General features: G+C 37.7%; 65 protein-coding genes (2 of these 65 cut by a window edge). 33 read left to right on the top strand and 32 right to left on the bottom strand.

Annotated elements, in window-relative coordinates:
- The 3 genes in view from B9T35_RS08045 to B9T35_RS08035 are tightly spaced (at most 25 nt apart) and all read right to left on the bottom strand, a layout consistent with a single transcriptional unit that may run on beyond the window.
- A protein-coding gene (locus B9T35_RS08045) for a hypothetical protein (protein ID WP_086190601.1) crosses the window boundary here: on the bottom strand, positions 1-331 show its 5' portion. Its footprint begins 182 nt before the window's first position; 331 of the gene's 513 nt are visible here — the first part of the coding sequence; its start codon is at positions 329-331; its stop codon lies off the left edge, out of view.
- A gap of 4 nt (positions 332-335) precedes the next feature.
- On the bottom strand, positions 336-638 hold the full coding sequence (locus B9T35_RS08040; RefSeq protein WP_086190600.1) for a YciI family protein: 303 nt from the start codon (positions 636-638) through the stop codon (positions 336-338).
- 25 nt (positions 639-663) lie between these two features.
- Positions 664-1,278, bottom strand: coding sequence for a septation protein IspZ (locus B9T35_RS08035; RefSeq protein ID WP_086190599.1), 615 nt, complete (start codon positions 1,276-1,278; stop codon positions 664-666).
- A 44-nt stretch (positions 1,279-1,322) separates the two neighbouring features.
- Between B9T35_RS08035 and B9T35_RS08030 the strand changes: the two genes are divergently transcribed.
- A complete protein-coding gene (locus B9T35_RS08030; protein ID WP_086190598.1) occupies positions 1,323-2,174 on the top strand; it encodes a PHP domain-containing protein in 852 nt (283 codons plus the stop codon).
- 96 nt (positions 2,175-2,270) lie between these two features.
- Here B9T35_RS08030 and B9T35_RS08025 read toward each other — a convergent pair whose 3' ends face one another.
- Positions 2,271-3,455, bottom strand: a complete 1,185-nt coding sequence (locus B9T35_RS08025) for a porin (RefSeq protein ID WP_086190597.1) — start codon at positions 3,453-3,455, stop codon at positions 2,271-2,273.
- A gap of 180 nt (positions 3,456-3,635) precedes the next feature.
- Positions 3,636-4,976, bottom strand: coding sequence for an amidohydrolase (locus tag B9T35_RS08020; protein WP_086190596.1), 1,341 nt, complete (start codon positions 4,974-4,976; stop codon positions 3,636-3,638).
- An 823-nt stretch (positions 4,977-5,799) separates the two neighbouring features.
- Between B9T35_RS08020 and B9T35_RS08015 the strand changes: the two genes are divergently transcribed.
- Positions 5,800-7,092 (top strand): OprD family outer membrane porin, encoded by a 1,293-nt coding sequence (locus B9T35_RS08015; RefSeq protein ID WP_086190595.1) that lies wholly within the window; start codon positions 5,800-5,802, stop codon positions 7,090-7,092.
- A 235-nt stretch (positions 7,093-7,327) separates the two neighbouring features.
- A complete protein-coding gene (locus B9T35_RS08010; RefSeq protein WP_086190594.1) occupies positions 7,328-8,185 on the top strand; it encodes an alpha/beta fold hydrolase in 858 nt (285 codons plus the stop codon).
- 96 nt (positions 8,186-8,281) lie between these two features.
- Here B9T35_RS08010 and B9T35_RS08005 read toward each other — a convergent pair whose 3' ends face one another.
- Both B9T35_RS08005 and hcaR read right to left on the bottom strand, forming a co-directional pair.
- Positions 8,282-8,959, bottom strand: a complete 678-nt coding sequence (locus B9T35_RS08005) for a DUF1345 domain-containing protein (RefSeq protein WP_416202426.1) — start codon at positions 8,957-8,959, stop codon at positions 8,282-8,284.
- Positions 8,960-9,337: 378 nt separating this feature from the next.
- Positions 9,338-10,243, bottom strand: a complete 906-nt coding sequence (hcaR, locus tag B9T35_RS08000; protein ID WP_086190592.1) for a DNA-binding transcriptional regulator HcaR — start codon at positions 10,241-10,243, stop codon at positions 9,338-9,340.
- Between the two features lie 296 nt (positions 10,244-10,539).
- Between hcaR and hcaE the strand changes: the two genes are divergently transcribed.
- The 6 genes from hcaE to hcaD all read left to right on the top strand — a co-directional run bounded on the left by hcaE (position 10,540) and on the right by hcaD (position 15,973).
- Positions 10,540-11,907, top strand: a complete 1,368-nt coding sequence (gene hcaE, locus B9T35_RS07995; RefSeq protein WP_086190591.1) for a 3-phenylpropionate/cinnamic acid dioxygenase subunit alpha — start codon at positions 10,540-10,542, stop codon at positions 11,905-11,907.
- On the top strand, positions 11,904-12,422 hold the full coding sequence (hcaF, locus tag B9T35_RS07990; RefSeq protein WP_086190590.1) for a 3-phenylpropionate/cinnamic acid dioxygenase subunit beta: 519 nt from the start codon (positions 11,904-11,906) through the stop codon (positions 12,420-12,422). Before hcaE ends, hcaF begins: the two co-directional genes overlap by 4 nt.
- Entirely contained in the window at positions 12,422-12,748 is a 327-nt protein-coding gene (hcaC, locus tag B9T35_RS07985) for a 3-phenylpropionate/cinnamic acid dioxygenase ferredoxin subunit (protein WP_086190589.1), read from the top strand. The genes hcaF and hcaC overlap by 1 nt, the downstream gene beginning before the upstream one ends.
- 2 nt (positions 12,749-12,750) lie before the next feature.
- Positions 12,751-13,566: a 3-phenylpropionate-dihydrodiol/cinnamic acid-dihydrodiol dehydrogenase gene (gene hcaB / locus B9T35_RS07980; RefSeq protein WP_086190588.1), complete on the top strand. Its 816-nt coding sequence runs from the start codon at positions 12,751-12,753 to the stop codon at positions 13,564-13,566.
- A gap of 195 nt (positions 13,567-13,761) precedes the next feature.
- Positions 13,762-14,727 carry a 3-carboxyethylcatechol 2,3-dioxygenase gene (locus B9T35_RS07975; RefSeq protein ID WP_086190587.1) on the top strand — a complete coding sequence of 322 codons (966 nt, stop codon included), beginning with the start codon at positions 13,762-13,764 and terminating at the stop codon, positions 14,725-14,727.
- 4 nt (positions 14,728-14,731) lie between these two features.
- Positions 14,732-15,973 carry a 3-phenylpropionate/cinnamic acid dioxygenase ferredoxin--NAD(+) reductase subunit gene (gene hcaD, locus B9T35_RS07970; protein ID WP_086190586.1) on the top strand — a complete coding sequence of 414 codons (1,242 nt, stop codon included), beginning with the start codon at positions 14,732-14,734 and terminating at the stop codon, positions 15,971-15,973.
- Between the two features lie 215 nt (positions 15,974-16,188).
- On the opposite strand, the gene B9T35_RS07965 is transcribed toward hcaD, so the two are convergent.
- Positions 16,189-16,686, bottom strand: a complete 498-nt coding sequence (locus tag B9T35_RS07965; protein WP_086190585.1) for a GNAT family N-acetyltransferase — start codon at positions 16,684-16,686, stop codon at positions 16,189-16,191.
- Between the two features lie 127 nt (positions 16,687-16,813).
- Here B9T35_RS07965 and B9T35_RS07960 point away from each other — a divergent pair, with 127 nt between their 5' ends.
- The 5 genes from B9T35_RS07960 to B9T35_RS18635 all read left to right on the top strand — a co-directional run bounded on the left by B9T35_RS07960 (position 16,814) and on the right by B9T35_RS18635 (position 20,331).
- A complete protein-coding gene (locus B9T35_RS07960) occupies positions 16,814-17,752 on the top strand; it encodes a cation diffusion facilitator family transporter (protein WP_086190584.1) in 939 nt (312 codons plus the stop codon).
- A gap of 44 nt (positions 17,753-17,796) precedes the next feature.
- Positions 17,797-18,870 (top strand): MBL fold metallo-hydrolase, encoded by a 1,074-nt coding sequence (locus B9T35_RS07955; protein WP_416202428.1) that lies wholly within the window; start codon positions 17,797-17,799, stop codon positions 18,868-18,870.
- Between the two features lie 112 nt (positions 18,871-18,982).
- Positions 18,983-19,588, top strand: coding sequence for a hypothetical protein (locus B9T35_RS07950; protein ID WP_086190582.1), 606 nt, complete (start codon positions 18,983-18,985; stop codon positions 19,586-19,588).
- A 122-nt stretch (positions 19,589-19,710) separates the two neighbouring features.
- Positions 19,711-19,959 (top strand): hypothetical protein, encoded by a 249-nt coding sequence (locus tag B9T35_RS18640; RefSeq protein ID WP_228147104.1) that lies wholly within the window; start codon positions 19,711-19,713, stop codon positions 19,957-19,959.
- 27 nt (positions 19,960-19,986) lie between these two features.
- Positions 19,987-20,331: a hypothetical protein gene (locus B9T35_RS18635; protein WP_228147103.1), complete on the top strand. Its 345-nt coding sequence runs from the start codon at positions 19,987-19,989 to the stop codon at positions 20,329-20,331.
- Positions 20,332-20,380: 49 nt separating this feature from the next.
- Here B9T35_RS18635 and B9T35_RS07940 read toward each other — a convergent pair whose 3' ends face one another.
- The 3 genes from B9T35_RS07940 to B9T35_RS07930 all read right to left on the bottom strand — a co-directional run bounded on the left by B9T35_RS07940 (position 20,381) and on the right by B9T35_RS07930 (position 22,872).
- Positions 20,381-20,791 carry a DoxX-like family protein gene (locus tag B9T35_RS07940; RefSeq protein ID WP_086190581.1) on the bottom strand — a complete coding sequence of 137 codons (411 nt, stop codon included), beginning with the start codon at positions 20,789-20,791 and terminating at the stop codon, positions 20,381-20,383.
- Positions 20,781-21,224: a thiol-disulfide oxidoreductase DCC family protein gene (locus tag B9T35_RS07935; RefSeq protein ID WP_086190580.1), complete on the bottom strand. Its 444-nt coding sequence runs from the start codon at positions 21,222-21,224 to the stop codon at positions 20,781-20,783. Before B9T35_RS07935 ends, B9T35_RS07940 begins: the two co-directional genes overlap by 11 nt.
- A 127-nt stretch (positions 21,225-21,351) precedes the next feature.
- Positions 21,352-22,872: a catalase gene (locus B9T35_RS07930; RefSeq protein WP_086190579.1), complete on the bottom strand. Its 1,521-nt coding sequence runs from the start codon at positions 22,870-22,872 to the stop codon at positions 21,352-21,354.
- A 713-nt stretch (positions 22,873-23,585) separates the two neighbouring features.
- Between B9T35_RS07930 and B9T35_RS07925 the strand changes: the two genes are divergently transcribed.
- Positions 23,586-24,335 (top strand): hypothetical protein, encoded by a 750-nt coding sequence (locus B9T35_RS07925; protein WP_086190578.1) that lies wholly within the window; start codon positions 23,586-23,588, stop codon positions 24,333-24,335.
- A gap of 235 nt (positions 24,336-24,570) precedes the next feature.
- Here B9T35_RS07925 and B9T35_RS07920 read toward each other — a convergent pair whose 3' ends face one another.
- Positions 24,571-25,188, bottom strand: coding sequence for a TetR/AcrR family transcriptional regulator (locus B9T35_RS07920; protein WP_086190577.1), 618 nt, complete (start codon positions 25,186-25,188; stop codon positions 24,571-24,573).
- Positions 25,189-25,268: 80 nt separating this feature from the next.
- Between B9T35_RS07920 and B9T35_RS07915 the strand changes: the two genes are divergently transcribed.
- The gene (locus tag B9T35_RS07915; protein WP_086190576.1) at positions 25,269-26,930 is read left to right on the top strand and encodes an acyl-CoA dehydrogenase family protein; all 1,662 of its coding nucleotides are present in this window, start codon (positions 25,269-25,271) and stop codon (positions 26,928-26,930) included.
- 94 nt (positions 26,931-27,024) lie between these two features.
- Here B9T35_RS07915 and B9T35_RS07910 read toward each other — a convergent pair whose 3' ends face one another.
- Both B9T35_RS07910 and radC read right to left on the bottom strand, forming a co-directional pair.
- Positions 27,025-27,936, bottom strand: coding sequence for a bestrophin family protein (locus tag B9T35_RS07910; protein ID WP_086190575.1), 912 nt, complete (start codon positions 27,934-27,936; stop codon positions 27,025-27,027).
- A gap of 59 nt (positions 27,937-27,995) precedes the next feature.
- Positions 27,996-28,700: a RadC family protein gene (gene radC, locus B9T35_RS07905; RefSeq protein ID WP_086190574.1), complete on the bottom strand. Its 705-nt coding sequence runs from the start codon at positions 28,698-28,700 to the stop codon at positions 27,996-27,998.
- Positions 28,701-28,814: 114 nt separating this feature from the next.
- On the opposite strand from radC, the gene coaBC reads away from it, so the two are divergent.
- The 4 genes from coaBC to B9T35_RS07885 all read left to right on the top strand — a co-directional run bounded on the left by coaBC (position 28,815) and on the right by B9T35_RS07885 (position 32,340).
- On the top strand, positions 28,815-30,080 hold the full coding sequence (gene coaBC / locus B9T35_RS07900) for a bifunctional phosphopantothenoylcysteine decarboxylase/phosphopantothenate--cysteine ligase CoaBC (RefSeq protein ID WP_086190573.1): 1,266 nt from the start codon (positions 28,815-28,817) through the stop codon (positions 30,078-30,080).
- A 199-nt stretch (positions 30,081-30,279) separates the two neighbouring features.
- Positions 30,280-30,672, top strand: coding sequence for a cytochrome b562 (locus B9T35_RS07895; RefSeq protein WP_086190572.1), 393 nt, complete (start codon positions 30,280-30,282; stop codon positions 30,670-30,672).
- 147 nt (positions 30,673-30,819) lie between these two features.
- Entirely contained in the window at positions 30,820-31,683 is an 864-nt protein-coding gene (locus B9T35_RS07890; protein WP_086190623.1) for a methylated-DNA--[protein]-cysteine S-methyltransferase, read from the top strand.
- A 45-nt stretch (positions 31,684-31,728) separates the two neighbouring features.
- Positions 31,729-32,340 carry an alpha-ketoglutarate-dependent dioxygenase AlkB family protein gene (locus B9T35_RS07885; RefSeq protein WP_086190571.1) on the top strand — a complete coding sequence of 204 codons (612 nt, stop codon included), beginning with the start codon at positions 31,729-31,731 and terminating at the stop codon, positions 32,338-32,340.
- 185 nt (positions 32,341-32,525) lie between these two features.
- On the opposite strand, the gene secB is transcribed toward B9T35_RS07885, so the two are convergent.
- The 4 genes from secB to rsgA form a co-directional block, all read right to left on the bottom strand.
- A complete protein-coding gene (gene secB, locus B9T35_RS07880; protein ID WP_086190570.1) occupies positions 32,526-32,984 on the bottom strand; it encodes a protein-export chaperone SecB in 459 nt (152 codons plus the stop codon).
- A 46-nt stretch (positions 32,985-33,030) separates the two neighbouring features.
- The gene (gene grxC, locus B9T35_RS07875; protein WP_086190569.1) at positions 33,031-33,288 is read right to left on the bottom strand and encodes a glutaredoxin 3; all 258 of its coding nucleotides are present in this window, start codon (positions 33,286-33,288) and stop codon (positions 33,031-33,033) included.
- An 18-nt stretch (positions 33,289-33,306) separates the two neighbouring features.
- Positions 33,307-33,714, bottom strand: coding sequence for a rhodanese-like domain-containing protein (locus B9T35_RS07870; protein ID WP_086190568.1), 408 nt, complete (start codon positions 33,712-33,714; stop codon positions 33,307-33,309).
- Between the two features lie 91 nt (positions 33,715-33,805).
- A complete protein-coding gene (gene rsgA, locus B9T35_RS07865; RefSeq protein WP_086190567.1) occupies positions 33,806-34,864 on the bottom strand; it encodes a small ribosomal subunit biogenesis GTPase RsgA in 1,059 nt (352 codons plus the stop codon).
- Positions 34,865-34,988: 124 nt separating this feature from the next.
- On the opposite strand from rsgA, the gene orn reads away from it, so the two are divergent.
- The 3 genes from orn (at position 34,989) to B9T35_RS07850 (ending at position 37,424) form a co-directional block, all read left to right on the top strand.
- Positions 34,989-35,549, top strand: coding sequence for an oligoribonuclease (gene orn, locus B9T35_RS07860; protein WP_086190566.1), 561 nt, complete (start codon positions 34,989-34,991; stop codon positions 35,547-35,549).
- A gap of 194 nt (positions 35,550-35,743) precedes the next feature.
- Positions 35,744-36,475 carry a Bax inhibitor-1/YccA family membrane protein gene (locus B9T35_RS07855; protein ID WP_086190565.1) on the top strand — a complete coding sequence of 244 codons (732 nt, stop codon included), beginning with the start codon at positions 35,744-35,746 and terminating at the stop codon, positions 36,473-36,475.
- A 145-nt stretch (positions 36,476-36,620) separates the two neighbouring features.
- Positions 36,621-37,424 carry an enoyl-ACP reductase FabI gene (locus B9T35_RS07850; RefSeq protein WP_086190564.1) on the top strand — a complete coding sequence of 268 codons (804 nt, stop codon included), beginning with the start codon at positions 36,621-36,623 and terminating at the stop codon, positions 37,422-37,424.
- 136 nt (positions 37,425-37,560) lie between these two features.
- On the opposite strand, the gene B9T35_RS07845 is transcribed toward B9T35_RS07850, so the two are convergent.
- Complete coding sequence (locus B9T35_RS07845) at positions 37,561-38,862, bottom strand: MFS transporter (RefSeq protein ID WP_086190563.1); 1,302 nt, start codon at positions 38,860-38,862, stop codon at positions 37,561-37,563.
- A gap of 291 nt (positions 38,863-39,153) precedes the next feature.
- Here B9T35_RS07845 and B9T35_RS07840 point away from each other — a divergent pair, with 291 nt between their 5' ends.
- Positions 39,154-39,657 (top strand): DUF6586 family protein, encoded by a 504-nt coding sequence (locus B9T35_RS07840; protein ID WP_086190562.1) that lies wholly within the window; start codon positions 39,154-39,156, stop codon positions 39,655-39,657.
- Positions 39,658-39,771: 114 nt separating this feature from the next.
- Complete coding sequence (locus B9T35_RS07835; RefSeq protein ID WP_086190561.1) at positions 39,772-40,053, top strand: hypothetical protein; 282 nt, start codon at positions 39,772-39,774, stop codon at positions 40,051-40,053.
- A gap of 141 nt (positions 40,054-40,194) precedes the next feature.
- Here the strand turns inward: B9T35_RS07835 and B9T35_RS07830 are convergent, their stop codons facing one another.
- From B9T35_RS07830 to B9T35_RS07815, 4 genes are all read right to left on the bottom strand, one after another.
- Complete coding sequence (locus B9T35_RS07830) at positions 40,195-41,913, bottom strand: cation:proton antiporter (protein ID WP_086190560.1); 1,719 nt, start codon at positions 41,911-41,913, stop codon at positions 40,195-40,197.
- 149 nt (positions 41,914-42,062) lie between these two features.
- A complete protein-coding gene (gene rpmG / locus B9T35_RS07825) occupies positions 42,063-42,218 on the bottom strand; it encodes a 50S ribosomal protein L33 (protein WP_003654787.1) in 156 nt (51 codons plus the stop codon).
- 12 nt (positions 42,219-42,230) lie between these two features.
- Positions 42,231-42,467 carry a 50S ribosomal protein L28 gene (rpmB, locus tag B9T35_RS07820; RefSeq protein WP_031952295.1) on the bottom strand — a complete coding sequence of 79 codons (237 nt, stop codon included), beginning with the start codon at positions 42,465-42,467 and terminating at the stop codon, positions 42,231-42,233.
- A gap of 159 nt (positions 42,468-42,626) precedes the next feature.
- Complete coding sequence (locus tag B9T35_RS07815; protein ID WP_086190559.1) at positions 42,627-44,075, bottom strand: coniferyl aldehyde dehydrogenase; 1,449 nt, start codon at positions 44,073-44,075, stop codon at positions 42,627-42,629.
- Positions 44,076-44,188: 113 nt separating this feature from the next.
- Here B9T35_RS07815 and B9T35_RS07810 point away from each other — a divergent pair, with 113 nt between their 5' ends.
- From B9T35_RS07810 to B9T35_RS07790, 5 genes are all read left to right on the top strand, one after another.
- Complete coding sequence (locus tag B9T35_RS07810) at positions 44,189-44,881, top strand: TetR/AcrR family transcriptional regulator (RefSeq protein WP_086190558.1); 693 nt, start codon at positions 44,189-44,191, stop codon at positions 44,879-44,881.
- Between the two features lie 88 nt (positions 44,882-44,969).
- Positions 44,970-45,836 carry a formyltetrahydrofolate deformylase gene (gene purU, locus B9T35_RS07805; RefSeq protein ID WP_086190557.1) on the top strand — a complete coding sequence of 289 codons (867 nt, stop codon included), beginning with the start codon at positions 44,970-44,972 and terminating at the stop codon, positions 45,834-45,836.
- A gap of 206 nt (positions 45,837-46,042) precedes the next feature.
- Positions 46,043-46,852 (top strand): energy transducer TonB, encoded by an 810-nt coding sequence (locus tag B9T35_RS07800; protein WP_086190556.1) that lies wholly within the window; start codon positions 46,043-46,045, stop codon positions 46,850-46,852.
- 20 nt (positions 46,853-46,872) lie between these two features.
- A complete protein-coding gene (locus tag B9T35_RS07795) occupies positions 46,873-47,496 on the top strand; it encodes a MotA/TolQ/ExbB proton channel family protein (RefSeq protein WP_086190555.1) in 624 nt (207 codons plus the stop codon).
- Entirely contained in the window at positions 47,496-47,900 is a 405-nt protein-coding gene (locus B9T35_RS07790; protein ID WP_086190554.1) for an ExbD/TolR family protein, read from the top strand. The genes B9T35_RS07795 and B9T35_RS07790 overlap by 1 nt, the downstream gene beginning before the upstream one ends.
- A 98-nt stretch (positions 47,901-47,998) precedes the next feature.
- Here the strand turns inward: B9T35_RS07790 and msrA are convergent, their stop codons facing one another.
- From msrA to thyA, 5 genes are all read right to left on the bottom strand, one after another.
- Positions 47,999-48,523 (bottom strand): peptide-methionine (S)-S-oxide reductase MsrA, encoded by a 525-nt coding sequence (gene msrA / locus B9T35_RS07785; protein ID WP_086190553.1) that lies wholly within the window; start codon positions 48,521-48,523, stop codon positions 47,999-48,001.
- A gap of 122 nt (positions 48,524-48,645) precedes the next feature.
- Entirely contained in the window at positions 48,646-49,101 is a 456-nt protein-coding gene (locus tag B9T35_RS07780; protein WP_086190552.1) for an META domain-containing protein, read from the bottom strand.
- Positions 49,102-49,189: 88 nt separating this feature from the next.
- A complete protein-coding gene (locus B9T35_RS07775) occupies positions 49,190-50,263 on the bottom strand; it encodes a DUF4105 domain-containing protein (RefSeq protein ID WP_086190551.1) in 1,074 nt (357 codons plus the stop codon).
- 31 nt (positions 50,264-50,294) lie between these two features.
- Positions 50,295-50,807 (bottom strand): dihydrofolate reductase, encoded by a 513-nt coding sequence (locus tag B9T35_RS07770; protein ID WP_086190550.1) that lies wholly within the window; start codon positions 50,805-50,807, stop codon positions 50,295-50,297.
- A 121-nt stretch (positions 50,808-50,928) separates the two neighbouring features.
- Positions 50,929-51,771 (bottom strand): thymidylate synthase, encoded by an 843-nt coding sequence (gene thyA, locus B9T35_RS07765; RefSeq protein ID WP_086190549.1) that lies wholly within the window; start codon positions 51,769-51,771, stop codon positions 50,929-50,931.
- A gap of 184 nt (positions 51,772-51,955) precedes the next feature.
- Here thyA and B9T35_RS07760 point away from each other — a divergent pair, with 184 nt between their 5' ends.
- Complete coding sequence (locus B9T35_RS07760) at positions 51,956-52,759, top strand: YwqG family protein (protein ID WP_086190548.1); 804 nt, start codon at positions 51,956-51,958, stop codon at positions 52,757-52,759.
- Positions 52,760-53,175: 416 nt separating this feature from the next.
- Positions 53,176-53,703, top strand: a complete 528-nt coding sequence (locus B9T35_RS07755) for a CHAP domain-containing protein (protein WP_086190547.1) — start codon at positions 53,176-53,178, stop codon at positions 53,701-53,703.
- Positions 53,704-53,835: 132 nt separating this feature from the next.
- Here B9T35_RS07755 and B9T35_RS07750 read toward each other — a convergent pair whose 3' ends face one another.
- The 3 genes from B9T35_RS07750 to lgt form a co-directional block, all read right to left on the bottom strand.
- A complete protein-coding gene (locus B9T35_RS07750) occupies positions 53,836-54,207 on the bottom strand; it encodes a hypothetical protein (protein ID WP_086190546.1) in 372 nt (123 codons plus the stop codon).
- A gap of 1 nt (position 54,208) precedes the next feature.
- Positions 54,209-54,592 carry a hypothetical protein gene (locus B9T35_RS07745; protein WP_086190545.1) on the bottom strand — a complete coding sequence of 128 codons (384 nt, stop codon included), beginning with the start codon at positions 54,590-54,592 and terminating at the stop codon, positions 54,209-54,211.
- Positions 54,593-54,777: 185 nt separating this feature from the next.
- Entirely contained in the window at positions 54,778-55,602 is an 825-nt protein-coding gene (gene lgt / locus B9T35_RS07740) for a prolipoprotein diacylglyceryl transferase (protein ID WP_086190622.1), read from the bottom strand.
- A gap of 92 nt (positions 55,603-55,694) precedes the next feature.
- On the opposite strand from lgt, the gene B9T35_RS07735 reads away from it, so the two are divergent.
- Entirely contained in the window at positions 55,695-56,480 is a 786-nt protein-coding gene (locus tag B9T35_RS07735; protein ID WP_086190544.1) for an NRDE family protein, read from the top strand.
- A 54-nt stretch (positions 56,481-56,534) separates the two neighbouring features.
- Here B9T35_RS07735 and tatC read toward each other — a convergent pair whose 3' ends face one another.
- Positions 56,535-56,554 carry the end of a twin-arginine translocase subunit TatC gene (gene tatC / locus B9T35_RS07730; protein WP_086190543.1) on the bottom strand. Its footprint extends 763 nt past the window's final position, so the window shows 20 of its 783 coding nt (coding positions 764-783); its start codon lies beyond the right edge, outside the window; it ends in the stop codon at positions 56,535-56,537.

The raw sequence follows: 56,554 nt of genomic DNA, 5'->3' as shown, positions 1-56,554 counted from the left end.
CTTCTAAATTGGCTTTTTCAAGTTGCTGTAAACGAGTTGCTTGGTCTTTCACTAAGGCTTTAACTTTGGCTTCTTGAGAGACTTTTTCTTTTGCAATCTGTTCTGCAGTCAAAGGCTTATTTTCTTGCGCCTGTGCTTGAGCATGATTGCTTACATTTGCACCCGCCACAGCAGAAATGATACTAGGCTTAAGTGCAGGTTGGTTTGGATTCGCTGGAGCTGTTGCAGTCGTTGCTTGAACTGCGGGAGCCGAATTCTGTGATGGAGGTTCAGCCCATGCAGATGAACAAATTAACGATAAGCCGAGTAAGCTTTTGACCACAACATGCATCTTATTATCCTTTAGGCAATGCTTTATTAAATGGTTTTACATCCACATGGCTATAGATACCTTCTTTTATAAAAGGTTCATCTTGTAGCCATAGATCAAGCGCTTCTCTGCTATCAAAATCGAGAATCATGGTGCTACCATAGAAACCTGCATGTGGATTTTCACGATCTTTCGGCATCGCACCCGCAACGATAACACGACCTTCGGCATCTAATTTTTCTAAACGTACTAAATGTTGAGGGCGTGTTGCAAGGCGTTTTTCTACTGTACCTTCGTGATCAGTACATGTAATTACAAATAAAGGCATATCACTTCTCTAATTTTATAAAAAATTATTCATCGGAAGACTTAAAGTGCTTACGTAAAATAATAAACTGGATAATGATAAAGGAAAACATGACAATCATGTCGCCAAATGCGGTGAATTCGCCCCAATATTTCCCGCCTGCATATAAAAAGGCAAAAAATACATGCAATAAAGACATAACAATAAACATCACTGCCCAAGCATAGTTCAGATTTTTCCAACCTTGCTCAGTTAAGTCCAATACTGGACCAAATAATCGCTTAATTAGCGGTGTACGTTCTTTACCAACAAATGGAGAAAGAAGGAAAGCGCCTGCAAAAACTAAATTTAAAAGTGCTGCTTTAAGGCGAATATAAAAGTCATCACTCAGCATTAATGTAATACCACCAAAAATGACCGTCATAAACAACACAATCCATTGTTGTTTTTCTAAACGGAATTTTTGCATCACAAATAATGCGCCATAGACAACCAGCATCGAAATAATAAGTCCAGTGGTTGCCACTAAGATATTATTATTATCGATTCCCCCTGCAGAACCAATCAACTCTAATAAAGGATGATGTGTATCTTTAGGATCTACGGTTTTATATAAATAAAAGAAAATTATGAGTGGCACAAAGTCTAAAAGTGCTTTCATGTTAAAGTATCTAGTCTGTTCAGGTGGATGGGATAGTATAAGAGATGCAAGGCGTAGATTTACATACACATAGTAATATTTCTGATGGAACTTTATCTCCAGAGCTGCTTGTGCAAGCTGCTGTTGAAAAAGGGATCCACACACTTGCTTTAACCGATCATGATACGATGGATGGCTTAAAACAAGCTGAATTTGTTGCGAAAGCTTATCCAATCCGTATTATTTCAGGTGTTGAGATATCCAGTCAGTGGTCTAGACCTGCAACGAAAAAAAGTTATGGGGTGCATATTATTGCGTTAAATATGCAAAATCATGAACCTTTACAAAAGCTTCTTGAACAACAAAAAAAGATTCGAGCAGAACGTGCTCAGAAAATTTGTGATTTACTCACTCCTTTAATTGGTGAGGATATTTATGCAGATGTTATTGTAAAAGTAGACGGTATTGCAGACCGTATTACTCGTACACATATTGCGAAAACACTCGTAGAAAAGAAATATGTAGCAAGACCACAACAAGCTTTTGATAAGTACATTAAAGAAGGCAAAAAGGCTTATGTCAAATTTGATGGTTTAGGTTTGGCTGAAACCATTGAAGTGATCCATCAAAGCCAAGGGTTTGCTGTGTTGGCTCATCCGACACGGTATGATTTATCTGCAACCAATGTTCGTTATTTAATTGAGCTGTTTGCAGAACATGGTGGTGATGCAATTGAGTTACCTCCCTCCATTGAACCCTTATCTACTCGTCAAATGGTGGATCGAATTATTGCGGAACATGATTTAAAAGTTTCTGTGGGAAGTGATTTTCATGGTGATAATATGCCGTGGATTCGACTAGGCAATATTCCAAAAGTAAAAGAAGGACAAGTTGGAATTTGGGAGAGTTTTGTTTAGCGTTGTATCAGCTTATTTGTTGAATAGCATTCTATTTTAGAATGCTATTTTGACCATGAAATGAGTATTGAATAGGAATTTCAAAATTTATTTTGATTAAAAAAAGTAACCAATTGAAAAAGCAAACATTTTATTGGTGTCTTGATTGTCACCTTGAGCAAGTGAAGTGCTACTGCCACCAACAGCAGGATCATTCTTACTGATGATATATTCTGCCTGAACACCGATGTCTTTGTAGAAGAAATACACACCCGCATTGAGTCGTTCTGAATCAAGCGAGCCTGTTAGATCTTTGTAATACTTACCATAAGATAGATAAGGTTTAATTTCAGGAACATTTTCAAAAGGTTGTTTAATCGAATAATTGATTTCATTCAACATGAACTTTCCATCATTGGCCACTTGATAAGAATAATCACGCGCACCTAAGGTCGAATCATTTGGATGTAATGCATCAGCATTGTCTACTTTTTGTTGTCCTGCAATAATCAACCATTGCCAGTTTTGGTAATCCGTTGTCGCAAAAGCATTCCAAGAGTCTCGTTTACCCGTTTCACCACTGATTCGATTGTCTAGGTCAGAGTGCAAATATGATGCACCAACTTCAGTTTTAAAGTTTTTTTCTGCATCAATTTTAAATGTTTTAGCAAAGCGTGTTGCCCAGATATTTTCTTCTTCAATATGTGTGCCATTTTCAATGTCATCGGCTTCAACATAACTCACGCCATAACGACTTGAGTCTTTACTGACACCTTTAAAATTACCACCATCTTTTGGATAGAAACCAAGTGCAAAAGCGTAGTTATTTTGATTTAAGTTGTACTTTATACCGACGTTTTCTACGCCTTCAAAGCCCATTGATGAGAAGAGTGAACCATAGTTGGTATTACCCCAATATCGACCAAAACCGAACTCAACATCTTGTTGTCCAACTGAAACACGACTTTTTTCAGAAAGCTTATAACCCAACCAAGCATCACGGATAAAGACTGCATCACATAAACGGTCATATTGATAGCAACGCGCTTCGAAAGAGGCAAGCCAATTGGGATTTTCATAATTTAACATCAGTTTGATATCGAGAAATTTAAATTGTCCATTGCTTGAGCCTTCGCTCATATCATCGGCGAAATCTTTGTAGACATAAGCACCACGAACAGCACCGCCAATATTTAAGCCACCTAAATCCGTTTTTGAGTCACCAATATTGATGGTTCCTGCATATGCAGAACCTGTACCAATGAGTGTAGAAAGCGCAAGAAGGGTATAAATTTTATTCATCTTAATAAGTCCTTGTTTAAGATGGGGGTATAAATGACTGCTGAAAATAAACAGGCAAAGAGCAAGCGCTCAATACAAAAAATGATGTATTGAGGCATTGCGAAATGATTCAATTGAGTTTGAAATAGTTGAGGTTTTGCTTAAATTAAAGTCACTGACTTGAGGTTGAGCAACTCAACGTTATGGCACTTTCCATGCGCTTTGTACTTGTTGAGCGACCGCAGGGTAGTCCATGACAAAACGGACATGAGTTTCGACGCCTGTTTTTAATGTGGCATCATCCACAATAAACTCAGGACTATGGTTTGGTGCAGCTTTATCCATATCTTGATCTTTTGGCGTTGCACCTAAGAACACAAATAAAGACGGCATGAGTTTGCCATAGTAAGCAAAGTCTTCACTGGCACTGGCGTTATTGCCCATCACATGAAGTTGTGATGCACCTGCTGCAGACTCTAAACTTTTTGCCATGAGCTGAGTCAGCGTTTTATCGTTATACGTGACAGGTGCATAAGACGATAATTCCACTTCAGCTTTGGTGTTGTTAGCAAGCGCAGTGTTTTTCACCATTTCAGGTAAAAGTTTTAAAATATTTTGACGAATATCTTCTTGGTTAGTACGAATCGTACCTTGCATATTGACTTCATTTGGAATGATATTGCTGACTGTACCACCAGATATTTGACCTACTGAAACAACTGCCATTCCTTTGGTCAGGTTAGAATAACGACTGATCAAAGTTTGCATGTTGGTAATCACAGCAGCAGAAGAAACAATCGGATCTTGACCTGCCCAAGGCATAGATGCATGCACTTGTTGTCCAATGATTTTAATTCGGAATTCATCTGCACTATTTAAAATAGCGGCATCTTTATAAAAAATATTTCCGCTTGGCATACCCGCGATCACATGCATACCAAACATCACTTCAGGTTTTGGCTGATTCAATGCACCATCGGCAATCATTTTTTGTGAACCGACTTGATCGCCGTATTTAGAACTATCTAAATCGGCAGCACCTTCTTCAGCAGGCTGAAATACAAAGATAACTGTTCCTAAGATTTTATCTTTATTTGCTGCAAGAATTTTAGCAGCACTAAGTAACATTGCTGTATGCGTGTCATGACCACAAGCATGCATGACAGATTCTTCTTTACCTTGATAAAGCGCTTTAGTTTTACTGGCAAAAGATAACCCTGTTTTTTCCAGAACAGGCAAAGCATCCATATCCGCACGGAGTGCCATAACGGGACCAGGCTGAGCACCCTTAAGAATACCAATGACCCCTGTTTTTGCGAATCCAGTTTTTACTTCAATACCATAAGATTTGAGTTCTTTTTGTACCATCTTGGATGTGTTAAATTCCATATTCCCTAGCTCGGGGTTTTGATGGATTTGATGGCGTATCTGAATAGTATGGTTTTCTTCTGTTGCGACAGAACTTTTGATCCAATCGGCAAAACTTACTTGAGTGAGTAATAATAATGGCGTTGCAAATAATATTTTTTGAAACTGATTCATAATATATTACATCCTGTAAATAATAATTAAAAAATTTCAAGGATTATTCCAGTATTTTTTATTAAATTCAAAAACTTTATAAGTATTTTAATATGTGAGCAGGGTATTTGGAATACATCTGTATTTTTATTGATCGATAGATATTTAAATGTGCTAATAATATTGATTTTAAAGGCTTGGTATCGCTTTTTAGTTGGTTGAAGTTTAACTTAAGCATGTTATTTATTAATCAATTTTTGTGAATATTTATAGAGATAAAAATGTTTTAAAGCATTTTTATTAATCTGAAATAGGATGAAGATTAATATAGAAAAATTATATGATATTTTAATATTGATCTTATCTTATTATAAAATTAATATATAATTTTGGATGTTTTAAAATATTAAATAGGTGAATAATTAAGTTATAAAATGAACAGTTTTTTTGTGTTTTTAATATACGGTAAGCTTGGTTACTAATTGATATTCAAACATATAGATAATTTCTGTTATATCAACGTTTTTTCTTATAAGTACGACTTAAAATTTTGATCATTCAAAGAGAAACTTAAACATAAAAACGCTTAAAAATTTTAAATTTTAAGAATTTCATTCATTTTTCAATATAAAAATCTGTTTCATTAATGATTTAAATCATCTTTTGAAATTTTTCTTTTAAAAATACTTATTGTTAATAAGTATTAAAAAAAAGCTTAAGAATTGAAGAGCCAGTCAAAATACAGTTTTAAGCTAAGTCATTTAATACTCTAGTCTGATTTTTTATCCACTGATAGTTCAGCATGATGATGTCATAGATTATTGTTTCAATTGGAAGGTAAACAATGCGTCGTCAATCATTATGGATAGCTATGTGTACTGCGACAGCGGTATTAGGGACAACTGCAACACATGCAGGGTTTGTTGACGATAGTCAAGTTCAGCTTAAATTACGAAATTTCTATTTAGATCGTCAGATAGATCAGCCTGATCCAACCAAACCACAAGATTTTGGTAGTTGGTCTCAAGCTGTCACATTGGATGCAAAATCGGGTTATGCAGACATTGGACCTGTAAAAGTAGGGATCGATGTTCTTGCGCAATATGCTTTACGTTTAAGTGGTGATCGTGGTGATAACGACTTTATCATGCCATACAATTATCAGACCCATGAACAAGCTCGTGATAACTTTAAACTCGGAGCGACTTTAAAAGCCAAAGTCAGTCAGACTGAGTTACGGGTGGGTGAAATTTTGCCAATGACGCCAGTGGTTCATTTTGATCCATCACGTCAGTTACTCACCACCTTTGAAGGGGTTTGGTTAGAATCGAAAGATTTAAAAAATACCAAAATCACTTTAGGTTACTTAGATGGCGTAAATGCGCGTTATGAAAATCAAGTGCAAGATTTCAAGCTTTGGCCGAATGAACTGGCGACAGAAAAAAGTCAGGTCAAGTCAGGGGATAGTGATGGTATGTATGTCGCAGGTATTGATTATCAAGTCACACCTGAATTCGCAGCAAGCTATTTCTATGGCGATGTGACCAATATCTATCGTCAAAATTATCTTGGTTTTACATATAATAAAAAATTAGATGAGCACAATAAAGTTACTGCGCAGGTTCGTTATTTTGATAACCAACAGTCGGGTGATGCTTTATATGGTGAGATTGATAATCAAGCCTTATCACTCAAAGGTATTTGGGCACACGGAAATCATACGATTGATGCAGGCTATCAACAAATGTTTGGTGAAAATGGTAATCACGCCGCATTTTTCCCAACACTTTCAGGTTGGGTACCTCAGCCTTATTTAGCCAATTGGTCTGTTGCGAGTTTTATTCGTAAAGATGAAAAATCATGGAGTCTCGGCTATACCTATGACTTTAAAGATGTTGGTGTCTCTGGTTTAACCGCAACAGTACGTCATTATGATGGTTGGAACATTCAGAATAGTAATGGTACACGAGGTAAGGAAGATGAAAATAACTTAATCGTGAACTATGTGATGCCTGAAGGGAAGCTTAAAGGCTTGGGCTTTCAATGGATGTTGATTGATGTGAATTATCACAATGTGCCTGGTTTTGTTGATTTGATTGAAAATCGAATTGCAACGACTTATACCTTTAAGTTCTAATTTTTAAGATGACAAAAAGAACGACATGGATGTATCGTTCTTTTCTTTTAAGTAATATATCTTTATTAAAAACAATAACTTAAATAATCGTTATTTTATGGGTTGTCATCGTAAATAAGTATCAGTTGATGCTTGCTGAACCTGTAATATTAAGCTGTAAAATTGTCGAATTTATCATTATTCAGCGTGCCATTGAGTCAATCAAGCACGTATCAATGCTATACGAGGAGTAGGTATGAGCACTGTACAAGTCCCAGATTATAAAACTGATGCATTTTTTGGTTTAGAAGATAAATGGATTGAAACTGCTGAAGGCGAGTTAACTCACTATCATGAAGTAGGTGAAGGAACGCCTATTCTATTTTTGCATGGTTCAGGTACAGGCGTATCTGCTGCGGCAAACTGGTGGTTGAACTTGCCACAAATTGGTGAGCAAGCACGTTGTATCGCCATTGATACCATTGGTTATGGTCAAACTGTCGTTGCGCCAAATACTGCTTATGGTATCCGTGCTTGGGTAGATCATGCGATTCGTACTTTAGATGCTTTAGGTATTGAAAAAACTTGGGTGGTGGGTAACTCACTCGGTGGTTGGTTAGCTTTCCAAATGGTACTGGATTACCCTGAGCGAGTTCTCGGTATTGTTTCTATGGGTACAGGCGGTGCGAAACAAACTGCGGCATTGAAAGCGCATGCAAACCCTGAGTTAACTGTAGAAGGGATTAAAAAGACACTTTCTATGTTTGTAGTGAACAAAGACTTGATCACTGATGAATTGGTTAAAGTACGTTTTGCTTCAGCTACAAATGACTATGCATCGAATCGTTTGATGGATGTTGTAGGCGCACGTGATCGTGACCGTTTTGAGTTCCCACTCGACTTCGATAAAATGAAAGACATTACAGTGCCAGTATTGTTGATTCACGGCGTACAAGATGTGGTGATTCCTGTTTCTCGTTCATGGGATATTTTAAATACAGTTCCTCATGCAGATGCTCACATTTTCAGTCAGTGTGGTCATTGGTCTCAAGTGGAAAAAGCGGAAGAATTTAATACTGTGATTAAAGATTATTTAACGGCTCGTGGCGTGTAATTTTCTTGAGTTGAAGATTTGATTATAGTGCTAAAAAAAGGATGACTGAGGTCATCCTTTTTTATTGGTAAGTCGTTTTGAGAAAGATAGAAATAATTAGGATGGGGTAATCAAGCTCGCTGCCACATTAATACAAATCGCTAGAATTGTAGTGTTAAAACAATAGGCTAAAAGGATGTGCAAAATATTCAAAATACGCATCGATTTTGTAGTGATCGATACATCCGCTGTTTGCGCCGAAGTTCCAATCACATAACTGAAATATAAAAAATCAGGATAGGTTGGTTGAACTGTTTTAGGAAAATCTAAACCACCTTCTTTATTTGCTTTTAAAGACAGATAAAAGTCGTGTGCATAGTGAATGGCAAACACCGTATGCATAAAAAACCATGCAGAAATAATGGTGGTGATGGACAGTGCAATATGTCCTATTTTAATGCTGTGTTCTTTGGGAAGATGGGTCAGTTCAACAATAATCGCAATGAAGCACATCACCAAAGTCAGAATAACCAGAAATAAAATGATCCATTTACTCGGGTCTTGCTGCTGTGCTCTTTTAAGGATGTGGTGTGAATCACTATTCCATAACGCTTTCATGGTCATAAATAAGTAGCAATATACGGCAACATTCCAACCCAATAATAAATTGGTTGACCATGCCCACGGCGATGCGAAGTTTAAAGCAATAAAAAGAATCGCTGCAACAAGAAAGGTTAAAAAAAATCGTGGGCGATAAATCACACCATTTTTAAGCCGATGTAAGGTGCGAGTCACGATATTGTCTCCTCAATGTTTATTATTTTGTTATCTAGATGCTCTGTATACGTTTATGTATGCTTCCTGAGCGGAGAAATACATAAAGCGTTTGCACATATTGATACAAGATGACTTTTGCTGCCTGAATAAATTATAAATTCATTTTTGCGCTTATTCGACTTAAGTTGTAGGCATTTGGTTTTTAGTCGATACAGGAAACAGTTTTATAAGCTGTATAAAAAGGAAACAACTTAGCATGATCGAAAATTTGTTTTAAATATTGTTTAAAACGATCAAAAAACATATAAAAGCGATGTGATTGATGAAAATTAAGTCACCACCATTTTGTTTTAAAATAGTGGTGTGGTGACTTTAGATCAAGATTTCAATTAAAAATTAACTTTCAGAACGATTAACATCCAAATAGAAAACATTGGTTAGTAATTCCATAAACTTTTTGATCGCAACCGAGCTAGATTGCTTGCGATAGCTGACATATAAGTCTAAAGAAGGCAATTCAATATCCAACGGTCGAATCACTGTATTACTCATGGTCAGTGGTGCAATATAACCAGGCAGAATAGTGCAGCCTAAACCCATACCTATGGAGTTGATATTAAATAAAATATTATCTGCTTTTTGCACAATGTTGAATGTAATGTTATTGGCTTCTGCAAAGGCCAGAATCGTGTCATGCAGTGTTTGAGATTGCTCTGCAGCTGGAATAATAAAGTCTATTCCGTTGAGTGCTTTGACTGGAATTCGCTCATATTTAGCCAAAGGATGATCTTGAGGCAATATAAAAATAAGAGGTTCACGTAAAACAAATTTACTTTCAATTTCTTCATTATGAAAGTTATGACGGGTAAAGGTAATATCCAAGTCACCTTTTTTAATGCCACGCATTTGTTCAGTATTGTTTAGGCTGAGCAATTCAATTTTTAGCTCAGGGTTTTGAACACGCAAATTAGGCAGGACATAAGGGAAGATTTTCATTTCGGCAACAGGCACAAAACCGATGCGTAGAAGTTGTTGTTTTGCCTTGAAAACTTGTCTTGCCATAGCGACTGCTTTTTCAGCCTGAGCCAGTGTTAAGCGGGCTTGTTCAAGAAAGACAGCACCTTCTTCAGTCAGTTCAACTTTGCGTTTAGTACGGTATAACAATTGCACGCCAACATCTTCTTCTAAGTCTTTGATTTGCTGACTTAGTGAGGGTTGAGCAGTATACAGCTTGAGTGCAGCCTTGCTGAAATTGAGTTCTTCTGCGACCGTGACGAAGTATCTAAGGTGTCGTAATTCCATATCAATTGTCCCTGATTTTCTAAAAAGAGTAATCCAAAAAATGTCTTAACATCATTTTGCATGAGTATAATCTATAAACAATGATGTCGTGAAGATGGTTATACCATTTATAAAATAAATGATATTTAGAGGTTGATATTATTTTTAGTATAGAAAATACAGCTCATAATTATTCATAAAAGGTCTTAATTAAAACAAAATAAATATTTCCCTAAAGCTCGTATGAACAGCGATCATCTTTGCAAAGATGAGCCTATTTACGTTGTGACCCCCACGTTTGTCGCAGGAGAGTTTTCATGAATGGAAAAATTGATGTGCGTGAAATCGATGCTTTAGTCGATGCACAAAATGGACGTATCTCACCATCCATCTACACAGATCCAGATATCTACGAATTAGAGTTGGAACGCGTATTTGGGCGCACATGGTTGTTTCTTTGTCATGAAAGCCAAATTCCAAAGGCGGGTGACTTTTTTAATACATATATGGGTGAAGACCCAATTATTGTAGTTCGCCAAAAAGACGGCTCAATTAAAGCATTATTGAATCAATGTCGTCACCGTTCAATGCGTGTGAGTTTTGCGGATTGTGGTAATACCCGTGCATTTACCTGCCCATACCACGGTTGGTCATACGGCACAGATGGCTCACTGAAAGATATTCCGCTTGAAGATCGTGCATTTCCACAAGGCGCTTGTAAAGAGAAATGGGGGCTGATTGAAGTCAACCGTGTTGAGTCTTATAAAGGCTTAATCTTTGCATGTTGGGATGAAACAACCCCAGATTTAATTGAATACATGGGCGATATTGCTTGGTATTTAGATGGTGTGGTTGATCGTCGTCCGGGTGGTACGCAAATTATTGGTGGCGTGCACAAATGGGAAATTGATTGTAACTGGAAATTTGCAGCGGAACAGTTTGCATCAGACCAATATCACGCATTGTTCTCACATGCATCTGCGATTCAGGTGTTGGGTGCAAAACCTGATGATGAAGGTTCTAAAAAATTAGGTGCAGCGCAAACCGCACGTCCTGTATGGGAAACGGCTAAAGATGCCATTCAATACGGTTCACGTGGTCATGGTTCAGGTTTCTTCTTTACCGAAAAGCCAGATGCAAATGTATGGGTCGATGGTGAAGTAGCGAATTACTTCCGTGAAACATATGAAGAAGTCAAAGAGCGTTTAGGCGAAGTCCGTGCATTACGCCTTGCGGGTCATAACAATATGTTCCCAACCATGTCTTGGCTCAACGGTACAGCAACACTTCGCGTTTGGCATCCACGTGGTCCAAATAAAACTGAAGTTTGGGCATTTTGTATTGCAGATGCTGAAGCCTCTCAGGAAGTGAAAGAAGCCTTTGAGCGTTCAGCAACACGTGCATTTGGCCCTGCGGGTTTCTTAGAGCAAGATGATTCTGAAAACTGGATTGAGATTCAAAAAGTATTACGTGGTTATAAAGCACGTAATAACAAACTCATTATGGAAATGGGTTTGGGTAATGAGAAAAAACGTGAAGATGGTATTCCGGGCATTACCAACTACATTTTCTCAGAAACTGCAGCACGGGGTATGTACCGCCGTTGGGCAGATTTACTGATCCATGAAAAATGGGAAGATGTCGAAAAAGCAACAAATGAGTATGAACAGGAGCTAACGAAATGAGTCAAATCAGTTTAGAGCTTCAACATCAGATTAGTCAGTTTCTTTATCAGGAAGCAAAACTACTGGATGACTGGAAATTTCGTGATTGGCTTGCTGTGTTAGCAGAAGATATTGCTTATACATTACGTACCACACCCAATGCACAAACACGTGATCGTCGTCGTTCAGTTGAGCCACCAACAACGTGGGTATTTAACGATACCAAAGATCTTTTGGAACGCCGTGTGGCACGCCTTGAAACAGGCATGGCTTGGGCAGAAGAGCCTCCATCACGTACTACGCATATGGTGAGTAATATCATTATTGAACCGACCGATGTGGATGGTGAATATGATGTACATATGACGTATTTGCTTTACCGTACTCAAAAAGAAAAAGATGTGACGATTTACTGCGGTAAGCGTCATGACAAAATTCGTAAAGTTGAAGGCGGTTTAGGGTGGCAGATTTTCAATCGTAAAATCATCCTAGATCAAGTGACGTATAACTCACATAACCTGAGCGTATTTTTCTAATGAATAAAATTTTTGTATGTCAAATTGATGAGTTGGACGAAGGCGAAGCGCTAAGAGTCGATTGCGGTGTAAATGGTATCGAAGCACTGGCTGTATTCAATAATGGTGGTGAATTCTTCGCCATGAATGATCGTTGTTCGCATGGTAATGCCTCAATGGCTGAAGGTTATTTGGAAGATGATGGCACAGTCGAATGTCCACTTCATTCAGCACGCTTTTGCTTAAAAACAGGTGAAGCACTGTGTTTACCTGCAACAGATCCAATTAAAACATTCCCTGTAATTATTGAAGACGGTGCGCTATACGTCGAAATGGCAGGAGAATAAAGATGGGCTGGCTCGAAGGTGAAGTTGCACTGATTACAGGCGGTGGTTCAGGTTTAGGCTTGGCTTTGGTTGAGCGCTTTCTTGAAGAAGGTGCGAGTGTTGCAGTACTACAACGTTCACGGGAAAAAGTTGATGCCTTGAAAGCACGTTTCGGTGACAGAATTGTAACCGTAGCAGGTGATGTTGCCAACTTTGCCGACAATGTTCGTGCTGTTGAAGCGACTGTAGAGCGTTTCGGTAAACTGGATTGCTTCATCGGCAATGCAGGTATTTGGGATCACTATGCTGACATTGTGAATATGTCTGGTGAGCAATTGGAAAAAGCCTTTGATGAAATCATGGGGATTAATACCAAATCGCTGATTCTCGGTGCCAAAGCAGCCTTAAATGCATTAATAGCTTCTAACGGTTCCATCATATTTACTTTGTCTAATTCAGCACTCTATTCTGCAGGCGGAGGCCCGATCTACACAGCGTCTAAGCATGCAGGTGTCGGTGTCATGAAAGAATTAGCCTATGAGCTTGCGCCTAAAGTACGAGTGAATGCGGTTGCGCCATCAGGTATGAATGTCAATATCAAAGGTGCTGCATCATTGGGTCAGGAAAACTTAGGTTTACTGGATGCACGTGATCCTGAAAAAATTGGTCGTGGTATGCCTTTAGGCTTTTTACCTGAACCTGAAGATATGACGGGTTCGTATGTATTGCTCGCTTCACGTGCCAATAACCGTCCATTGACAGGTGTACTGATCAATGCAGATTGTGGCTTAGGAATCCGTGGTTTACGTCAGCCACGTGCAGGCTTCTTTGATGAATGATTCATTTATTGAATTTTAATTTAAACCCTCATCTTTGTTCAAAAGAGAAGGTGTCTTGCATTCAAATAAGTATTTCATATTCGGTATTTTTCTCTTTTTAATGATCATCCTTTAAAGGTGCATAGCGTGGCTGTGCAAAAAGGGTAATTAGGGAATACAGTCACTGAGTGAGTGCTTCTATTTTCGGAGTCAAACATGACCGTTAAACTGATTTGTGCTTCTCATAGCCCTTTAATGGAATTTGCTTCACCTGCGGAAAAGCGTCAGGAAGAAGTAGTTCGTGCGACTTTTGAAAAGTTGGCAGCAGAAGTTAAAGCTTATGATCCAACCTTAATTATTACTTTTGGTCCTGACCACTTTAATGGCTTCTTTTATGATTTGATGCCAAGTTTCTGTGTGGGTATTCGTGCCACAGCAGCAGGTGATTGGGATTATGGTAAAGAGAACAATAAAATAGATGTGCCTGAAGATACCGCTATTGATTTGGTGCGTACTGTTTTAGACGAAGGCGTAGATGTTGCTTATTCTTATCGCATGCAAGCGGATCATGGTGTAACGCAACCCCTCCATTTTCTCTGTGGTGGGCATCTTGATCGTTACCCAACGATTCCTATTTTTATTAATGGTGCAGCCGCACCAATGCCGACGACAAAACGGACTTTAGCTTTAGGTCGTGCGGTAGGTCAGTTCATCAAATCACTGAATCTTGAAAATGAACGTGTCTTGATTCTCGGAACAGGTGGTTTATCGCATGATCCACCCACACCACAAATGGGTTCAGTACCCGTTGAAGTTGAGGAATTCCTCATTGCAGGGCGTAACCCAACAGAAGAAGCACGCAATATTCGTCAAGCAAAAATTATATCTGTTGGACAGCGTTTAGCTGCAGGGGATAAATCGGTTGCTGTACCTTTGAATCCTGAGTGGGATAAAAATTTACTCGAACTATTCAAAAAAGCTGATTTTTCGACCATTGAAAAAATGACTGAAGATGACATTCGTAAAGAAGGTGGTCGTGGTGGTCAGGAAGTTCGTTCATGGATGGCAGCTTTTGCTGCTCTTTCAGTATTGGGCGAATATGAAATGACCACGCATTGCTATGAAGCAATCAGTGAATGGATTGCGGGCTTTGGCATTGTATCTGCAGAATTGAAGGGTTAATACTATGAGCAAGAGCAATATCGAAACCATCGTGATCGTGGGTGCAGGTCAAGCAGGTGCAAGTGCGATTTTAGAACTTCGTGCGAATAAATACCAAGGTAAAATCATTTTGGTCGGTGATGAAATGCATCTTCCTTATGAACGCCCACCGTTGTCTAAAGATGTGATTTTAAAACCCGAAGGCACCAAAATTGAAATTTTGTCAGAACAGAAATTGGCAGATTTAAATGTCGATGTGATTCGTGGCAATGCTGTGGTGAAAATCAATCCGCAACAACACAACATCGAACTGCAAAATGGTGATGTGATTGCTTATGACAAGTTATTACTCGCAACAGGTGGCGCTGCACGTCGTTTACCTGATTTTGATGCATTAGGTAAACACGTTTATACCTTGCGTAATCTTGAAGATTCACAAGCCCTTGTTCCTGTATTACAAGCAGGTCGCCGTATTCTCTTAATTGGTGGTGGTGTGATTGGTTTAGAACTTGCATCTTCTGCACGTTTTAAAGATTGCCAAGTGACAGTGATTGAAATGGGTTCGATGGTGATGGGACGCTGTTCACCGAGTATTTTGAGCGAATTCTTATTGGCACAACATCGCCAAAAGGGTATTGATATCCGCCTTTCTACTCAAATTACGGCTTGTCGTCTTGAGCTAACTCAAGCGGGTGAAGAAGTTGTGGTCACGCTTGTAAATGGTGAAGAACTTCGTGCCGATGCTGTGGTTTATGGTATTGGGATTATTCCAAATGCTCAGCTTGCTGTTGAAGCAGGTTTAGATACTGATCTTGCCATTAAAGTGAATCAAAATTGCCAAACATCAAATCCTGATATTTATGCTGCAGGAGATGTTGCGACACAATTGCGTGAAGATGGGCAATATCGCCGTGTGGAAACATGGGAAAATGCCAATAGTCAGGCAGGTGTTTTTGCTCGTCATGTGATGAATATAGAACATCCTGTGGCGAATCCTGCATGGTTCTGGACAGATCAATTAGACCTTAATTTCCAGTTCGTTGGTGATATGGCTGCGCAGGAGTGGCATATTCGTGGAGACATGGATGCAACACTAGGTGCAGATTCATCCTTTGTGATGTTTGGCGTGAATAATGGTCAGATTGTTGCAGGCATTACGGTGAATGCCGCTAAAGAAATGCGTCATTTGAAAAAAATGATTGCCAAACAAGCAGTATTTACTTCAGATAAGCATCTTGATTTATCACTTGATTTGAAAAAAGTTTAATTCAACATTGAGTGAATTGAAAAATCAGATGCTTAAACAGGTTGTTGAATTGATCTTGTGATTTTCATGAGATTGGTTTTTCACACTAAACAGACCCGAGGAAGGACCCCCAAAGGTCTGTTTTTTTTATAGAGATGAACTCAAGCTAAAATAAAGTAGTATGTTGGGCATGACATTTTATGTCACATTGTACATATTATTGTTCAATTAGATTCTTAACTTAAGCGTTGTTCAACGCCTACACGATGATTTAATGTGAATTCTTGATGGGTACGACGTAAATGAAGAATCGGGAATGGATTACCTTCAGCATCAAACTCAGAGCGCGCAACTTGTTCAAAGCCATTTTTTTGATAGAAAGTGAGCGCATTGGGATTCTGTTCATTAACATCGACTTCTTTCACACCCAATGATAAAGCATGATCAAGCAAAATGGAGCCGACACCTTGTCTAAAATAGTGTGGGTTGATAAATAGCATTTCTATCTTTTCGTAAGCAAGACCAATAAATCCTGCAATTTCATCATTAAGTTCAATATGAAAAAGTTGAACATGATCGAAATAATTATGTTGAATAATCAATGTCTTAATTTGAATTATTTGTTGTTCATTCAGAAAGTCATGTGTAGAGCGAACGGATGCTTCCCAAATTTTTAAGAGTTGTTTATGTTGTATTGGTCTCGTATTTTTTATATTGGCATGAACAGGTTGCATAAACGAATCGCTCGAATGTGAAAAACAACAAAAAATAAAGAAAAATCACATGCTGTTTCGCTAATATGAACGAAGTTGGGTATAAAAATCAAATCTATGTATTTAATGAGAAAAATTGGGACAATTAATGTCAGATTCTAACAAAATTGTTGTATACGCTGCGCTTTTTGGTAATTTAGCGATTGCCCTAGTGAAATTCGTTGCTGCTTATATCACCAATAGTTCTGCTATGCTCAGTGAGGGGATTCATTCTGTTGTTGATACTTTAAATGAAATATTGTTGTTGTATGGTATGAAAAAATCACAACAACCTGCAAATTATCAGCATCCATTTGGCTATGGGCGGGAATTATATTTCTGGGCATTTATTGTTTCTTTGATGGTTTTTGCTTTAGGTGCAGTGGTATCCATCTATCAAGGGATTCAACATATTCGTCAACCCGAAGAAATGCTATCACCCTTCATCAATTATATTGTGTTGGCTTTTGCGATTGTATGTGAAGGGGCATCATGGTTGGTTGCGCTAAAGTCATTTAAAAAGACCAAAGGTAAATTAGGATATTTTGAGGCATTTAGACGGAGTAAAGATCCAACCACATTTACGGTATTGTTTGAAGATTCAGCTGCACTGATTGGACTTTTTATTGCCCTGATTGGAATTTTCCTTGCACATCAATTGAATATGCCTATCCTCGATGGCGTAGCTTCTATCCTGATTGGTGTTGTTTTGGCTATTTCTGCTTTACTTTTAGGTCGAGAAACCAAAGGCTTATTATTGGGTGAAACCGCAGATCCACAATTAAGAAACAATGTATTAACCATTGCACAACAAGATCCATCAGTTTTATCTGCTAATGGTGTATTAACTGAACAGATGGGAGCACATCAAGTGATTGCTTCTTTAAGTTTAGAATTTAAAGATCATTTAACTTCTGATGATATTGAAGTATGTGTAAATCGAATAGAATCAAAAATTAAGAAAATTCATCCTGAAATTGTGGCATTATTCATCAAACCACAAACTAAACAGGTTTGGTTGGAACGAATGAAAGGGCGTTTAGAGTAGCAATGTCTAAAGAAATAAAAATAGATCGTGTTGAAGACCGAACTATGGCAGATTCAGAAATATCAACAATTCCGAAAGCGCAATTACATTATCGTTTAACAACAGAAGAATGTATGTCCCATATGTGGAACAAACCTACATTTAATGTTGTGGCTTCGAACCATCATAATGGTGAAAAATTTCACAATGAAATTCGTAACCCAAATGGGCGTAGTCGTTGGAATTTGTTTAAATGGTTGATGAGTCGAAAATCAAGTACATGGAAAGTTGATACTCAAAAAGAAGCCAAAGAGTTTTACGCATCGAAACGAACGTTACCTCAAAACCGACCACAGGCTGATCTAAATGATTGGCAAGTGTGGTTTGTTAGTCATGCCACTGTACTGGTACAAATTGGTCCCTATAATTTTTTGACTGATCCTGTTTGGGCAGATCATGTGAGTCCAAAGCAAGGGCGTGGTCCGAAACGAGTGATTCCTGCTGGAATTGCATTAGAGCAACTTCCAGAGATTCATGCAGTCTTGTTAAGTCATAATCATTATGACCATATGGATTTGGCTTCTTTACGCTGGTTGCATCAAAAATTTTCCATGCCTATTTATACTGGTCTAGGGAATAGCCATTATTTACCCAAAGAGCTGTATGTTATTGAAATGGATTGGTGGCAATCCGCTTTATTTAAAGAACTTAAAATAATTTATACCCCAGCACAGCATGGTTCTGGGCGTGGTTTACGTGACCAAAATGCAGCGTTATGGGGCGGATTCTCCATTTTGTCTGAGCATGGTCATTTCTTCTTTGCAGGTGACACTGGTTATTCACCACATTTTAAAGAAATTCAAAAGCGCTTAGGTGCACCACGTATTGCTTTATTGCCAATCGGAGCTTATGAACCTCGAGCTTTAATGCGCTATATGCATATGAATCCGCAAGATGCGTTTCAAGCACATTTAGATTTGCAGGCGAAACGCTCCTTGGCAATACATTATCGAACCTTCCAACTGACAGATGAAAGCCGTGATCAACCTGAGCAAGATTTGCAAAAGGCAATGAAGAATTCATCTAAGCTAATGAACCCTTTTTATTGCATTCGAGAAGGGCGAAAGTTGGTGGTTTAATAGATATAGGCTTCTTGCATAAAGCTTTTTTGATTGTTCTTTTAGGAAAAAGTAAAAAATAATGAATATCGTGATGCAAGAAGTCTCTTATACTTAAAGAAAGGATTCAGTGATGAGAAAAATAATTTTAACAACATTACTCATAGGATTAACCATAGCGACTGTTCATGCGAAAAGTGTCAGTGTTGTTGATTCTGCTGTTGATTCTGCTGTTGATTCTGCTGTTGATTCTGCTGTTGATTCTGCTGTTGATTCTGCTGTTGATTCTGCTGTTGATTCTGCTGTTGATTCTGCTGTTGATTCTGCTGTTGATTCTGCGGCTAGTAGCTCTCAAACTCAACATAGCATTAAGCCTTTAAGTGAAAAATATGCACTAGAATTTGGTGATCAGTGGGATTTGATTCATCAGAATTCAAATGCAAAATTTTTTGAAAGTAATAACACGATGATCGATGGTGCAGAGTTTATTCAGGCTTGGATTAAGCGAGTAGATACTGGTAAAAAATCTCAAGTGATTCATTACTATCAGCTGATGTGTACCGATAAGACCTTTAATATTCTGGAAAAGTTTCAAAGTCAGGATGACGAAAAATATAAATTAGTCAAAAAAGTAGATTTTTATCGTCAGGTTCAGCCATTCAGCAAGGCAGGTGATGAGCAGCCCGTTTTTGAAAAGCTTTGTAAAGAAAGTGCTGATTTTATGAAAGCTTGGAAGTAAGTGCAGATATAAGCAGTAGAACAATCTACTTCATTGGTTCATCGGAGATGATGCTGTGAAATTCATCTTTTATATATGTGTATTGATGTCCCTTTTTGTACAAATTTTATATATGTGTATTGATGTCCCTTTTTGTACAAAGTTTTGCACATGCCCAAACTATTCAAATTAATCACCAAGCTTTCGAATTAAAAACAGTAATGAAAGAAACAGAAGAAGGTTTTGAGCGTCAAGAGATTGAGTTATATCGAGATGATCATCAGCTTTTGACTCATACGCTTCGTTTAGAAACAGGTGATTGTAGTATTGTTTCGATTGAATTAGGTGATTATGAAGTTAAAAATAATCAGATCATCTTTTATAGTTATTAGGCTTCGGCAGATCGCCAAGGACTATGGATGTATCCATATGGTGTGCGAAAACAAGTCTATGTTGTTGATGCAAAAGGCACAGTAAAATTGTTGAGTTCGGTTATTTATGTTGAAGATATTATAGGTGATCCACTGAAGAGCAATCCACAAGAAGAATATCTTCAGTTTCTACATACAGAAGTAAAGACTGAGCAGCAGCGTCAGTCTTTGCATGATTATATTCAAATGATACAAAAGAAGTATAAAGCAAGATTCGTGCATGGGCAGGAAAGAGCGCTCTTACTTAAAGAAGTGAAAACTAAATTAGCAAAGCAAATAACAACTGAAACAAAAGACTGGAAAGAAATGTATGGCAGTAGTGCGAAAATGTAATGTGTTATTTTTAGCAACCATCAAATATTTTGCAGTGTACTCATCCGTTTCAAGGTGATTTTTCACTGAGGAATTGAAGTGCCACAATAGAAAGTACAGCCATTGCAACATTCATCACAAATGGATTAAAAGCTTGGCTGAAATAAGAGGAATCGGTGAAAAACACCATCATAGCCAGTCCAAACATACCAAAAATATTCAAATAATGGATCAGTTTTGATTGTCTAAAAATTAGGAAGAAAGCCCCAAAAATGATTTCGATATAACCTGCAATTTGAATCAAAATCAGCATGGTGATTTCATCAATGCCATTGAGTTGCCAAAGACGTTGTTCATCTAAAGCACGATAGAGCAACTTTGGTATGATGCCTTGATAGATCCATAAAATTGCAAGAGTGATATTAATGGTAAGTAAGGCTTTACGAATCGTTGTAGTGGTTTCTAGATGATTATTTTGCATGAATCGCATCTTCTAAAAAGTGAGACTTATTTTCAGCAGATGGGAGCAAGCAGTAATCTGTTGTACCAAAAAGTTGATAACGGTTTAATGCAATTCGACGGTATAAAAAATCACGAAGAAAACGTGGCATCAGATAGCCAGTTGCTATAAGTGAAAAGGGTAATCCTATGCTTTGCATAACTTTAATTAAGGCAGTTGATTCTAGATAGCGTTGACCATCTTTAATGACTAGCATTGTGCTGTATTCAGTAGTCGACATATCGTAATGTTTTAAAATGGCTTCACCTAAAGGTGATTGCACCGATGCCAGTTTAAATTGAGCATGTTTGTCATACTGAATGATAAATTTTGCCCAACCATTGCACAGCACACAGATTGCATCAAACAGAATGATGTCGTGTTGTTGGATGATATCTTCTATTTTTTGCTGCATATCTGAGCCTGTTTTATATTTTATTATTAAGATTATGCTTTTATTCGCGAGTTGCTCACTTAAATACAGCTTTTTTACTGAAAATAAAAAACCACCCGAAGGTGGTTTTTTTTATTCATTTTAAAGATTAAAGCAAACCAGGATTGCCTTGAGCAGGATCTGTTGCACGTGCAGCCTGAGCATCTGCAACAGTCATACCTAAGGCTTGAGCGACACCTTCACCATAAGCAGGATCACACGCATAGCAGTTACGAATATGGCGATGCTTAATAAAATCTAAGGCATCTCCCATTGCTCCAGCAGTATTATTAAATAAAGCTTGTTGCTGTTCAGGCTTCATCAGCTGAAAGAGGGCACGAGGTTGGCTAAAGTAATCGGAATCATCTTTTCTGTAATCCCAAAAATCAGCATCACCTGTGATTTTTAAAGGTGGTTCGCGGTATTCAGGTTGGTCTTGCCATTGATGAAAACTGTTTGGCTCATAATGTGGCAAGCTACCATAGTTGCCATCCATACGACCTTGTCCATCACGACGGTTACTGTTTACAGGGCAACGTGCAGCATTTACAGGGATTTGAACATGGTTTACCCCAACACGGTAACGTGCTGCATCTGCATAGTTAACCAAACGTGCTTGTAGCATACGGTCTGGAGAATAACTAATCCCAGGAACTAAATTGCTTGGTGCAAAAGTTGCTTGTTCCACATCTTGGAAATAATTTTCAGGGTTACGGTTTAGTTCAAAAACACCGACATCTATTAATGGATAGTCGCCATGTGGCCAAACTTTGGTTAAGTCAAATGGATGATAAGGAACTTTTTCTGCATCTGTTTCAGGCATGATTTGAATTTGAAGTTTCCATTTAGGGAAATCATTACGCTCAATGGCATCAAATAAATCAGTTTGTGAACTTTCACGATCTTTAGCAACCAGTGCTTCAGCTTCAGCATCAGTTAAGTTTTTAATGCCTTGTTGCGTACGGAAATGAAACTTCACCCAAAAACGTTCATTATTGGCATTAATCAAGCTATAAGTATGGCTACCAAAACCATGCATATGGCGATAACCATCTGGAATACCACGGTCAGACATCACAATCGTAACTTGGTGGAATGCTTCAGGTAGTAAAGTCCAAAAATCCCAGTTATTGGTTGCACTGCGTTTATTGGTTTTAGGGTCACGTTTTACCGCTTTGTTCAAATCTGGAAATTTACGTGCATCACGTAAGAAAAAAACAGGGGTATTATTACCCACTAAATCCCAGTTTCCTTCTTCTGTATAGAATTTTAATGCAAAGCCACGAATATCACGTTCTGCATCTGCTGCACCACGTTCGCCTGCAACAGTTGAAAAACGTGCAAACATTTCGGTTTGTTTACCAATTTCACTAAAAATTTTTGCTCGGGTATATTGGCTAATGTCATGAGTTACGGTAAATGTACCAAAAGCACCAGAACCTTTGGCATGCATACGACGCTCTGGAATGACTTCACGAACAAAATTTGCAAGCTTTTCATTTAGCCATAAATCTTGTGCAAGTAGAGGACCACGTGCGCCTGCTGTCATACTATTTTGGTTGTCTACAACAGGTGCACCAACATCAGTAGTCAAGTGGGTGACAGGGCAATTTTTTGAGTCTTCACTCATTTTATTTCTCCATTCTATTGAGTCATTTTTAAGTCATATTAAAATTGTGATTAAAACAATTATCTTGCTGAAGAATGTCCTTATTACATGACATTAACCGTAATTAAAAAACCAATATAGTGAACAATTGTTAAATCTATTTGATATAAATATGTTGATCTCGCGTATGCAAAATCAGTCATAATTTTTATCCTATTCGTATCAATATAACGTGTATATCTATTTGCTTTGATGGCTAAAAACATCAAAAAATTAAGATCTTATAAAATAGTAATCGGATTGTTATAATTAGACAAATTGATTTAAATTTTAATATCGATTTGTTTTATCGATGATGCGTTATTAGTCTTATTCTTTAAATTTGAATAATCTGTATTAGAGGGTGAGGTGCCTTTGGAATGTCTTTTTACGTATCGTTCAATGGCTAAAATTGCTCATATGATTTTTAGTATAGTTTTAAATAAAATACGATTAATTTTAGATTTTATGTTGAGATTGATCTTTTTATCTTATGTAAAATTTCTATCATTTGAGAACTCAATAAATACTGATCATTTTGATGTGAAGTAATGATTTAAGATGTAAAAAGACCGCCAGAGAGCGGTTTTTTAGTAGAGTGCAATTAACTGATTTTAATTAATTTATATGGTATATTTTGCATAAGCTGTACTATATTAATTTTAGATAATTTAATTTTTTTGGCTGAGTGTTGAATGAATATTAGAAGAATATTGCCTGCTGTATTTAAAAAAGGTTCTCAAATAACCGCAGCAGCTACCACTCCATTTTTTCAAGCCTTGATTCCTGACCCAACAGGTATTATTTCAAATTCCATAGAGGTATTAATTACTACAACAGGTGAGACAATAGCTGATACTTTAGACAGGAATATGTCACAGCAAGAAGTTATACGTACAAATAAAGCTTATATTTATTTTGTGGAAAAGTTAGAAAGCAATTTAAATCAAGGTCTTCAAATAAGAAATGATGATTTTTTTAGATCTCCTGTGGGATACAGAAAACCTGCAGAGGAGCTGTTTGAAGGGATGCTTATAAAATCTAGAAATCAATATGAAGAAGCAAAAGTTGAATTTTTTTCAAATTTATATGCAAATGGATGCGTAGATACAACTCTCTCTCCACAAATGATTTCATTGTTTATTTTGATTTTAGATAGGTTGAGTTTTAATCACTTAGATGTACTTAATAGATTTGAAATACTCGGACAAGGATCACTATGGCAATCTAACGATGTTTATACCTTACAAAAAGAAAATCCACTTTTACCTACTTGTATAGAAGAACTCAAAAATCTAAATCTAATTGCTCCTGCATTTTGGGGAGATTCTCTTTTAATAATTACTAATTTAGGGAAAAAATTTATTAAATCTATAGAGTTTAAGAATATATTTGAGCTCCCTCATAATGACTGTATTTCTAAGAATAACCCTGCTAGGTCATGATTCTAACCAAAATAGACGGTGTAAAATTCTCCTAAAATCCAACATTTAATATAATAGCGCTTATGCGAAGTATTGTTGTTAGAACCCTATATGCTCATCCATAAAAATGTTGGGTCTATGATGTTTTTTATCAGCAGAACAGCCAAGGTTTAGATAAGAATCGCTCGTCGTTTAAAGGCTTTTGATGTTTTTTCCCGTTCTAGATTAATTTTGAATCATAAAGTATCCAGTTTTTCTAAAATTTAAAACTGCTTAAAGCCTGCAAAATATCCTCTTCCAAAACTATCCATTCATCAAACTTAGGATTCACCAACAAAGTCTGTGACACAAAACCATAGCAAACTCGCTGTATATTTAAACCGATTTGATTGAGCTGTTCATTATCTTGAACAAAAGGCTCAAGAATACTGCGCCACATTTCTACCATCATTAAATAACTTTTTTTATAAATTTCAATACTGGAAATATGTCGTTCCAGTAAAAAAGTCTGCGCCCATAAAAACTGGTTCGCTTGCATTTGCTCAAGTTGAAAACGAATAATTTGCTCAAGATAAGGCTGTAATTCGCTATATGTGGATAACTCACACAGGCTTTGTGCATAAGTTTTCAAGCTTTCGGCATTACTTTTCACATGCTGATGAATGGTTAAAGCAATCAAATCTTCCTTCTTGGAAAAATATTCATAAAAGGTGCCTAAACCGACACCTGCAACATCAGTGATTTCACGAATAGTAATCTCATGTGCAGAACGTTCATGCAAAAGCCGAACAAAACTCTCCATCAGAGCTTCTTGAGTGATTCGAGCCCTTGATTGGCGTGGCTTACGACGAACTTTGATTGCAGGTAAAACCATGAGTTAAAACCGAACATCCTAGAATGAAATTTCTTCTATACTGAATGTAATTGGTTAAAACAACAAGACAGGAATTCAGGATGAATACAGCACAACAATGGCAAACACATGAAATTAATAATCAGTTTGATGAACTGATAAATTACAACCTGTTCGCAACGGATCAGGTATTACAGGAAATATTGGCTCGCTACGGTAGTATAGATCAACAAACACTGACTGAATTTGCTCAGGTGATTGGTTCTGCTGAATATTATGAATATGCAGATCTCGCCAATCGACATACACCTGAGTTGCATAACTTTGATGCACGTGGTCGCCGTAAAGACTTTTTAGAGTTTCATCCTGCATGGCACAAATGGATGGGTTTAAATCGTCAATATGCAGTACATGCTCATCCATTTCATCATCCACAATCGACCTCTAAATGGGTGGATTGGGCAGCCCGTTTCTTTCTAAGCGGTCAGGTTGAATGTGGCAATTTATGTCCAAATTCCATGACCTTGGGCAGTATTCCATTGATTCAGAATGAACCTGAACTCTGGGCAAAAATCAGTGAAAAATTACTCTCAACCGAATACGATGAACGTGATGTGCCCATCAGCCAAAAAAAATCGATATGGCTCGGAATGGGCATGACTGAGAAACAAGGTGGTTCAGATGTGCGTGCCAATGAAACGATAGCGATTCCGATTTCAGAGTCAGGTCGTGGTAAAGAATATTTAATCACAGGGCATAAATGGTTTTTTTCTGCACCAATGTCAGATGCACATCTCGTTGTGGCGAAAACAGAGCAAGACGGTTTAGCATGTTTCTTTGTGCCACGTTGGCTTGAAGATGGAACAAAGAATCACATTCATATTCAACGTCTTAAAGATAAAGTCGGAAACCGTAGTAACTCAAGTTCTGAAGTTGAATTTAAAAATGCGAAAGGCATCATGATTGGAGAGGCAGGGCGAGGCATTCCAACTATTATTGAAATGGCAAACTATACTCGTTTAACCTGCTCAGTCGGTTCAAGTGCCATGCTACGTCAGGCTTTAACGCAATGCATTGCTTATACAAGACAGCGTAAAGCATTTGGTAAAAATTTGGCTGAACAGCCCTTAATGCAAGCCGTATTGGTGGATTTGGCATTGGAAACGGAAGCAGCGATGCAACTGAGTTTCCATTTGGCACATTGTTATGAAAATGATGATGAATTATCGATTGCTTTGAAGCGCATTATGACGCCTGCAGCAAAATTCTGGGTGTGTAAACGCACAGTAGAATTGACAGGTGAAATGATGGAGGTCTTTGGTGGTAATGGTTATGTAGATGCAGGTATTATGGCTCGAATTTTTAAAGAAGCCCCTGTGAATACCATTTGGGAAGGTTCAGGTAATGTGATGTGTTTAGATGTACTTCGTGCCATTCAACGTGATCGTGAATCCATTGAAGTGTTATTTAAATCATTGGCTGAAATTGCAGTACAAAATTCAGTTTTACAGAATGAATTGCAATCTTTGTTTAAACTATTCAGCAGTTTAAGCGCCGATGAAATGCAATTTATGGCACGTAGTTTAGTCAGCCGCTTGGTGATTTTGACACAAGCCATTCTATTGAAACAATATGCACCTGAATTTGTTGCAGATGCATTTATTCAAACCCGTTATAGTGAATTTCATGGACGTGTAGTCGGAATGATTGATTCGAAAGTGGTAGATGTAGAACGGATTTTGGAAAGGGCATTGGCGGTTTAATTGAACTGGTTTTTCTATTTTAATCAATGTAATCATCCCTAAATAGCTTTATGATCATGATATTTAGGGGCAGTTTTAGATAAGAAAGTTTAAATTAAAGCAAATTATGATCGTGTGCTTGAATCGGTGGCGGCGTTGGTTTTCCTAGTGTTCCAAGAAGTTCAATTTCAATCATTCTGACCATAGAATCTAAAGGTAAGTCGTTACTTTGTGTACCGAATGGTTCTTCAATTTCGCTACTGAGCGCATCTAAACCTAAAAAAGTATAAGCTAAAATCCCAACCAATAATGGTGTTGCTAAACCCAATAAAGAACCCAAACTAAAAGGCAACATGAAGCAAAAGAAATATACAGTACGATTCAGTAATACCGAATAAGCAAAGGGTAAAGGGGTTGTTGCAATTCGATCACAACCTGTTTGAACAAGACTCAACTCATTCACATGCTCATTCAATTGGGTGTAAATAATATCTGAAATTTCACCTTCTCTGAGCGCTTGCATCAACTCCCATTGAATTAAACTGAGCGTGTATTGCGGTGCATTATTTTGTTGATAAAGCTGAGTCAAAGCATGTTGACTCATTCCGCTTGTTTCAATTAAAGCATCAGGATTTGCTGTTTGATGTCTGAGACGGTCTCTAAGTACATTTGCAAACACAATAACATGCTGAATAATACGTTCTCGGCGACCTTGTGGGAAAAAACGACAGTCTCGATCAAAATGGCGTGCATTGGCAATCAGCATGCCCCAAAGTTTACGTGCTTCCCACCAGCGGTCATAACATGCCGTATTTTTAAAACCCAGAAAAATTGAAAGTACCACACCAATTAAGGTAAAGCCTACCAACGGTAATTCTGGAAAGCGATATAAATTGGTATATTCAATGCCACCGACAATGGCTGAAATGAGCATGACAAAGCCTAAAGGAGGCAATACTTTCGGTAAAATTGTGCCACGCCATGAGAATAATAGTTTTAGCGTATCGTTTTGTTCACGAACAATCATGTTATTTGGATCAGAATATTTTTAACTTGATGCTACCCGTTCATATTTCTTTGTCAATCTTATTTCGGCATTGTTGTCATGCTTTTGAGCAGACCATGTTCAGTAAAAGAATAACTTTGTTCAGTTGCAATAATAATATGGTCTAAAAGCCTGATTTCGACCAATTCACAGGCTTTTAAAATTTGTTGTGTCAAATCGTAATCTTCTCTAGAAGGCTTAGCAAAACCTTTAGGATGATTGTGTGCAATCACAATATAAGTTGCCTGCTTTTGAATGGCATAACGGAGCACTTGATTGATGGACACATTGCAATAATTGATAGAGCCAAAAAACATTTTTTTAAAATCTAATTTACGTAATTGGCTGTCTAAACATAGGACAGCAAATACTTCCTGAGTTTCACCAATCAATTCATAGCGTAAATAATCTCGAATTAAATCAGAACGACTTAAATCCATCCCTTGATAAAGATGATGCTTTAGGTAGCGTCGCCCGAGTTCTTTCACAGCCATCAGTTGTGAATATTTGGTATCACCAATGCCATGAAATTGGCATAAATCTTCTAGTGATGAATCAAAAACTGGATTTAAGCCCCCAAAATGTTGAATTAACAATCGTGCGAGTTCAACTGCTGAATGTTGCTTTGAGCCTGACCTTAAAAAAATTGCCAACAGTTCAGCATCAGATAGACTTTCAGCCCCTTGTTGTAATAGTCGCTCTCTTGGACGTTCTTGCTCTGGCCACTGTTTAATTGAATTATTCATGATTTATCTCTGTTTTTATTTATTTTACTTTTCACTTTTCCCGAATGAATTTCTTGGGAACGGCTTTATTTAATGATATTGTGAGCGCCACTGCAATAGAAAGGTGGCTTGATCGTGAGTTTCGATCTTAGTGTGATTTCCAATAAAAAGATTATTCTCGCTGTTACAGGCGGTATCGCAGCTTATAAAAGTGCAATTTTAGTCCGTCGACTCAAAGATTTTGGGTTTGATGTGCGTGTGGTTATGACCCAAGGTGCGCAAGCATTTATTACACCACTGACTTTTCAAGCTTTGTCAGGCAATCCTGTGCATACGACATTACTCGATTCTGAAGCTGAAGCAGGCATGGGGCATATCGAATTAGCACGTTGGGCAGATTTGGTTTTGGTTGCGCCAGCCAGTTGTGACACCCTTGCGAAATTTGCAGCGGGTTTAGCCGATGATTTACTCAGTACCTTATATTTAGCCACCAAAGCACCTGTTTGGGTTGCACCTGCAATGAATCAGCAAATGTGGGCAGCCAAAGCAACGCAGCGTAATTTGAATACACTTGTTGAAGATGGTGTACATGTGATTATGCCCGATGCAGGTTCACAGGCATGTGGGGATGTGGGTTTAGGTCGCATGCCTGAACCTGAAGATTTAGCGCAACAAGTCATTGATTACTTCCATCGTGCGCAACGTGCCATTGCCGAAAAATTTGGTATGTTGGCAGGTAAACGTGTGGTTGTGACAGCAGGTCCAACACGTGAAGCAATTGATCCTGTTCGCTATATTTCAAATCATAGTACTGGAAAAATGGGTTTTGCAATTGCAGCAGCATGTTATGCCGCTGGTGCAAAAGTCACGTTATTGGCAGGTCCAGTCAGTTTAGATACTCCCAATGGTGTACGCCGTATAAATGTATCTTCTGCTATTAAAATGCTTGATGAAAGTATGCATCAGCTTGAAGAAGGTTGTGACATCTTTATTGCAACGGCTGCGGTTGCAGATTATCGCGTTGCAGAAGTTGCTGAGCATAAAATTAAGAAAGCAGGCGATGAGTTGCATGTTTCTTTAGTGAAGAATCCTGATATTGTTGCGACTATTGCACAACAAACTAAACGTCCATTTATGGTCGGTTTTGCCGCAGAAACTCGTAATGTAGAAGAATATGCCGCAGGAAAGTTAGTTGCAAAAAAACTTGATATGATTGCTTGTAATGATGTGTCACGTGCAGATATTGGTTTTGCTTCTGATGAAAACGCCATGATCGTGTTTTTTGCAGATCAATACCAATTGGAAAAACGTGATTTAGAAAAAGCATCAAAGCAAGAAATTGCACAACAATTGGTAGAAGCCATTCATGATGCTTTACATCATGAGATTGAACCTGTTTAAAGAAAATTAAAGTGAGTTATTAATAATAATCACGTCATTAAAATGCAACTGAAAAGTTGCATTTTTTGTTTATGCTCTTTAAGTTGAGATTGACATTGCTTAGTAATGTCAATCTTAAAAAAAGCCAGATGCTATTTTTCAACAATATAATATTCCAGCAATATAATATTTCAGTAATACCATTAGATAGGATATCAACATGATTAAAAAGACTTTAAGCACGCTCTGTCTAAGCGCAATAATCACTTTAAGCAGTGGTGTGGTGGGAGCAGCAGACCTTGAACAGAATATGAAAACATTAGGTAAAAACTATAAAGCGTTTAATCAAGCAAACACTCAACAAGAAGCTTTAACGGCTCTAAATAATATGCAAGTGGCAGCAGTGGATGCTAAAACAGCGACACCGCATTCATTGCATGGATTGGCTAAAACCGATGCAAAAGTGCAGGGTTATCAAGCTGAGTTGGATAAATTGATTGCAGGTATTCAGGAAAGTAAGACATTGGTACAAGACAATAAATTAGCTGAAGCAAAAGTTGCAGGAAAAAAACTTGCTGAAATTAAAGATGAAGGGCATCAGCTGTATAAATAAATCTGTTAAAAAGGCGAAAACCGTAACGATGTTTACGGTTTTTTTATTTTGATCGAAGAGACTTCAAATTAAAACTGCACAAGATTCAGATTTTCAATTTGCCTTGCTATTGCTATGGTAAAACCAAGATAAAATCAAGGTATGAATATGCGTTCACAGATTCAATTTGATCGTATTGCAGAAGCAATTGACTATTTACAGAAAAATTTTCAAGAACAACCCAATTTAGATGATGTGGCAAAGTATATTCATTTAAGTCCAACGCATTTTCAAAAAATATTTACAGAATGGGTGGGAACAAGTCCAAAGAAATTTTTGCAATACATCAGTTTAGAGCATGCGAAGGGCATTCTAAAACAAAGTCGCGATAGTACAATCTTTGATGCGACGTTTGAAACAGGACTTTCGAGTACCAGCCGCTTACATGATTTATTTATTCAAATTGAAGGAATGACGCCTGCCGAATATAAAAGTGGCGGTAAAAACTTAGCAATTCATTATGATTTTGCAGAAACTATCTTTGGTAAAGTGATTATTGCATCAACACCGAAAGGAATCTGTTTGATGGCTTTTGTTGAGGATGAAAATGTAGCTTTCCAACAACTCCAAGCTAAGTTTCCCAATGCTGAATATTCGAAGAAAACAGATGAAATGCAGAAGAGTGCTTTAGCTATTTTTGATAAAAACCAATCTGAACATCATGTAAATCCTCTTTCAAAGATCAAACTACATTTAAAAGGCACTGATTTTCAGCTGAAAGTTTGGGAGAGTTTACTCAAAATTCCAATGGGACAGCTCTCAACCTACGGTGAACTTGCCAATGCCATTGGAAATGCTAAAGCTTCTCGTGCAGTTGGAACTGCAATAGGAAGCAATCCTGTGGCTTTTCTGATTCCATGCCATCGCGTCATTCAATCTACAGGGACTTTTGGCGGATACCATTGGGGAACAACCCGTAAAACAGCCATGATTGGTTGGGAAGGTGTTCAAACACAGCGTTCTGAATTATAAATAAACACAGAATTTTATATGCCATCAGCCTATCTGAGGTAGAAAGTGCAGCTATTTGATATCGAAGTTGACCCCAATAAAAATTTACTTCCACAGGATGGAACAGTTCATTACTACGGTAAAATTATGAGTGATGATCAAGCCAATGATTATTTGGAGAGATTGCTCAATCAAATTATTTGGAAAAATGATGAAGCGGTTATTTTCGGAAAAAGGATTAAAACGAAGCGTAAAGTCGCTTGGTATGGAGATCAAGCATTTGAATATACGTATTCTAAAACTTCAAAATATGCGTTGCCTTGGACAGATGAATTACTTGAATTAAAAAAAATGATTGAAGCCCACGCAGGTGAAAGCTTTAATTCGTGTTTACTCAATTTGTATCACACAGGCGATGAGGGAATGGCTTGGCACAGTGATGGTGAAACCGATCTAAAAAAAGATGGAACAATTGGCTCTTTGAGTTTTGGTGCAGTACGAAAATTTGCATTTAAGCATAAGCAGAGTAAAGAAAAAGTTGAACTGTTTCTGGAGCATGGAAGCCTACTTTTGATGAAAGATACAACTCAAACTTATTGGTTACATCGGCTTCCACCCAGTAAAAAAGTACATACAATACGCGTGAATTTGACATTTAGAACCATTGAAAATTTTTAAGTTTATTTATGATTAGGTTGTGCAATTTGCTCCAATGCCTAAATGCAGTATTATATTTTGAAAACTGAATTATCGTTGTTTTTTAGAATTGTTCATGTGAAATCTAAACGATGTTTAAGTGACGTTTAAGACATAAAAAAGACCGTATAAACGATCTTTTTAACAGCCAGCTTATCTAAAAAAGATTAAGCTTGACCTTCAGCAGCAGCTTCAGTAGCACGTTGCATATTTGCTTCAAATTCAGCATCAAAATTGATTGGTGTAAGAAGCAATTGTGGGAAGCTACCTTTAGTTACAAGATCATTCACCGCTTCACGAAGGAAAGGGAATAAAATGTTCGGGCAATAAGCACCCAGAATGTATGGAAGGCGATCTTCTTCAATGCCATCAATCAGGAAAATACCTGCTTGAGTCACATCAACAATGAAAGCTGTTTCATTGTCATTATTCGCTTGAACAACAACTTTTAAAGAAACTTCAAAATGAGTTGGATCAACTTTTTCTGCCGCAGAAGATAAGTTGATGTTTAACTCAGGCTGCCATTCTTTAGTAAAAACACCTGCCCCAGGTACTTCAAAAGAAATATCTTTCGTATAAATACGTTCTAAAGCAAGTTGTGGTTGAGCTTGTTGTTCTTCACTCATTCTTTATTTCCTTAATATGTGTGAGGTGTTCTATATCTATAAAACGTTAAGCCAATAATTGGTCAAGTTTGCCTTCTTTTTCTAAAGCATAAAGCTGGTCAAAACCACCAATAAATTGTTCATTAATAAAGATCTGAGGCACAGTACGATGCTTAGTTTTTTGGGTTAACTCAATACGTACTTCAGGATCTTCTTTATCCAAATTGATTTCAGTATAAGCAACGCCTTTGCGCTCAAGAAGTTGTTTAGCGCGAACGCAATATGGACAGAAAGTGGTTGAATAAACTTTTACTTCAGCTGTCATGATTTTAACTCCTTAAACTTATTTTGCTTTAACCAATGGTAAGCCTTGGGCTTTCCAGTTACTTATACCGCCATCAAGACGATAACTGTCTTTATGACCGACTTGTTGTAAGGCACTGCCTGCAACTTGCCCCATATTACAAATGAATACGAGCGGTCGCTCTGAAGACTTTAACTCTTCAAGGTGACTTGCAATTTGGCTATATGGAATGTTACGGCTGCCGCTAATGTGACCATCACGGAAATCTTTCGCATCACGTAAATCAATCAAAATCGCATTTTTAGCTTTTACTAAAATGCCCAGTGATTGTGGTGAAATTTTACGACCATTACGCTGTCCTTCAAAAATGAAGAACAAAACGATAAATACCCCTAAAGCACCAAATAAAAAGGGATGATTCCCCATAAACTCGAACCAACGTTCCACAAGTCACCTAATTACAAATCAAAACTGCGAAGAGTATAGCCTATATATATGGTGATCAAAATCACTGCTTCAAGGCTACATTTAAAGAAAATTAATTTTTTTGTTGCGCCTCAGTAATTTCAGCGACTAAGCGTAAATAACTGTCTAAACGACGCGATAAAATTTCACCTGATTCAACGGCTTGTTTTAAAGCACATTGTTTCTCATGGGTATGGGTACAATTTCGATACTGACAATGGCCTGTCAAATTGAAAATCTCAGGAAAGCCATTTTCAATTTTATCTAAATTCAAATGCCATAAACCAAATTCCCGAATCCCTGGAGAGTCAATTAAAGCACCATTTTCACCAAAACTAATTAAACGTGTAGATGTAGTGGTGTGCTGACCCAGTGCTGAGTTTTCAGAGATAATATTGGTTTTTTGTGCTGCATCAGGAAGAATGGTATTAATCAGCGAGCTTTTCCCCACACCAGATTGCCCAACAAAGGCAACTGTTTCGCCATCAATCCGTTGGCTCAATTCCGTCAAATCACCATCCGACTGAGTCAATAGAACTTCATAGCCCAGATCACGGTATTCTTGAACCAGTTTTAATAACGTATCATCTTCTTTGAGTAAATCAATTTTGTTTAAAACCAATAATGCAGGAATATCAGCATCTGCACATGCCACCAAATAGCGGTCGATCAACGTTGGTGCAGGGTCTGGCAGTACTGCAAATACAATCACAATTAAGCTGATATTGGCTGCAACAGGTTTAACTTTATGATAACGGTCAGGGCGCGTTAATAAGGACAGGCGTGGCTGAATAGCGGTGATAATGCCCAAGCCCGTATTTGGATCTGCTTGCCATGTCACTCTGTCGCCTGTGACCAATAATTCTAAATTAGTACGGGTATGACAACGCCAAACACTGCCTAGCTCAATCTCTTTCCATGAAGGCTCAGGTTCGCCTTCTTTGGTGATAGGTTTTGCTGGATGTTCATGAGGTACTGAAAGGGCTTGTACTTCGAGTTGTCGTCCATAATGTTGGACCACTAGACCTTCTAAATCATCGGAAGTATCTACATCTTCTTGACGTGTTTTTTGTTGCTTCTGAATGCGGCGTTGTTGCTGTTCAGTTAAACGACGTTTACGAATTAAAGCCATTCATAACCTAAGTAAACCATGATCATTGGAAGGCAAAAATAGCATGATGAGCATAGTATTTACAGCGAAGATGTAAGAAATTTGCTACTATCGTCATTTTTCAGCCTAATAAGATTGCACATTTATGAGCAGCACCCCAGACACCCGCTTGATTTGGATTGACCTAGAAATGACAGGTCTTGATACTGATAACGACCAAATTATTGAAGTTGCTACAATTGTGACGGATGGTAATCTTAATATTCTTGCGGAAGGGCCTGTACTCGCAATACATCAATCAGATATTGTGTTAAATGCAATGGATGAGTGGAATACAAAACAACACGGTCAATCTGGTTTAGTCAGTCGTGTACGCCGTAGTAAATTGACGGCACGTGATGCTGAAGTACAAACCTTAGAATTTTTGAAAAAATGGGTGAATCCTAAAACCTCACCAATGTGTGGAAATTCTATTTGCCAAGATCGTCGATTCTTACACCGTTTGATGCCTGAAATGGAACAATTTTTCCATTATCGTAATTTAGACGTATCTTCAGTGAAAGAGTTAGCAAAACGCTGGCGCCCTGAAATTATGAGTGGCTTGAAAAAGAATGCATCACATTTAGCAATGGATGATATTCGTGATTCAATTGCAGAATTAAAATATTACCGCCAATATTTTTTCATTATGAATCAACCTGATTAATCAAAATGAATTAAAACCTTGGTATTCGAAAAAGAGGCATATATTGCCTCTTTTTTATACGTTTTTAGATTGTAATTTTTAAGTTATACTACAATGGGTAGACACGTTACAAAAAGATGCAAACTGTCCATCAGTTTGAAAATAAATAGTCTTAAAATCTTTTTATTCATTTAATTATTACAATGAGTTGAATTATGCAAAGTAATAACCCTATTTTAACCCGCTCGGAAACGTATGCGGATTACAGTCAGCCCATGACTGTACAAGGTGCGATACAAAAGTCGGTTTTATTGACCAGTATTTCAGCCATTGTTGGTATCGCTTTATTTTTTTATTGTGCGGTGACTTTGAATGTTGGAATTGCACAAACAGCAACATTGGTTGGTGCGATTGGTGGTTTTATCTTGGCGTTAATCGCAACGTTTAAGCCAAATACTGCACCGATACTTGCCATTCCTTATGCATTATTTGAAGGTGCATTTTTAGGTGGAGTTTCCTTTGTATTCCAAATGAAATATCCGGGTGCACCAGTTCAGGCTTTGTTGGCAACTTTCATTACTTCTTTGGTGATGTTTGGTTTATATAAATTTAAAATTATTCGTGCGACAGAAAAATTTAAATCTGTGGTGATGTCAGCAACTATCGCCATTGCTTTGGTCTTTGTTGTACAAATCATTATGCGTTTAGCATTTGGTTCAAGTATTCCATATATTTTTGAAAGCAACTGGTTGGGCATTGGTTTGGCTGTTTTTATTGCTGTGATTGCATCTTTAAACCTGATTCTTGATTTTGACTTAATTGAAAATGCAGCAGCACAACGCGCAGCAAAATCTTTTGAATGGGTTTGTGCAATTGCTCTATTAGCAACTTTGGTATGGATGTATATTTCATTCTTACGCATTATTGGTTTGTTATCTAACGATTAATAAAAGCACTGCTACAAAAAATCGCTTCTTTTGAAGCGATTTTTTTTATGTTTTAACCAAACAAAGCAAAAAAGATGCATTATGCAATTTCAGAAAAGCTTCAGACTTGGCATTATGCTCTAAAATCAAATTGAGTGAGAATTTCATGTCACAAGGACTATTGGCGGGTAAACGCTTTTTAATCGCGGGTATCGCAAGTAAATTATCCATTGCATTTGGTATTGCTCAAGCTTTACATCGTGAAGGTGCAGAACTTGCTTTTACATATCCAAATGACAAATTAAAAAAACGTGTGGATGATTTTGCTGAGCAATTTGGTTCTAAATTGGTTTTTCCTTGTGATGTTGCAAATGATGCAGATATCGACAACGCATTTGTAGAACTTGCAAAACATTGGGATGGCTTGGATGGCGTTGTCCATTCAATCGGTTTTGCACCTGCGCATACTTTAGATGGTGACTTCACTGAAGTAACAGATCGTGAAGGTTTTAAAATTGCTCATGACATCAGTGCATATAGCTTTATTGCAATGGCACGTGCTGCAAAACCATTGCTCCTTGCGCGTCAGGGCTGTTTGTTGACCTTAACCTACCAAGGTTCTGAAAGCGTGATGCCAAACTATAATGTCATGGGTATGGCGAAAGCATCTTTAGAAGCGGGTGTACGTTACTTAGCTTCAAGTTTGGGTGCAGAAGGGATTCGTGTGAATGCAATTTCAGCAGGTCCAATTCGTACTTTAGCGGCTTCAGGGATTAAATCTTTCCGTAAAATGTTAGATGCTAATGAAAAAATTGCACCACTGAAACGTAATGTAACGATTGAAGATGTCGGTAATGCAGCGCTTTTCCTTTGCTCACCATGGGCAAACGGGATTACAGGTGAAATTCTGTATGTAGATGCAGGGTTCAATACTGTCGGTATGAGTTCATCAATGCTGGGCGAAGATTAATCACTTTGATCCTATTCATTTTTATTTTGCAGTGAACTCTTAATTTCATTGTGGATATAAAAATAGTTTTTCCAAAAGCAAAAAAAAAAAGAGTGATATCTGAAAAGATGATCGCTCTTTTTTACAGGATCAAACGTTAATGATCTTGTTTAAACTTAAAGTTTTTAGATGGATGCTTTGCAATATGAAAGACATAGAGTGCAGCACATAAACCGAGGAATGAAGAAAGCATCAGCCAAAATGCAGGCATACTTTTATTCCCCGTTTCTTGAACAAGGAAGGTTGCGACAACAGGTGTTAAACCACCAAAAATAGAGGTTGCCAAACTATAAGCTAGAGAAAATCCAGAGGTTCTGACTGAACGAGGCATAATTTCTGTCAAAGATGGAACCATTGCACCGTTATATAAGCCATAAAGTAAAGATAACCACAGTAAGGTCATCATTAAATGGCCAAGACTAATACTATGGGTGAGCCAATTCAGGAGAGGGTAAGCCGTCACAAACATCAACAGTGTAGTGATGAGCAATACGGGTTTACGCCCAAAACGATCTGAAAAATGGCCCCCAATCGGTAAGAATAAAAAGTTAGTAACCCCAACCATGACCGTTGCAATTAAACTTTGCGAAGTGCTTAAGTGCAGAACTTCTTTGCCATAAGTAGGTGTATACACCGTAATGAAATAGAACATTGTGGTCGTGGTCGCCACCATACACATTCCAACCAAAACAATTTTCCAATTCTCTAATAAGGTTTTTAAAATTTGAGAGGTTGTTGGATGTTCAGTACGTGAGGAAAAATCATGCGTTTCTTTTAAATTACTGCGTAAAAAGAAAATAAGTGGAATAATTAAACAACCTACCCAAAACGGAATACGCCAAGCCCAATCTGCAACTTGATCAGCTGTAAAGAGCATATTTACAATAAAACCTAGCACTGCAGCAAATACGACGGCGATTTGCTGGCTTGCCGATTGCCAACTGGTAATGAAACCACGATTCGTATCTGTCGCAATTTCAGCCAAATAAACGGAGACACCGCCCAGTTCGACACCTGCTGAAAAGCCTTGTGCTAAACGTCCAACAAAAATTAAAAAGGCAGCGGCAATACCCATGGTGTTATAGCCTGGCGTGAAGGCAATAATTAAAGAGCCAAATGCCATAATACTTAAGGTCAGCATTAAGCCTTTACGTCGCCCGATTCGATCAACATACGGTCCAAGTACTAAAGCGCCAATAGGACGCATTAAGAAACTGACTGCAAAAATGAGAAAAGTTTTCATCAGAGCAGCGTAAGTACTGTCTGATTTAAAAAAGGTTTCACCAATATCCTTGGCATAAAAGCCAAAGAGGAAGAAGTCATATTGTTCGAGGAAATTACCACTGGTCACGTTAATAATACTGCGGAAACGTGAGACCGATTGAGTTGAGTCAGTCATCTATATGCTTCTCCGATCCATTGAAATGCGCGGTTATAGTTAAGACTCATGTCTGATGGTTTGATTTATTCATTCATCATGATCCGAGGCATAAGCATTTTAAGATTGATAATTGTTGATATTTTCTTCATTCTATTAATGCAATCTGAATTAAATCTTAATAATGTTGCATGCTCTATTTTTAGCCTGATTTAGCGAGTGGAGAGATTGCTTTGATAAAAAGCTTTCACTTTTACTCAATTGACTTTAATCTTATTCATGCAGATTTAGTGTTTTATTAGGAATTTAAACATGTCCCGTGTTGCGCGTTACCATGCTGATCGTACCAATCAAAAGCTTTATTTTGCGCGCTTGGCGTGCCAGCAAGCCGAGCAGGTGGAACATATTCAACAAGTACAAGCATATCGTGAGTCTGCGGTGTTTCATCTGCACGGTGCGGTGTTGGCATTTTTACAAGAATTGGTACGTTATTATCGTTTGAATGATTTACAACCAACCTTAAAATCAATAGAAGAACATATGGCAACAAAAGGACAAGTCTCTCCAGAGATTTCTGTTCTACAACATTTAGCACGAGAGGGCTTTATTGCTGAGTTAAAGCGGGCATACCGCATGTGCCAATATGCACCTGAGCCAAGTACACCTGAACCTGAAAATGAAACGTCTTCAAATCTGATTATTAAAGTGACGCAAACCCCACAGGCATGGTTACCCGATACCAAAATTTTACGTGAATGGCATCGGGATTTAACGCAGTTGATTGATGGCTTTCGTAATGAGATGGTTGAGTTCTGATCTTTTTTAACAATGCCACTTGAAATCTTAGTTCAGAATACCGATATAAAATAATCTACAAGTTGCAAAGTACATACGGTGCTTTGCCCCATGTTGAGCATGGAGAGGATGTGTATGTCTATAGAACAGTTAAAAGAGTTGTTTGGTAGTCAAGAAGCGATTCTTGAATTGGTTCAACTTGAAGGTGGAGAGTTGGCACTTCGTAATACGAATTCTGAACAAGAAGAACCATTAGTAACGATTCAGTTTAGTGATGAAGTGAAAGCTTTAATTGGTGATCAAACGCCTATTATCGCTCAACAAATGATTCAAGCAGCTTTGTTTGCTTTGATGGAAAAGCAAGTGAATGAATTACAAGCAGAAGTGGTTGATGAACAACCCCGATTTATGAGCTAAGCATTAATTACTTATTTGATAGTTAAAAAACGCATCAATTGATGCGTTTTTTATGATCTATAAGTAGACTTTTTGCTTCGCTTTTAAAGAACTTTTAAATGTTACTCTAAGGATAAATAAAAGAACTTTTATACAAAAAGTCTAATGTGTCGGTGGGTGTTGGTGAGCAATTTCGATTTGATTCAAAATATAATTACTCATATTTTTCGCCATTTCTTCTTTCGCAAAATAAACTTCACCAATATTATCCTGACGAATAATTTCAGCTTGTTCTTTGCTTTCTGCGCAGACTAGCACTTGAATGTGTGGATTTAATAATTTGGCTGTATCTACAATTTTATGAATATCTAAAATATCCATCGGTGAAATTACCAAAAGTCGAGCATGTTGAATATGTGCTTGAATCAAGACACTCGGTTCAGTTGCTCGTCCTGAAACGGCAGCGATTCCTTTTTCTCGTAAATTCTCAACAATTTCACGATTTTCTTCTGCAATAACGACTTTAATTCCATCTTGCATTAAGGTCTTCGTAATTCGACGACCGACTTCACCATGACCAACAATAACCACTTGATCGCGTAAATAATCTTGGTCAACCTCATCAGGTAACATTGCAAGAGGGTCACCACTACGTTCTAATAGACGCGCTAAATGTGAACGTTCACGAATCCAATTTTGCACAGGTTCAATTGCAGAAAATAGAAATGAATTTAATGTAATAGAGAATAAAGCACCTGCCAAAATTAAGTTCTGTGCTTCAGGTGTAAGTAATCCTAGGGATAGTCCAAGCGTCGCAAGAATAAAGGAAAATTCACCAATTTGTGCAAGACTTGCACCAACAGTCAGTGCAGTATTTAATGGATAGCGGAAGAATAAAACCAAAGCCATTGCAGCAAGTGTTTTACCAATCATGATGATGGCGATGACAGCAAGAATATGTAAGGGTTGTTCTATAATAATTCTTGGGTCGAACAGCATTCCAACGGAAACAAAGAATAAAATAGAAAAAATTTCACGTAGCGGTAAGGTTTCTTCTTCTGCACGATGACTGAAATCTGATTCTTTTACGACCATTCCTGCAAAGAATGCACCCAGTGCCATAGATACGCCAAAAATTGCGTATGAACCGTATGCAATTGAGACAGCAGCAGCAACAACAGTCAGTGTGAAAAGCTCTCTAGAACCTAAACGAGCAACATATTGCATGATCATCGGAACAAGTCGTTTGCCAATAATCAGCATAAAGGCAATAAAACCCGTCACTTTAAGTAAAGTAATGCTTAAAGTCAGCCAAATACCATCATTGCTAGCATGACCTTCTAAGGCATGACCCCCTAAAAGAACCGCTAGAGCAGGTAAAAGTACCAAGACTAAAACCATGACAAGGTCTTCAACCAGAAGCCAGCCGACTGCAATTTTACCATTGATTGAATCGAGTAAACCTTTGTCACCCAGTGCTTTCAGAAGCACGACCGTACTGGCGCAGGATAGGCTTAAGCCAAAGACTAAAGAGGAACCAAAGCTCCATCCCCAGAAGTGAGCAACGATCATTCCGAGTAACGTTGCGACCGCAATTTGTAGAATTGCACCGGGTAAGGCAATACGCCGGACTTGCATTAAGTCATTCAGCGAGAAGTGCATACCAACGCCGAACATGAGAAACATGACACCAAGTTCAGCAAGTTGATTGGCTAAAGCAAGATCGGCAACAATACCCGGGGTGTTTGGACTAATAATAATCCCGGCAATGAGATAACCAATCAGAGGGGGTAGACGTAAACGTGCAGCGATATAACCAAAAATGAGCGCTATACCAAAACCGACTGCAAGTAAAATAATCAAATCTACATCATGAGGCACTAAGTACTCCTTAAAATTTGAAGGGGTGATTAGAAAAAAAGAAAAATAAAAGCAATGCTAAAAGGAAACGATGAAAGTTTAACAAGTCGAGTAAAAAAAGTGCAAAAAAAAACGACCTCATTGAGATCGTTTTTTTAAAGAGGCTAAAATTATTTGATTTTAGCTTCTTTGAAGATTACGTGTTGACGGATTTTTGGATCAAATTTTTTGATTTCCATTTTTTCCGGCATTGTGCGTTTGTTTTTAGTAGTGGTATAGAAATAACCTGTACCAGCAGTAGAAACTAGGCGAATTTTATCACGCATTTTACTGACTCCTTAGATCTTTTGACCTTGAGCACGAAGATCAGCAATAACCTTTTCGATACCCAATTTGTCGATGATACGCATGCCTTTAGTTGTTAAACGAAGACGTACGAAACGTTTTTCGCTTTCCAACCAAAAACGGTGGTGGTGCAGGTTCGGCTCGAACCGGCGTTTGGTTTTGTTATTGGCGTGCGAGACGTTGTTTCCAACGACTGGACGCTTGCCGGTAACTTGGCAAACCTTAGACATGGTGAACTCCATTGCTAGCTAGCAATTATGCGGCTAGTCATTAAAAGTAAACGGATGAAATCATTCAAGGGGCGTTTTATACCAAAATTCCGCTTAAAAGACAAGCGGAATTAATAAAAACACAGCATGATCGAGTGCGATAGATCATGCCTTGATCAGTTAGCGAAGAAAGGTTTTCTCAAGAATTTTCACAAATGGCTTATTAAATGGCGGCAGAATGAATTTGATGCTGAAAAGCTTCGGAATAGACATTACTGAGCGCTCATGTGACAAACCAAAGAACCCTTCTGGCCCATGGTATTTCCCCATGCCTGATGCACCAACGCCACCAAAAGGTAAATCGTCTTGTGCAACATGAGTTAATACAGCATTCTGACCAAAATGACCTGAATGTGTACGCTGCGAAACATAATCCGCACGCGCGTTATCAAAGTCGAAGTAGTATAAAGCAAGTGGACGCGGACGGCTATTAATAAAGTCAATTACATCGTCAATTTGATCATATTCTAAGATTGGAAGGACTGGACCGAAGATTTCATTTTTCATGATATCCATATTGGGCGTAATTCCAGTCAATAATGTCGGTGCAATTTTACGAACATGACTTAAATCTTCATTCTTAGGATTAACTTCGATGAGTTCAGCACCTTGTTTTTGTGCATCCTCTAAATAGCCTTGAATCCGATTGTATTGCTTATCATTAATAATAGAGGTGTAATCTTGATTATTAGCTAAGCTTGGATACATTGTGATCACTATTTTTCGATAGTCTTCGACAAATTCAGCTGTTTTTCCTTTCGGTAAGAAAATATGGTCAGGTGCAACACACGTTTGCCCCGCATTCCATAGTTTTCCAAAAGCAATACGTTGAGCAACGTCTTTTAGATCACTCGATGGATGGACAATAGCAGGGGATTTTCCACCCAATTCCAATATCACGGGAACAAGATTTTCTGAAGCCGCAGCCATCACGGTTTTACCCACATTACTTGAGCCAGTAAAAATCATTTTATCAAAAGCTAAATGGCTAAACGTATCTGAAATAACCCCACCCCCTGTTACGACAGCAACAAGTTCCTGAGGGAAAGCTTCAGATAGGGCGTTTTCAAGTACATAGCCAAAATTTGTAGATGAACTTGAAATTTTGAGCATGGCATGATTCCCCGCAGCCAATGCACAAATTAAAGGTCCAACCGATAACACCAGTGGATAATTCCATGGTGCCATAATACCAATTACACCCATTGGCTGATATTGCACCCATGCTTTCGCAGGTTGGTGAATTATTCCGACATGGCGCTTGGATGGTTTCATCCAATTGGTTAAATGCTTGCTATAATATTTAATCTGTTCTAAACAGGTGAGTAGTTCACCTATTTTTGTTTCTGTAATTGAACGGTTCCCATAATCTTGATTAATTGCTTCTGCAAGTTGATCTTGATATTTTACCAATACCTTTTTTAAGCGGGCTAAACGTTCTATTCGTTCTTTCGCTGTAGGAACTGGATAACGCTGATAAGCCGATTTTTGCTGAGTTAAGAGGTCATGCAAACGTTGGACTTCTGGCGCGTAGGGAGTCATTGAGTTTGTTTTTGTTTGACTGTTCATGACAAACACCATTTACGAAAAGTTTAATTCAGTATATTTTTTAGAGTAAATACTCTAAATAGTCAAGTCACTTTATGTGTTAGCTTGAGCTAACGGTTAAAAATGGTATGAAGATGTCGCACTCCAAAGCATTGAAAACGAAAGATCGAATCCTGCAGATTAGCCTGCAGCTTTTTAATGAACGTGGAGAGCGTTCGGTTACGACAAACCATATTGCAGCGGAGTTAGGCATTAGTCCGGGTAATTTGTATTACCACTTTCGCAACAAGCAAGAAATTATTAAAGAGCTGATGGAACAGTACCAGCAAGAGACATTAGACATGCTGGCTTTACCCGATGACCGAGCAGTCAATGCAAATGATAAAATTCGTTATTTCCAAGTTTTAAGTAGTCAGCTATGGGAATATCGTTTTTTGCATCGAGATGTTTATCATCTGGTCGAAAATAACGGTGATTTTAGAAAAATTTATCCGCGTTTTGCTGGAAAAGTCATGCAACAAGGGCAGAAAATTTACCATGCTTTTGTTGAAGCTGGATTAATGCAAATGACTGCTTCGGAAATTGAAGCATTAATTATTAATATTTGGATTGTATTGACCAACTGGACAAACTTCCTTTATATGTCAGGACATTTAAGTGATTCTAATCATTTGGATGAAAAGTGGATTTGGCAAGCCTTACGTCAAATGGTGTTTTTGGAAGGTCCTTACTTACGCGGGGAAAGCCGTGAAACCTATGAGAGAATGCTTGAAAGTTTTGGTTCTTCGGAACTTTTTGCCAGCCTGTCTGCTTTAAAGCACAACTGATATGCAAGACGAACGTTGAAAGCTTTCTAAAAAAGGTTAGAATATTCGGCTGTTTTTTCAATTTAACTTATAAGTGATATAAATCAACATGAACATGACAACTGCCAACACAGCACGTCTATTGATTACTTGCGAAGACAAGCCGGGTATCGTACAAGCTGTATCAAGCTTCTTGTATCATCAAGGAGCAAATATTACTGCACTTGATCAATATGCAACGGAAGCTCAGGGTGGACGTTACTTCATGCGTGTTGAGTTTGAACTGGATCATTTACAAAGCCGTAAAGATGCTTTAATTCAGACCTTTGCAACTAATGTTGCAGAACGTTATGAAATGCATTGGCGTTTGGCTTTGGTCAGTGATGTGAAGAAAGTCGGTATTTTAGTGTCTAAAGTGGATCATGCTTTATTGGAGCTATTATGGCGCCATGCACGTGGTGGTTTAGCTTGTGAAATTACTCAAGTGGTTTCAAACCATGAAGCTTTACGCGAATCTGTAGAAAACTTTGGTATTCCTTTTGTTGTTGTACCTGTAAACAAAGAGAATAAACGTGAAGCTTATGCACAAATTGATGAAATTATGCAAGGCAATGATTTACTCGTTCTCGCACGTTATATGCAAATTTTGGATGAAGACTTTGTTCAGAAGTGGGAAATGAAGGTGATTAATATTCATCATTCATTCTTGCCTGCTTTTGTCGGCGCAAATCCATATAAACAAGCGCATGAGAAAGGTGTCAAATTGATTGGTGCGACAGCGCATTATGTCACTGCAGATTTAGATCAAGGTCCAATTATTGAGCAAGATGTTGAACGTGTAAATCATGATTTTACAGTTGATCAATTACGTGAATTGGGTCAAGACGTAGAGCGTAATGTTTTAGCGCGTGCAGTGAAATGGCACTTAGAAGATCGAATTATTGTGGATGGAAATAAAACAGTTGTATTTCAATAGAATATAACTTTTCATATAAAAAAGGAGTGCTTTATGCATTCCTTTTTTATTTTCTATTTGGAAAATCGATTAAAAGCATCCAAAAAGTAGTTGCAAATGAAAACACTTCTCATTTATTATTGCAATACTTTAATTGTTCTATCCGACGAGTTAAATCTACAGAAAAGAGATTTGTACTTTACTCAGATTTAGGTATTCAGATTCATATGAGTCATTCTTCCAGTTTCAATATGCAAGCACCAAACCCGATGAAGAAAAAAATCATCGCCGCCGTAGTTGCTGTAATGATCGGGCATGTTGGGGTATTTTGGGCTGTTAGCCATATGCAGACACCTGAACTGAAAGTGATTGAAAAGAAACCATTAAAAATTAGATTTGTTAAAATTGTTGAAAATGTTCCGCCGCCACCACCTCCGCCAGTAGAACCTGTTAAACCGAAAGTTCAGCCAAAGCCTGAACCTAAAGTTGAACCGCCAAAGCCTAAACCAAAAGTGATTGCACAAAAGCCGCAAATTATTAAGGAAAAGGTCATTCATCAAGACGATACTGTAGACAAGAAAAAGCTTGAACAAGATCGTCTAGAGAAAGAGCGCTTATTAGAAAAGCAACGCTTGGAACAGCAAAAGCGTGAGCAAGATGATAAAGAGCGTATGAAGCGTGAGCAGGATGAGCGTGAACGTGCTAAACGTGAACAAGATGAACGCGATCGTCAACGACGTGAGCAGGAAGAAAAAAGTAAGCCACGTGTGATTAGTGAAGGTGAGATTGAGTGGTCAAGAAAACCACGCTTAAGTTTCACCAATAAAGATTTAGGTGACCAAACACGATCTGCAGAAGTTGTTATTGATGCTGATGCGAACGGAAATATCACCAATGTTAAACTGGCTAAATCTTCTGGTTTACCTTCTTTAGATGATAAGATTTTACGTGCTGTACGTAATGCAAAATTCAAAACAACGCGAGATGGGCGACCTGTACGTGCATCTTTACCCTTTGATTTGAAACCTAACGGCTAACATTAATTAGGAGTTCGAGTATGAACTTTTCAGTTTATTGGCAGCATGCTGATGCAGTGAGTAAAACTCTGTATTTCGTGCTATTGGTAATGTCTATTGCAACATGGACTGTCTTCATCTTGCGTCTTATGGGCACTCGCCAACTTAAACAACAAGCCAATATTCATCTTACTGAAGCAATTAGTAAGTTAAAAGCAAAGCTTGCACCTTTAGGTTTTGATCAACGTAAAGCGGTTGCTGAACAAGCATTGTTACGCCAAATCTCAGTAGAAAAATCTTCTGCAGAAAAGGGTGTATCTGTTTTAGGTACAATTGCTTCAATTGCACCCTTTGTTGGTTTGTTCGGTACAGTGTGGGGGATTTTCCATGCACTTGTTGCTGTCGGTAAAAGCGGTCAAGCAGGTTTAGCTCAGGTTGCAACACCAGTGGGTGAAGCATTGATTATGACAGGCTTAGGTCTAGCAGTCGCAATTCCTGCTGTATTGGCATATAACATCTGTGTTCGCTTTAATCGAACTTTGACAAATGATTTACAAGATCATGCGCATGGTTTGCTTATTGACACCATGTTGCAGCAAGATTCATCTGCGCCAAAAGAACAGCTTAAAGCTACGGATAAAGTATTCGTTGGAGGTCAAGTTTAATGGCTTTTCAATTGGGTGAAGACAACGATTCAGGTATGAATGAGATGAATCTCATTCCGCTGATCGATATTATGTTGGTATTGATGATCATCTTTTTGGTGACTGCAACCGTTGCTAACCCATCAATACCATTAACTTTACCAAAAACTACTGCTGAAATTATTGAACCACCACCTGCGGCCATTACAGTCAGTATTGATGCGAAAGGTGAAGTGGCTTGGAATTCACAAATGATTAGTTTGGATGAATTGCAAAAGCGCTTTAATGAAGAAGGGCAAAAAGCAGTTAAACCAACCATTCAATTAAGAGCGGATAAAGACTCTCGTTATGACACTGTTGCTCAGGTAATGTCTCGTGCTAGCGAAGCCGGGCTAAACGATCTTGCCTTTATGAGTGATAACTAAGCTCAAGTTCATTGATGAATTTAGTATGCATAAAAAAGCGATCTTGTCTAGATCGCTTTTTTATGTCTGAATAATCGATATTTTCTACAGAGCTTAATTTAGTCTTCTTTAAGCAAACTTTGAAATTGACTGCGTAATTTCATTAATTTCGGCGGAATAGAAAAATTGCAGTAACCTTGGGATGGATTTTTTGCATAAAAGTTCTGATGATAATCTTCAGCGGGATAAAAAGTTGGTACAGGAGATAGCTCAGTTACAATGTTTAAACCATCTGATTTTAAAGCCTCAATATATTGCTCAGCTTGTTGCTTCTGTTCATCATTATAATAGTAAATTACAGAGCGATATTGTGTGCCAACATCATTGCCTTGGCGATTGAGTGTGGTTGGATCATGTGTAGCAAAGAAAACATTAAGCAGTTGCTCAAAGCTGAGTTGAGTTTCATCAAACTCCACTAGAATCACTTCTGCATGTTGGGTATCGCCATTACAGATATCTTCATAGCTTGGATTGAGTGTATGACCACCTGCATAACCGCTAATGACTCGCTGAACACCTTTAATTTGTAAAAAAATGGCTTCTACACACCAAAAACATCCCCCACCAAATAATGCCTGTTGCATTGTTCAATCCTTTTTCTTTTGATTTTTTATAATATAAACGTTTTATGAAGCGATGATGTACTTTTACATACAAAATGTAAAAAACCTGACGAATCAGGTTTTTGATTAAATTTTACAATTGATTAACGTGGTTGAATGGCACTGGTGTACTGTAAAACGACATTACCATGACGATCTAAAAGTTTTAATGTTTTTTCATACACTTGGTAGCTCGCCACTTTATTTAAAGCTTCCGTATATTTTCCTGCAAGTTCCATCGTACCCATACACATCATTTGAGTTGCACCCATTTGCCCAAGGGTAATTTGATTTCCCTTAACCGCATATGTGCCCATTAAGCGATTACAACCATCCGCGCCACTCACACGCATTTCATTGCCATCAAACTGAATGCTTGGAATATTGTTTGCACGTGGGTCAGTTTTGTATTCAACAGCGCCAATATGTGTCATCACCCAAGTTTTATTTTGTAAAAGTTCTAAATTTTTTGCTTGCTGAGTTGAACTAGGCATAGACGTACAACCGACAACGGCTAATGTAGAAGCGATCAAACTTGCTGCAATTAGTTTTTTTAGCATAGTAAATCTCTAACTTGAATGAGTAACTTATATCTAATCAAAAAAACAAATAAATCACTAGCTTAACTCTGTATGTGTTGCGTATCTTTTATTCAATTGAGCTAGGGAGTTGGCGTTGCGGTAAGCCGACGCGAATGACTTTAGAAAAACTTAAACTGTCTTGTTGACTTAAATGACTAAATTCATGTGCCCGCGGATTAATATGTGCCCGTTGATACCATTCTTTCATTGTCCATTGATGGTCGAGCGCACCTAAGTCATAGAGGTAATTGGGTAGGTATCCTGAAGCCAATAGGCGATAATCTCGTGGTAATTTATGTGGGTCAATGGCTTGAATCATGTCAAAAACCAAGGTCGTACAATTACTGGTCAGCGTGTTATACCACTTTGGCTGTGCACGTAATTCATCTGATTTTTTAAGATATTCTAAAAATAGAGCCTGTGTTTCAGCTTTTGGCATACTAATGGGGAACAAATAAACTTGCTCACCGCGCACATTGCTGCGTGTATAGACGATGTCTTTTTCATCTGATGCAATCAAACTGAGTTCAAACTGGCGGAAAAACCCCCCGATTGCAGAGAAGCTTTCAATTTTTTCTTTGCGAATCTCAATCGAAAAGACCAAAGGTTTTTGATCAGTAAAATCAAAACTCACCAAAGTATGGGCAATTTGTGGTCCCATCCAATAGGAAGTAATAATATTAATACCACTAATATGGTCTAGATTATAAGTACGTGTATCCCAATGCTCATCAAATTTATCTTCGCTATACCATGTAAAATCTCGGATATTGTGTAAGGTGACAATATTGCCTTGTTTTTCATAGTAGAGCAGTTTGGAAACATCGGGGCTCCAATCTCGATCTTGTTGAGCTGGGATGTTAAAATACCAAAATAGACTACAGATGAGCGCAATGATATAAATTTGAATGTCTCTACGACGACTAAATATATTTTGAGTAAAGTAAATGCCCAAGATACTGAGTGCAAAAATCAGCCAAAAAACAATGAGAAGTCGACTGATGAGCCATCCACCAGGTTGTTGAATCCAAATTGCGAAACATAACCACAACGAAGACAAGATCACCAATAAACTGAAAAGGGAATGGATAACGCCCATTCCCAATGCATGTAAAAATTCTCTCTTGCCTATATTGTGCATATCTGTCTATTTTTTATAAAAAATTATGGGCTTATTTTCTATAGGTTGCGAACTCAAAAGCAATAGCTGTTTTGTCATCAATGTGTGCTTCGGATGCCACTTTTTTAAATTCAGCAGGAATTTCTGGGTAATGCGCATCACCTTGTACATCTAACTCAATATGGGTGAGCTCTAAACGATCTGCGATTGCGATGGTTTGTTTGAAGATTTCACCACCACCAATAATAAAGATTGATGTTGGTTTTTCAGATGTTTCTACATCTGCAATCGCTTGCTCTAAAGCATCTTCAATCGTATGAGCAACTTTAACGCCGTCATATGACCAGTTTTGATCTCGGGTAATCACCCAATTGACACGTTTGGGCAGGGCATGTCCCATCGACTCTAAAGTTTTACGGCCCATAACCACGACACCACCTTGGGTGATTTCTTTGAAGTGTTTGAGGTCAGCGGAGATATGCCAAGGAAGATCATTGCCTTTGCCAATACAGCGTTGTTGATCCATTGCAACGACATGCACGATTTCAAAGTTTTTAAAGCTCATAGCTGTTTAGTCTCGTAATCTTATTTATTTTTTAGTCTCTCTCTGCTCTGTCTATCAAAAGATAGAGCTTCACTCTTTTATAAAGAGGGAGTGAGGGAGATTTATTGATCTATTTATAAAATTAAATAGCCACAGGTGCTTTAATTGCAGGATGTGATTCATAACCCACAATTTCAATATCTTCAAATTTAAAATCGAAAATATCTATAATTTCAGGATTCAGCTTTAATTCACATAGTGCCATTGGTTCACGGCTCAGTTGTAATTGAGCTTGTTCAAAATGGTTGGCATAAAGATGTGTATCACCACCAGTCCAAACAAAATCACCAACACCTAATCCACAGACTTGAGCAATCATATGCGTTAGTAAAGCATAACTTGCAATATTAAAAGGTACACCGAGAAAAACATCTGCACTACGTTGATAAAGCTGACAGGACAACTTTCCATTCTGTACAAAGAATTGGAACAGTGTATGACATGGTGGCAGGGCAACATTGCCTGCTTCTTGTGGATTCCAACCCGACACGATTAAACGACGTGAGTTTGGATTGGTTTTGATTTCATTGATCAGCCATTGAATTTGATCAAAGCCATCTTGTTCATACAGACCATTGTCTTTTTTTGTTGCGCCAAAATTACGCCATTGATGACCGTAAACTGGCCCTAACTCACCCTCAGGGCGACCAAAACGAGCTGTTTGCTCAGCAGTAGACCATTCATTCCAAATAGATACTTTATTGTCCTTTAAATATTGGACGTTGGTATCCCCTTTTAAGAACCACAACAGTTCAATCACAATCGAACGGAAATGAACTTTCTTTGTAGTGAGAAGCGGAAAACCTTTAGAAAGATCAAAACGCATCTGATGACCAAATACAGAACGAGTGCCTGTACCTGTACGGTCGCCTTTATCGCCGCCGTTGTCGAGGATGTGTTGTAGAAGATCTAAATACGTTTTCATAAATTTCCCAGTTCGAGGATTATCAGTTCAAGAAGAATCAATAACAACACACGTGACAGTTTGTGTCGTTCAAAGACGATTCCGTAATATTTCTGAATAGCCATAGAGTTTATACTAAATGGACATGCTTTTTAAGCCAGTTATTTCAACCAAATTTTAAGATCAACAACAAGAGAGAACAACAATGAGCCTCAATTGGAATGATGTGCCTGAAATCTTTCAACCTTTTAAAGATAAGATTTCATCGACATTAAAATCGAGTATTGAAATAGACATACAGCCTGAACAAGATTTAACCCTATGGCAAAGTAAAATAGGTGGAAAGCCATATTTGTCTTTGGGGCAAAGTTATCCTGAAAGTGCGGAGGGGGAAGCATTACAACTGCTTGCTCAAATCAATTTTGCAGAATTACCTGAAAATGAGGTTTATCCTAAATCAGGGCTTTTACAGTTTTTTATAAATCCGAATGATGACTTATATGGTTTAAATTTTGACGATCAACAGAAACAAGATGGCTTTAGAGTTATTTATATTGAAGATGTAACACAGGATATTGCTCAATTAGAACAAACTTTCCCAACATTGGATTCTGAAAATACGCTGAGCCCAATAGAAGGGCAGTATGCAATTCGTTTTCAACTAGATCAGCAATATATCGGATTGAGTGAATTTAATTTCTCTGAAAAGGTCACAGATGTTTCGACAATGGAAGATGATGTTGCAGAAGAATTTTGGGACGAATACGGTGAAACTTTTTCAGCAAATGGACATCGTTTAAGTGGTTATGCATTTTTTACTCAGACAGACCCACGAGAATATAATGAGAAGATTCAAGATTATGTCTTGCTCTTACAAATTGACACTGATGATTCGGATGGAAAAAATATTATGTGGGGCGATTCAGGGGTTGGAAATTTCTTTATTCACCCTGAAGATTTGAAAAAACGTGATTTCTCCAAAGTGTTGTATAACTGGGATTGCTATTAAATTCCTTTTGAGTTGACGTTGAGACAAAAGCTTATGTGTAAACATGAGCTTTTTTAGTTTGAATAAAGAACGAGTTAGAAGATTAAAAAGCATCATTAGAAATATACAATATGACCAAATTGCCTTAAGAAACCATTGATTTATTTCGGTTATATTTATACCGATACGGCTTAATCTGCATAAGCTGTTGTATGTTTTTTGATCAAATAGACTACACCTAAGATTTTTATAACTCCTAAAGTTTCAGTAGTTTAAAAAACTTAAAATGAGATTTATTAACATTTACATATTTTTTTACATGTTTAGGGTCTGCATTTTAAGATTCGCTGATTAGTATGCTTTTCTTATGAAATGTTGTTATTGGTTTTAACAAGGTTGTTTTAGCCAATTCATAAAGAGTAATTTTGAGGATAAGCATGATTTACGACCATAATGTAGATATGAATGAATACGTGAATCCCACGGTACATATACAAGTTCAATCGGGAAATCAACACAATAGCTTTCAACCAGAACAATTTTTAAGAAACCAATCTTTAGAAAGTTTTAAAAATAAAACTGAAACTTTTAAAGAAGAAAGTTTAATTAACATTGAAAAATTTACCCAAAAGCTCGTTAGCATGTCACGTAATACCTCAGCACATCGTTGTGCTAAGTATGTACGTATCGCATTAGAATCAGCAGGTGCGCGCTTTTCAGATCATCCTATTGCAGCTTCTGATTGGGGTGGTACATTAACCAGTATAGGCTATAAACAAATTCAACCCTCTTTTGATAATCCTCAAGAAGGTGATATTTATATCATTAACAAGAGTTATCGCCATCGTTATGGCCATATTGCTGGCTTTACTGGCTCGCAATGGGTTTCGGATTATAGACAACGTAGTTATGATGTTTATAAAGATCCAAATGTGACCTATGAATACTATCGTTTAAACAGCTAATGTAGATAAAACTCAGAATATAAAAAGAAAAATAGAGTTTTTATACAGGCTAGATTTTATTTCTGTAAAAATTAGAACGGATAAAACAAGAGAGATAAAAAAGGCAACTATTTATATAGATAGTTGCCTTTTTTATTCAAATCGCTTGGCTCTATTTTCGTAAATAGACAGCATAAACAAGCCGATCGCTGTAAAACCTACACATTGAATTGCGAGATAAAGTTGATGTTCAGTGGGCAATAATGTCATTAAAAAGATTAAGGTAGCCATAGGCAGAATAGCGAATAAAATTTTAAAGCCTTGTGCATAAGAACTGTCTGCTGAAATTTTAAAACTTATATTTCTAAGTAAGTGAATGCAGATGCCAATTGCAATACAGAAGCCAGTAAATAGCGGAGAAAGCTGTTGAATGCTCGAACAGAAGTAAATAATGGCGCAGGTAATGATGCACGCCATTAGTTTAATTTCTCGGGTACATTTTTCTGAATACCAAAAATCTAACATGTTAAGACTCTTGCTTAGAGGCATTTTTATGCATTAAAGACAATGGTGAGAATAGACACACAGCTAAAGCCATAAAACCAATGCCTTGAGCACCTGGAATCAAAATTTCTGAGCCCTGCATATTCTTAAAAATGAGCGCGAGAACAATAGCAATTGGAATCCACGTCAATAATCGATACAACATACCTGCTGGTTTTTTTGCGGCAAAGTGTATTTTGCAATAACGGCAGATCAAGAAGATGATTCCTGTACCGAAAAACATGAGGATTGCATCAACTGCTAAAGGTTGAATTTTATAGAGGATTGCTGTTGTAACTGCGATAACACTGAGAATAAGTAATTTCTTCACAAGTGATGTTTGAGGGTTAAACCAAAATTCAAGCATAGTTTATTAAGATAAAAACTGATTGATTGAACTTTAACATATGAGAAAAAAGGAAGCACTGCTTCATTTTTTCTCAATAAAATAAAAAGTATTAAATAATTATTTATAAGAAAATTGATCAGCACTGTCTTATTTTTCACAAAAGAATGAGTAATAGACAGTGCTTTTTATTTCAAAGAATAGGCTTAATTCGGTGTGTTCTTTTGAGGACCCCAATCAAATATTTTCTTTTGATAGGCATACCAAATCATCCATAAGCCAATCATAATCATTGGGAAAGACAACATTTGCCCTTTGGTCATCCAACCAAATAAGATATAGCCTTGGTCTGCATCGGGCTCACGGAAGAACTCCATAAAGAAGCGAGCACAGCCATACCCCATCAAGAATACAGCTGAAACAGCCATACGAGGGCGAGGCTTCGCACTATAAAACCAGAGAATAAGGAATAATAATAAACCTTCGCAAAGCGCTTGGTAAATTTGAGAAGGATGACGAACCAATTGCAATGGATCGGTTGGGAAAATCATCCCGAAAGCAAAGTTAGGATCCGTCACTTGGCGACCATATAGCTCACCGCCAATGAAGTTACCAATCCGACCAAACATCAATCCTGTAGGAACACAGGGTGCAATAAAATCAAGCGTTTCAAACCACGTTTTTTTATATTTATGACACCAGATCAACATTGCAACCATCACGCCCAAGAAACCGCCGTGAAAGCTCATACCACCTGTCCAGACTTTGAATAACCAAATTGGATCTGCAATGAACTTATCAAACTCATAAAACAGCACATAACCAATACGACCACCCAGTACAACACCTAGGGCACCATAGAATACCAAGTCTGAAACCATATCAGCATTCCAGTTATTACGTTGCTTGGCACGATAAGTCGCAAGCCCCCATGCGCACAAAAATGCAAGCAGGTACATCAGTCCATACCAATGTACTTGGAGAGGACCCAGCGCGACTGCAACAGGGTCAATATTCGGGTAGGTCAGCATTCCTGTTCCTTGATCTTCGTTTTGCACAGATTTTAGCTGAAAGATATGAAAAATGTTGTACATTCAATGTGTAAAGTTCAAGGATATCATTTATGTGTATTGTGGCATTTGCATGGCAAGTTTTAGAAGATGTTTCATTATGCTTAATTTCCAACCGTGATGAGTTTTATCACCGTCCAGCATCGCAATTACATATATGGGAACAAAGCCCCATTATTGCAGGACAAGATTTGCAGTCAGGTGGAACGTGGATGGGCGTGACAGCACAAGGGAGATGGGCAATTGTTACCAATTTTCGAGATGGTGCAGATCAACAAAGCTATCCAACATCACGGGGTCAATTGATTCAACATTTTCTTGAATCAGAACAAATGCCAATTCGTTTTGCACAAGAGCTTGAAAAAATCCAATGTGATTATGCAGGCTTTAATTTATTTATAGGTGATCAAAACCAAGCTGTTTATATGAGTAATCGAGGTGAGGCACCACAGGTATTGCCAAAAGGCGTATTCGTCGTATCGAATGGTTTAATGTCTGATGATTGGCAGAAGACACAACATTTGCGTAAACGCTTTACTCAGGAATTTTTACCGATGTTGCAACATGCGACAACATCTGAGATTGATCTTCAGCATACGGTTTGGGGTATTTTAGAAGATGAGCGCAAAATCCTCCCTGAATTGCTCCCTGAAACAGGTATTAATGTCGAAATGGAAGAATTACTTTCTTCAACATTTATTCAAAGTCCAATTTATGGGACACGTTGTTCAAATTTTTTAAGAATGAGTAATACTGAATTTAATTGGATTGAAAAGACCCAACAGGGTGAACATGAAGGTGATTTAAAAAGTGAAACAATTTCTTTATCTTCTACGTGAGAATAAAAAAAGCCGATTTTAAAAATCGGCAGGAGTATCTAAAAATTATTGTTTTTATGCTTCTTTGGTTTTTC

The organism is Acinetobacter sp. ANC 3832, assembly GCF_002135415.1.
GTDB lineage: Bacteria > Pseudomonadota > Gammaproteobacteria > Pseudomonadales > Moraxellaceae > Acinetobacter.
This window is presented reverse-complemented; position numbering and strand designations above follow the sequence as displayed.

Bases quoted from the DNA above. Each gene is read 5' to 3' on its own strand.
- B9T35_RS18640 (WP_228147104.1), top strand. From the start codon at position 19,711: ATGTCCCTTTTTGTACAAAGTTTTGCACATGCCCAAACTATTCAAATT.
- B9T35_RS07775 (WP_086190551.1), bottom strand. From the start codon at position 50,263: ATGCACAATATAGGCAAGAGAGAATTTTTACATGCATTGGGAATGGGC.
- msrA (WP_086190553.1), bottom strand. From the start codon at position 48,523: ATGCAACAGGCATTATTTGGTGGGGGATGTTTTTGGTGTGTAGAAGCC.
- B9T35_RS07800 (WP_086190556.1), top strand. From the start codon at position 46,043: ATGAGTCATTCTTCCAGTTTCAATATGCAAGCACCAAACCCGATGAAG.
- hcaF (WP_086190590.1), top strand. From the start codon at position 11,904: ATGAGTCAAATCAGTTTAGAGCTTCAACATCAGATTAGTCAGTTTCTT.
- B9T35_RS08040 (WP_086190600.1), bottom strand. From the start codon at position 638: ATGCCTTTATTTGTAATTACATGTACTGATCACGAAGGTACAGTAGAA.
- B9T35_RS08010 (WP_086190594.1), top strand. From the start codon at position 7,328: ATGAGCACTGTACAAGTCCCAGATTATAAAACTGATGCATTTTTTGGT.
- B9T35_RS07810 (WP_086190558.1), top strand. From the start codon at position 44,189: ATGTCGCACTCCAAAGCATTGAAAACGAAAGATCGAATCCTGCAGATT.
- B9T35_RS07790 (WP_086190554.1), top strand. From the start codon at position 47,496: ATGGCTTTTCAATTGGGTGAAGACAACGATTCAGGTATGAATGAGATG.
- B9T35_RS07940 (WP_086190581.1), bottom strand. From the start codon at position 20,791: ATGCAAAATAATCATCTAGAAACCACTACAACGATTCGTAAAGCCTTA.
- B9T35_RS07845 (WP_086190563.1), bottom strand. From the start codon at position 38,862: ATGACTGACTCAACTCAATCGGTCTCACGTTTCCGCAGTATTATTAAC.
- B9T35_RS07750 (WP_086190546.1), bottom strand. From the start codon at position 54,207: ATGTTAGATTTTTGGTATTCAGAAAAATGTACCCGAGAAATTAAACTA.
- B9T35_RS07965 (WP_086190585.1), bottom strand. From the start codon at position 16,686: ATGCAACCTGTTCATGCCAATATAAAAAATACGAGACCAATACAACAT.
- hcaR (WP_086190592.1), bottom strand. From the start codon at position 10,243: ATGGAATTACGACACCTTAGATACTTCGTCACGGTCGCAGAAGAACTC.
- B9T35_RS07925 (WP_086190578.1), top strand. From the start codon at position 23,586: ATGAATATTAGAAGAATATTGCCTGCTGTATTTAAAAAAGGTTCTCAA.
- B9T35_RS07855 (WP_086190565.1), top strand. From the start codon at position 35,744: ATGCAAAGTAATAACCCTATTTTAACCCGCTCGGAAACGTATGCGGAT.
- thyA (WP_086190549.1), bottom strand. From the start codon at position 51,771: ATGAAAACGTATTTAGATCTTCTACAACACATCCTCGACAACGGCGGC.
- hcaD (WP_086190586.1), top strand. From the start codon at position 14,732: ATGAGCAAGAGCAATATCGAAACCATCGTGATCGTGGGTGCAGGTCAA.
- B9T35_RS18635 (WP_228147103.1), top strand. From the start codon at position 19,987: ATGTATCCATATGGTGTGCGAAAACAAGTCTATGTTGTTGATGCAAAA.
- B9T35_RS07835 (WP_086190561.1), top strand. From the start codon at position 39,772: ATGTCTATAGAACAGTTAAAAGAGTTGTTTGGTAGTCAAGAAGCGATT.
- B9T35_RS07735 (WP_086190544.1), top strand. From the start codon at position 55,695: ATGTGTATTGTGGCATTTGCATGGCAAGTTTTAGAAGATGTTTCATTA.
- hcaB (WP_086190588.1), top strand. From the start codon at position 12,751: ATGGGCTGGCTCGAAGGTGAAGTTGCACTGATTACAGGCGGTGGTTCA.
- hcaC (WP_086190589.1), top strand. From the start codon at position 12,422: ATGAATAAAATTTTTGTATGTCAAATTGATGAGTTGGACGAAGGCGAA.
- B9T35_RS07755 (WP_086190547.1), top strand. From the start codon at position 53,176: ATGATTTACGACCATAATGTAGATATGAATGAATACGTGAATCCCACG.
- B9T35_RS07770 (WP_086190550.1), bottom strand. From the start codon at position 50,807: ATGAGCTTTAAAAACTTTGAAATCGTGCATGTCGTTGCAATGGATCAA.
- radC (WP_086190574.1), bottom strand. From the start codon at position 28,700: ATGAATAATTCAATTAAACAGTGGCCAGAGCAAGAACGTCCAAGAGAG.
- B9T35_RS08035 (WP_086190599.1), bottom strand. From the start codon at position 1,278: ATGAAAGCACTTTTAGACTTTGTGCCACTCATAATTTTCTTTTATTTA.
- rpmB (WP_031952295.1), bottom strand. From the start codon at position 42,467: ATGTCTAAGGTTTGCCAAGTTACCGGCAAGCGTCCAGTCGTTGGAAAC.
- B9T35_RS07850 (WP_086190564.1), top strand. From the start codon at position 36,621: ATGTCACAAGGACTATTGGCGGGTAAACGCTTTTTAATCGCGGGTATC.
- secB (WP_086190570.1), bottom strand. From the start codon at position 32,984: ATGAGTGAAGAACAACAAGCTCAACCACAACTTGCTTTAGAACGTATT.
- B9T35_RS07745 (WP_086190545.1), bottom strand. From the start codon at position 54,592: ATGCTTGAATTTTGGTTTAACCCTCAAACATCACTTGTGAAGAAATTA.
- B9T35_RS07960 (WP_086190584.1), top strand. From the start codon at position 16,814: ATGTCAGATTCTAACAAAATTGTTGTATACGCTGCGCTTTTTGGTAAT.
- B9T35_RS07950 (WP_086190582.1), top strand. From the start codon at position 18,983: ATGAGAAAAATAATTTTAACAACATTACTCATAGGATTAACCATAGCG.
- B9T35_RS07920 (WP_086190577.1), bottom strand. From the start codon at position 25,188: ATGGTTTTACCTGCAATCAAAGTTCGTCGTAAGCCACGCCAATCAAGG.
- grxC (WP_086190569.1), bottom strand. From the start codon at position 33,288: ATGACAGCTGAAGTAAAAGTTTATTCAACCACTTTCTGTCCATATTGC.
- B9T35_RS07815 (WP_086190559.1), bottom strand. From the start codon at position 44,075: ATGAACAGTCAAACAAAAACAAACTCAATGACTCCCTACGCGCCAGAA.
- B9T35_RS07760 (WP_086190548.1), top strand. From the start codon at position 51,956: ATGAGCCTCAATTGGAATGATGTGCCTGAAATCTTTCAACCTTTTAAA.
- B9T35_RS07780 (WP_086190552.1), bottom strand. From the start codon at position 49,101: ATGCTAAAAAAACTAATTGCAGCAAGTTTGATCGCTTCTACATTAGCC.
- B9T35_RS07795 (WP_086190555.1), top strand. From the start codon at position 46,873: ATGAACTTTTCAGTTTATTGGCAGCATGCTGATGCAGTGAGTAAAACT.
- purU (WP_086190557.1), top strand. From the start codon at position 44,970: ATGAACATGACAACTGCCAACACAGCACGTCTATTGATTACTTGCGAA.
- B9T35_RS07975 (WP_086190587.1), top strand. From the start codon at position 13,762: ATGACCGTTAAACTGATTTGTGCTTCTCATAGCCCTTTAATGGAATTT.
- B9T35_RS08025 (WP_086190597.1), bottom strand. From the start codon at position 3,455: ATGAATAAAATTTATACCCTTCTTGCGCTTTCTACACTCATTGGTACA.
- B9T35_RS08020 (WP_086190596.1), bottom strand. From the start codon at position 4,976: ATGAATCAGTTTCAAAAAATATTATTTGCAACGCCATTATTATTACTC.
- B9T35_RS07895 (WP_086190572.1), top strand. From the start codon at position 30,280: ATGATTAAAAAGACTTTAAGCACGCTCTGTCTAAGCGCAATAATCACT.
- B9T35_RS07955 (WP_416202428.1), top strand. From the start codon at position 17,797: ATGGCAGATTCAGAAATATCAACAATTCCGAAAGCGCAATTACATTAT.
- B9T35_RS08015 (WP_086190595.1), top strand. From the start codon at position 5,800: ATGCGTCGTCAATCATTATGGATAGCTATGTGTACTGCGACAGCGGTA.
- rsgA (WP_086190567.1), bottom strand. From the start codon at position 34,864: ATGGCTTTAATTCGTAAACGTCGTTTAACTGAACAGCAACAACGCCGC.
- B9T35_RS07890 (WP_086190623.1), top strand. From the start codon at position 30,820: ATGCGTTCACAGATTCAATTTGATCGTATTGCAGAAGCAATTGACTAT.
- rpmG (WP_003654787.1), bottom strand. From the start codon at position 42,218: ATGCGTGATAAAATTCGCCTAGTTTCTACTGCTGGTACAGGTTATTTC.
- B9T35_RS07910 (WP_086190575.1), bottom strand. From the start codon at position 27,936: ATGATTGTTCGTGAACAAAACGATACGCTAAAACTATTATTCTCATGG.
- B9T35_RS07915 (WP_086190576.1), top strand. From the start codon at position 25,269: ATGAATACAGCACAACAATGGCAAACACATGAAATTAATAATCAGTTT.
- B9T35_RS07840 (WP_086190562.1), top strand. From the start codon at position 39,154: ATGTCCCGTGTTGCGCGTTACCATGCTGATCGTACCAATCAAAAGCTT.
- orn (WP_086190566.1), top strand. From the start codon at position 34,989: ATGAGCAGCACCCCAGACACCCGCTTGATTTGGATTGACCTAGAAATG.
- B9T35_RS07935 (WP_086190580.1), bottom strand. From the start codon at position 21,224: ATGCAGCAAAAAATAGAAGATATCATCCAACAACACGACATCATTCTG.
- hcaE (WP_086190591.1), top strand. From the start codon at position 10,540: ATGAATGGAAAAATTGATGTGCGTGAAATCGATGCTTTAGTCGATGCA.
- B9T35_RS08030 (WP_086190598.1), top strand. From the start codon at position 1,323: ATGCAAGGCGTAGATTTACATACACATAGTAATATTTCTGATGGAACT.
- lgt (WP_086190622.1), bottom strand. From the start codon at position 55,602: ATGCTGACCTACCCGAATATTGACCCTGTTGCAGTCGCGCTGGGTCCT.
- B9T35_RS07930 (WP_086190579.1), bottom strand. From the start codon at position 22,872: ATGAGTGAAGACTCAAAAAATTGCCCTGTCACCCACTTGACTACTGAT.